The sequence below is a fragment of the Burkholderia sp. MSMB1835 genome, assembly GCF_001526365.1.
GTDB lineage: Bacteria > Pseudomonadota > Gammaproteobacteria > Burkholderiales > Burkholderiaceae > Burkholderia.
On record NZ_LOYP01000047.1, the window covers coordinates 1 to 55,134 of the forward strand.

Genomic DNA, 55,134 nt, shown 5'->3' on the forward strand with positions numbered 1-55,134 from the left:
TCGAACCTCATCGCAAGCGCAAGCGCAAGCGAGCTATGGACGTCGTCCGAGCCGAGTTTTTCAACAGTATCGGCCGATAGCTGCCGTCGGCTTCTGAGGAACGGTCAGCATCGGCGACGAAGACCGATACCCGCATATCCACTTCCTTCCCGTCTTTCGCAGAAACCGAAGGCCAGACGGCCGGCGCACCGTTTTTTCCATCAGGAAAACCCTGATCGACCCAGGCCGGCCGCCGATTCCAGCCGATTTGCCCGCTGCAGTAAGCGACCGCGTCGCGCCCCCGCCCAAGCGATATCCCGCACCCCGCGACCGCGCTCCAGCAAGCCTTCCAGCCCGCATACCTAACCAAATCAGGTATGGTGCAACGCAATATTCCGCATCTTGATCGCGATTTCCATACCCATCAGGTATCAAAAATCCCGACCAAAAGTATTGGACGCTCCATTTCCCCGCCGCGTATAAATCCGTCCCATGAACTCCCCCCACACAGCGTGCCCCATGTCCTCCGCCACCATCGAACGCATCGAAACCCGCCTCGTCGATCTGCCGACGATCCGCCCGCACAAGCTGTCGGTGGCCACGATGCACGGCCAGACGCTGATGCTCGTGAAGGTGTTCTGCAGCGACGGCGCGATCGGTATCGGCGAAGGCACGACGATCGCCGGGATGGCCTACGGCCCGGAAAGCCCGGAAGCGATGAAGCTCGCGATCGACGCGTACCTCGCGCCGGCGATCGTCGGCAAGGACGCGACGCGCGTCCAGACGCTGATGGCGTTCGTCGGCAAGCTCGCGAAGGTCAACCACTTCGCGAAGAGCGCGCTGGAAACCGCGCTGCTCGACGCGCACGGCAAGCGGCTCGGCGTGCCGGTCAGCGAACTGCTCGGCGGCCGTCGCCGCGATCGCCTGCCGGTCGCGTGGACGCTCGCGTCGGGCGACACGGCCACCGACATCGCCGAAGCAGAACGGATGCTCGACCTGCGCCGCCACAACGTATTCAAGCTGAAGATCGGCGCGAAAGCGCCGGAAACGGATATCCGCCACGTCGCCGAGATCAAGAAGGCGCTCGGCGATCGCGCGTCGGTGCGCGTCGACGTGAACATGGCGTGGAGCGAAACGCAGGCCGCCCGCGCGATTCCGGCGCTCGCCGATGCGGGCTGCGAACTGGTCGAGCAGCCGGTGGCGTCCGCGGCGGCGCTGGCGCGCCTGATGCGCCGCTTCCCCGTCGCGCTGATGGCCGATGAAATCCTGCAAGGCCCCGACAGCGCGTTCGACATCGCGAAGCATCACGGCGCGGACGTGTTCGCGATCAAGATCGAACAAAGCGGCGGCCTCTTCGCCGCGCAGCGCGTGGCCGCGATCGCGGACGCGGCCGGCATCGAGCTGTACGGCGGCACGATGCTCGAAGGTGCGTTCAGCACGGTGGCGTCCGCGCACCTGTTCGCGAGTGTCGCGAACCTGCAGTGGGGCACCGAGCTGTTCGGGCCGCTGCTGATCACCGAAGAAATCCTGACGCAGCCGCTGGACTACAGCGACTTCGAACTGACAGTGCCGGACGGCCCCGGTCTCGGCATCGCGCTCGACGAGGACAAGGTCAGGCGCTTCACCCGCGACGGGCTGACGAAAGTCGCGCGGTAATCGGGTCAGGCAAAGACCGTCATTCCCCCAAATACACGTGGAGACAGCATCATGAGCGTCAAAGTTTTCGATACCCGGGAAGTGCAGGATCTGCTGAAGGCCGCGTCGAACGCGGGCGCGAACGGCACGAAGGGCGACGCGCGCACGCAGCAGATCGTGCTGCGCCTGCTCGGCGACCTGTTCAAGGCGATCGACGATCTCGACATCACGCCCGACGAAGTGTGGGCCGGCGTGAACTACCTGAACAAGCTTGGTCAGGATGGCGAAGCAGCGTTGCTCGCGGCCGGCCTCGGTCTCGAGAAATATCTCGACATCCGGATGGACGCCGAGGACGAAGCGATCGGGCTGCACGGCGGCACGCCGCGCACGATCGAAGGACCGCTGTACGTGGCCGGCGCACCGGTGCGCGAAGGCGTCGCGAAGATCGACCTCGACGCGGACGACGGCGCAGGGCCGCTCGTGATTCACGGCACGGTCACGGGCCTCGACGGCAAGCCGGTGGCCGGCGCGCTGGTCGAGTGCTGGCACGCGAACTCGCATGGCTTCTACTCGCACTTCGACCCGACCGGCGCGCAGAGCGATTTCAACCTGCGTGGCGCGGTGAGGACGGGGGCAGACGGCAAATACGAATTCCTCACGCTGATGCCGGTCGGCTACGGCTGCCCGCCGCAGGGCGCGACGCAGCAACTGCTTGACCGCCTCGGCCGCCACGGCAACCGCCCGGCGCACGTGCACTTCTTCGTGACGAGCGACGACCACCGCAAGCTCACGACGCAGTTCAACATCGACGGCGATCCGCTGATCTGGGACGACTTCGCGTATGCGACGCGCGAGGAGCTGATTCCGCCCGTGGTCGCCAGGACCGGCGGCACGGCGCTCGGCATGAAGGCCGATGCGTACCAGGACATCGAGTTCAATTTCGTGCTGACGCCGCTGGTGCAGGGCCAGGACAACCAGATCGTCGAACGCCTGCGCGCTTCCGCCGCGGCATAACCACCGGCGGCACGGCGGCGCGCGTGCGCCGCCGCTGCCGGCCGGTCCCCCGAGATTCAACCGATACCGATGCGAGCGTGCTTGCAGGACGCGGCACGCGCATGGAAGGAGCCATCATGTCCGCCACGATCGACCACACCGACACACTGGATCACCTGCTCGAAACCGCCGTGCAGGATGACAAGGAGGCCGGCATCTTCCGCTGCCGCCGCGACATCTTCACGAACGCGGAACTGTACGAGCTCGAGATGAAGCACATCTTCGAGGGCAACTGGGTATATCTGGCGCACGAAAGCCAGATTCCGGACAACAACGATTACTACACGACGTGGATCGGCCGCCAGCCGATCGTCATCACGCGCGACAAGACCGGCGAGCTGCATGCGGTCATCAACGCGTGTGCGCACAAGGGCGCGATGCTGTGCCGCCGCAAGCACGGCAACAAGGGCAGCTTCACGTGCCCGTTCCACGGCTGGACCTTCTCGAACACCGGCAAGTTGCTGAAGGTGAAGGACGAGAAGACGACCGAGTACCCGGTGCAGTTCAACACGCACGGCTCGCACGACCTGAAGAAGGTCGCGCGCTTCGCGAACTATCGCGGCTTCCTGTTCGGCAGCCTCAATGCGGACGTCCTGCCGCTCGAGGATTACCTCGGCGAGGCGCGCGTGATCATCGACCAGATCGTCGACCAGGCGCCGAACGGCCTCGAAGTGCTGCGCGGCAACTCGTCCTACATCTACGAGGGCAACTGGAAGATGCAGATGGAGAACGGCTGCGACGGCTATCACGTCAGCACCGTGCACTGGAACTATGCGGCGACGATGGGCCGCCGCAAGGAAGACGGCACCAAGGCGGTCGATGCGAACAGCTGGAGCAAGTCGGTCGCGGGCGTGTACGGCTTCGACCACGGCCACATCCTGCTGTGGACCCGGACGATGAACCCGGAAGTGCGGCCCGTGTACCGGCATCGCGACGAAATCCGTGCGCGTGTCGGCGACGTGCAGGCCGATTTCATCGTGAACCAGACGCGCAACCTGTGCGTGTACCCGAACGTGTTCCTGATGGACCAGTTCAGCACGCAGATTCGCGTGGTGCGGCCGCTCGGCGTCGACAGGACCGAGGTCACGATCTTCTGCTTCGCGCCGAAGGGCGAGAGTGAAGCGGATCGCACGACGCGGATTCGCCAGTACGAGGATTTCTTCAACGTGACCGGCATGGGCACGGCCGACGATCTCGAGGAGTTCCGCGCGTGCCAGGCCGGCTATGCGGGCATCACGGCGATGTGGAACGACCTGTCGCGCGGCGCGCCGCTGTGGATCGACGGGCCGGACGAGAACGCGAGAAGGATGGGGCTGAACCCGCGCATTTCCGGCGAGCGCAGCGAGGACGAAGGGCTGTTCGTGTGCCAGCACGAACACTGGGTGCACGTGATGCGCGATGCGCTGAAGAAGGAACGCGGGGAGGTGGCGGCATGAGCTTCGATTACCGGACGATTTGCGCGGCGCTGTATCGCGAAGCGCGCCTGCTCGACGATCGCGCGTGGGACGAATGGCTGACCTGCTACGCCGAGGACGTCACGTACTGGATGCCCGCGTGGGACGACGACGATCGCCCGACCGACGATCCGACCAGCCAGATTTCGCTGATGTACTACGCGGATCGCGGCGGCCTCGAGGATCGCGTGTTCCGGATCAAGACCGAGCGCAGCGGCGCGTCGACGCCCGAGCCGCGCACCAGCCACAACGTGACGAACGTCGAGGTGCTGGCCGAACGCGACGACGAGGTGGACGTGCGCTACAACTTTCACACGCTGAACCACCGTTACCGCGTGACCGATCACTTCTTCGGCACGATGTTCGTCACGTTGCGCAAGGTGGACGACGCGCTGCTGATCTCGCACAAGAAGATCGTGCTGAAGAACGACTACATCCGCCAGGTGCTCGACGTGTACCACGTCTGACACCGATCGTTTCGACTGGAAGGAAAGGGAGGCGACGTCATGTCCACCTACAAGATTGCACTGAATTTCGAGGACGGGGTCACCCGCTTCATCGACTGCAAGGCCGGCGAGAAGGTGCTCGACGCGGCCTTTCGCGCGAAGATCAACCTGCCGATGGATTGTTCCGACGGCGTGTGCGGCACCTGCAAGTGCCGCGCCGAAAGCGGCCGCTACGACCTCGGCGACGATTACATCGACGACGCGCTCACCGAGGACGAGAAGGACGGCGGCCTCGTGCTGACGTGCCAGATGGTGCCGCAAAGCGATTGCGTGATCGCGGTGCCGACGTCGTCGGTCGCGTGCAAGACCGGGCAGAGCAGCTTTGCCGCGACGGTCGCGAAAGTCGAGCAGCACAACGATGCGGCCGTCGTGCTCGAACTCGACGTCGGCGCGAGCGCGCCGGTGTTTCTCCCGGGCCAGTACGTGAACATCGGCGTGCCGGGCAGCGGCCAGCACCGCTCGTATTCGTTCTCGTCCGCGCCGGGCGACGCGAAGGTCGGCTTCCTGATCAAGAAGATTCCCGGCGGCGTGATGAGCACGTGGCTCGAATCGGCGCGGCCGGGCGACACGCTCGAGCTGCACGGGCCGCTCGGCAGCTTCTATCTGCGCGACGTGCAGCGGCCGCTGCTGTTCCTCGCCGGCGGAACGGGCCTCGCGCCGTTCCTGTCGATGCTCGACGTGCTCGCGCGCAGCGGGTCGCAGCAGAAGGTGCACCTGATCTACGGCGTCACGCGCGACCTCGATCTCGTGCTGGTCGACGCGATCGAAGCGCTCGCGGCGAAGCTGCCGAACTTCAGCTTCGCGACGGTCGTCGCCGACGCCGCGTCGAGCCATCCGCGCAAGGGCTGGGTCACGCAGCACATCCCGGCCGACGCGCTGAACGACGGCGACGTCGACGTGTATCTGTGCGGGCCGCCGCCGATGGTCGATGCGGTGCGCCAGTATTTCGACGACGCAGGCGTGAAGCCGAACAGCTTCCACTACGAGAAGTTCACCCCCAACGTCACGGCAAAGGCAGCATGACCATGCAACGATTCTTCGGCAAGGTCGTCGTCGTCACCGGGGCGGCGCAGGGCATCGGTCGCGGCGTCGCACTGCGCGCGGCGGCCGAGGGCGGCAAGGTGCTGTTCGTCGATCGCGCGGATTTCGTGGCCGAGGTGGCCGCGCAAGCGCCGGGCGGCGATACGGCCGGCTTCGTCGCGGATCTCGAGACGTACGACGGCGCGCATGCGGCGATGGCGTGCGCGGTGCAGGCCTTCGGCGGCATCGACATCCTGATCAACGGCGTCGGCGGCGCGATCCGGATGCGGCCGTTCGCCGAGTTCGAGCCCGCGCAGATCGACGCGGAAATCCGCCGCTCGCTGATGCCGACGCTCTATGCGTGCCATGCGGTGCTGCCGCATCTGATCGCGCGCGGCGGCGGCACGATCGTCAACATCTCGTCGAACGCGACGCGCGGCATTCGCCGCGTGCCGTACTCGGCGGCGAAGGGCGGCGTGAACGCGCTGACGTCGGCGCTCGCGATGGAGTATGCGGAGCACGGCATCCGCGTCGTCGCCACCGCGCCGGGCGGCACCAGTGCGCCGCCGCGCCGCGTACCGCGTAATGCGGCCGGCGACACCGAGCAGGAACAGGCGTGGATGGCCGAGGCCGTGCGGCAGGTGACCGAATCGACGTACTTCAAGCGCTACGGCACGCTCGACGAACAGATCGCGCCGATCCTGTTCCTCGCGTCGGACGAGGCGAGCTACATCACGGGTACGGTGCTGCCGGTCGCGGGCGGTGACACCGGTTGAAGCGCGCGCCTGCCGAGCTGCTTGCCTCACGGGGCAGGTGCCGCGGCCTGGTGCACGACGACCATGACATAACAGGCCGGCGCGGCAAGCCCGGCCACGGAGACACTCATGAGTAAACGCGAAGCGATCATCCCGGCCGGCATGGAGGCCGTGTACGAAAAAATCGGCTATGCGCCGGCGATCAAGGTCGGCGATACCGTTTACGTGTCCGGCCAGATCGGCCGCGACGCGGCGATGCAGTTAGTCGAGGGACGCGAAGCCCAGATCGTGCAGGCGTTCGAGAACCTCAAGCGCGTACTGGACGCCTGCGGCGCGTCGTTCGACGACGTGGTCGACCTCACGACCTTCCATACCGACATGCGCGACCTGCCGCTGTTCATGCAGGTACGCGACCGCTATTTCCATGCGCATCCGCGGCCGGCGTGGACCGCGACCGGCGCGCACATGCTCGGCGGCTCGCCCGGCTATATCGTCGAGATCAAGGCGGTGGCGGTGCTGCGGCCTTAGTCGCGGCGGCGCATCGCCCGTCCGGTCGGTCGATGCGATCAATCAGCTCTACATATAAACAGAATCGACCATCAACAGGTTGGGAGACAGCATGAGACTTCGGCATCTCGTCGGCGGAGCATTGTTCGGAACCGCAACGACCGGTTTCGCGCAAGGTTCGTCGCCGATGGCAGCGTTTGTCACGTGAACGTGTCCTGCCAGGATGCGCGCGCTGCGCGGCACCTATTTCCGGTCGAAACGAACCGCCGTGTACCTGCAGGGCGCGTACCTCGCCAACAGCGCGCACGCGGCATTCACGGTCAGCGCCGGCGGGGGCAGCACGACGCCCGCGCCGGGGCAAAACCAGGTCGGCGTGATGGCCGGAATCCGGCACATGTTCTGACCGGACGTGTCGGGCGACGCATGAGCCGCCTGGCGCGCGATGCAATGCCCGCGGTTTCCGCGCGGGCATCGGCTTTCCCTGTACGCAAATCGATCGAGAGACAACGGAGGGATGCAATGGTGTCGATGCTCAACGGTAGAACCCGTCGTGGTGGATGGTGTTTCGGCATGGCTGTCGCGGCGTCCGCGGCCGCCATGCTGATGGTGTCCGGTTGCAACGACAACGAAGTCCGGAATGCCGGAGGCGGCACGGCCGATGCCGCGTTGACCTGCGATCAGACGATGAAGGCGCGATTCGCGCCGGATGCGAACACGACGGTGATCGCGGTGAAGTCGTTCAAGCCGGGCGATCCGCTGGCGCTCGATGCGTCCGCCGTCACATCGGCGACGCCCGTCGCCGGCAACGATCTGTGTCTCGTCAAGCTGAACGTCGGCCCCGGCAACGCGGGCCCGTCGGGCGCGCCGTCGACGTCGGCCGGTATCGGAATGGAAATCTGGCTGCCCGCGCCGTCGAACTGGAATCGCAGGATTCACAACCTCGGCGGCGGCGGGTGGCAGGGCGGTGCGTACGGCGACCCGACGAAGATCGCCAGCGCGGGCGGCACGCCGAGCGCCGCGACGATCGCGGCGTCCGAGGGCGCGGTGGTCGGCACGACGGATACCGGGCACACGATCCAGAACGGCTCGTTCGCGATGAATCCGGACGGCACGATCAACACGCCGCTGTGGACGGACTTCGCGCAGCGCAGCCTGCACGAGCTGGCGCTGAAGACCAAGGCGCTGGCCGCCGCCTATTACGCGGCGCCGCAGAAGTATGCGTACTGGGACGGCTGCTCGACCGGCGGCCGGCAGGGCTACAACGAAGCGCAGAACAACCCGTCCGACTACGACGGCTACCTGACCGGCGCCCCCGCGTTCAACTGGTCGAAGTTCATCACCGGCGAACTGTATCCGCAGGTCGTCGCACAAACCGATCTCGGCGGCGCGACGTTGACCGATGCACAACAGGCGTTGCTGTCGGGTGCGGCCGTCAGCGCATGCGATGCGGTCGCCGGCCAGCACCTCGGCTACCTGATGGATCCCGCGCAATGCCGCTACGATCCGACGCAGGATGCGAGCGTGCTGTGCGCGGGCGTGACGGTCGGCACCGTCACCGGAACGAATACGACTGCCGCGTGCGTGACGGCCGCGCAGGCGAGCGCGATGAACAAGACCTGGTACGGGATGACGCGCGATGGCTCGGTGCCGAGCCCGGCGCTCGACACCGGCACGGCGACGTCGCTCGCCGGCAACCAGATGTGGTTCGGGCTGATGCGCGGCACGGGCACCGGCGCGCTGGCCGGCGCGACCCCGTTCAGCATCTCGACCGACCTCGTCGCGCTGGAGCTGCAGGATCCGACGATCGCCGGCGCCGGCTTCACGAACGCGACCGGCAACGGCGCGAACCAGTGGAAGCGCCTTGGCTATGCGGGTCTCGCGCATGCGTACGATCAGGGTATCGCGCTGCAGCCGTCGTTCGGCAACATCAACACGGACAACCCGGACCTGTCGGGTCTCGTGCGGGCCGGCGCGAAGGTCCTGCACTATCACGGTCTTGCCGATCCGCTGATCACGCCGTCGGGCAGCATCAACTACTACGAGCGCGTCGCGAGCCGGATGGGCGGCATACCGGCGGTGCAGCAGTTCGACCGGCTGTTCCTCGTGCCGGGCATGGGGCACTGCAGCGGCTACGGGGGAGTGAACGGCACGGCCGGCCCCGCGCAGACGGCGAATACGGTGCCGCTGCCGCATGCGGATCGTCAGGATCTGTACGCGCGGCTGGTCGACTGGGTCGAGCACGGGCAGGCGCCGACCCGCATCGACCTCACGTCGGCGGACGGCAGCGCGAGCCAGCCCGTGTGCATGTATCCGACGAAGGCCACGTACAACGGCTCGGGGTCGATCAGGGACGCGGCCAACTACTCGTGCAAGTGACGTGAGGGGGTGCCGCGGTGTGTCGCGGTTGCAGGTGCGTGTCGATGCGGGCGGGCGGCGCAGGCCGCCCGCGCCGCGTCAAGCGAGCCGGAATTTCTTGCGCAGGCTCGAATCGGCGCGGACCGCATCGTTTGCGGCTTACCAGAAAGGGGTGGTCAGCCTGATCGAAGTGTTGCAGGCCGACGAAAGCCTGCTGCGTGCATCGGACGAACGCGTGCAGGCGCGAACCGAAGCGGCGCGCGCGGCGGTCGCCGCGTTCAAGGCGCTCAGCAGCGGATGGGAGTCGCCGCAAGCGCAGGCCGTTGCGAGCCGGTAGCGGTGGCGTTGGAACCTGGTCGGTCGGGCCGGACAAGCGTCGAATGATCGCGGGTCGTGACGCCTTGTGCTGGGCGCGTTCACACTGCCAGCGGATAGGGGGAGCAACGCAGAAAGTAGCGGCGGTGTCCCCTATGGGTTACAGTCGCTTCATGTTCAAAGTCCTAACCACTCCCTAATTTGACAAATGGCTCGATGGTCTTCGCGACCCGGTCGGCAGCGCCGCGATCAGCCTACGCATCGAGCGGACGAAGCTCGGCAATCTTGGCGAGTGGCGCGCGATCGGCGACGGCGTCAACGAAATGAAGATCGATGTAGGGCCGGGGTATCGGGCCTACTTCGTGCGACGCGGAAAGATAATCGTCGTGGTGTTGTGTGGCGGGGACAAGTCGACGCAGAAGAAGGACATCAAGACGGCGAAGCAAATCGCCGCCGAACTGGAGGATTGAAGATGAAAATCAGCGAACTGGCCGAATTCGACGGCGCAAAGTACCTGAAGGACGAGGAAGCGATTCGTCACTACCTGGCGCAGGCGTTCGAAGATGGGGATCCTCGACTGATCCAGGTCGCGCTCGGAAACGTCGCGAAGGCGCGTGGCATGACGGCGCTGGCGCGCGAGTCCGGTGTGAAGCGTGAAGCGCTCTACCGTGCGCTGTCGGAAGGTGGGAACGCGGAGTTTGCAACGATCATGAAGGTGGTCGCCGCGTTGGGATTGCATCTGACCGTTGCGCCGACCACGCAGACCGCCGAAGCGGCAACCGCGCCTGAACCGACCTCGCGCACGCGCTCGCGTTCGCCTGCACGGGCGGCGGCCCACGGGTGATGTCGTCAGGGCCGGGCGGGAACTTTCGCGCCGGGCCTGCCCGTATCGATCCGGCCGGCATCGCGCGAGAAGCCCTGCGCGCAGCGCAGCTCGACGCTACCGCTTGATTGCCCCCCGTAACCGCCTCACATCCCGTTCCGACACCGGCGCAGCCCGATTTCCCCACGCACCGCGCACGTAGCTGACCACCGCGGCGATCTCGCCGCTCGTCAGCGCGCCGCGCATCGCCGGCATCCGCTGCACCGGCCCGGGCTTCCCGGGCGCGGGCCGCGCGCCTTCGACCACGATCCGGATCGTGCTGGTCGGATCGGCCGCGAGCACGATCGAACTGCCCGCGAGCGCCGGCCCGCGATCGGGGACGCCTTGACCTTCGGCACCGTGGCAACGCGCACAGAACCCCGCATACACGCCGGCCCCCGGCGCCTGCTGGCCGCTTTCCGGACGCGGGCCGGCCACGGTCAGCCGCGGCACGCCGACCCCGAGCGGATTCGTCGCGGCAGTCGGTTGCGCGGGCAACGACTTCAGGTACACCGCGATCGCATGACGGTCGGCATCCGTCAGCAACGCGGTGCTTTCGCCGACGACCGGCGCCATCGCGCCGAACACCGCGCCGCGCGCCGCATGGCCGCTGCGCAGGAATGCGGCGATGTCGTCGGCCGACCAGCGGCCGAGGCCGTCCGGGTCCGCGCCGGTCAGGTTCGGCGCGAACCAGTGATCGTTGATGCCGCCGGTGAGGAACGCGGGGCTGCGCTCGTCGTAGCCGCGTTCGTTGTAGGCCGGCCCGCGCGGCGTATGGCACGCGCCGCAATGGCCGAGCCCCTGTACGAGATAGGCGCCGCGATTCCACTCCGCCGATCGAGACGGCTGCGGCGCGAACCGGTCGCGGTTCGCGAATACGAGGCTCCACAGTCCGAGCGCCCAGCGCTGGTTGAACGGAAACGGCAACTGCGTGAGTTTCGCCGCGTTCGGGGAGGGCGCGACGCCGCGCATGAAATACGCATACAACGCGCGCACGTCGTCGTCGCTCAGGTGCGCGAGCGACGGGTAGGGCATCGCCGGATACAGCCGGCTGCCGTCCGCGCGCACGCCGCGCCGCAACGCATCGTCGAACTGGCGCAGCGTGTAGTGGCCGATTCCGTGCGTCGGGTCCGGCGTGATGTTCGGCGCATAGATGGGCCCGAACGGCGAATTCACCGGCTGGCCGCCCGCGTACGGCGTATGGTCGGCCGCGTCGTGGCATGCGGCGCAATCGCCGGCGAGCGCGAGGTAGCGTCCGCGCTCGAGCGTCGCGGCATCGGCGCTCGCGGCAGCGGCGGCGATCGTCGGGCGGCGGGCGGTCGAAGCGGACGCCGCGCGCGGAGGCTGCGCGGCCGCGCCGGATGCGCCCGATGCGCCGGAATCCGCCGCCCCCGCCTCCCGCGGCCGGGAAAGGCGCGGATCGTCTCGTGCGCGAGCGGACATCGATGCGCCGGCATCGGCCGCCGACGTGCGAATCCGCACGAACCGCCAGCCCGACGCGGGCTCGGGTGCTTGCGCCGCCGACGCGGTGTCGGCCGCATCGGCGGGTGCGGCGGTGTGGTCGTCCTGTTGCATGTCGCATGCGCCGAGCGCGATGCATACCGCGAACGCGACCCCTGCGCGGCGGCCCGGAGCCCGGAACGGGAACGAAGCGAACGAGATCAGCGCCATGGGCTGCAAGGCCCCACGAAAGCGGTGACGATCCCCGTAAACACCAGACCGATCACGAAGCCGAGCGCGGCGAGCATCCCGCAGCGCGCGAGAAAGCGCGTACTGTCGTCGCGCGTCGCGGCGGGCGCATCGGCATCGTGCCGGCGCCGCCACGCGCGCGCGAGCCACGTCGCGCAGGCCGCGGCCAGCGCGAACGCGCCGGCGGCGATCAGCGCGAGCCACACGCCGACGTGCGCCCAGCGCGGCGCGGCCTGCGCGACGCCGAGCGGATAGCACGCGGTGGACGCGAGCGTCTCCGACACGAGCATCTGCGCGAACCACAGCGCGGGCGCGCCGACGAGGCCGGCCGCGATCGCGAGCAGCGGTGTCCACGCGCGGCGTGTGTCGTTCATCCGGTACTCCTCAGCCAGAACGGCGATACGTACAGCGCGGTGAAGATGAACAGCCACACGATGTCGACGAAGTGCCAGTAGAGGCCGCCGACCGTCAGCGCGACGCGTCGCTCGCGGCTGAAGAAACCGGCGGCCGTCCACCCGGCGAGCAGCGCGAGGATCGCGAGACCGGCCACGACGTGCGCGAGGTGGAACCCGGTGATCGTGAAATAAAGGCTGCCGTACAGATGCGCGGTCGGGCCGTACGGATGGTCGCGCCATTCGTGCCACTGGACCAGCGCGAACGCGGCGCCGAGCACCAGCGCGACGACGAGCATCGCCACCGCGCGCGCCTGCCTGTCGGCGCGCACCGCGCGTTCCGCGAGCCACACGAACACGCTGCTCGACAGCAGCACGACCGTGTTGGCGGCCGCGAGCCCGATCTTCGGCATTCCTTCGGGCGGCCACGGCGCGGACCATTGCGACTGCAGGTAGAAGTAGCAGAACAGCAGGTAGCCGAACAGCCCGGCCTCGGTCACGATCAGCGTGAGCACGCCCCACCAGCCGCCCGCGCGCTCGCCGCAACTGCCGACCGGCAGCGGCTCGATGCACGCGGTCGGCGCGCCGGCCGGCGCTTTCGCCGACGGCGGCTCGTCCGGATGCGGCCCGGCGGCCGCGGCGGGCGCCTGCGTGTCGGCGCGGGCCGGCAGGCGCGCGCGCTGCCCGAGCGTGCGGCGCGGCCACAGCCACGCGGCGGTGGCGATCGCGCACCCGGCGACGGCCGCGCAGACGAGGGTCGGCGAGCGCGCGAGCATCGCCGCGAACACGCCGGTCGCCAGCAGCGCGAGCACGAACGGCACGCAACTGTCTTCGGGCATCTTCAGGATCGCGCTGGGTGTCGCGGCGAGCGGCGTGACCGCGAGCGCCTCGCGCCCGTCCGCGAGCCGGTAGCCGACCCGCAGGCTGGTGCGCGCCGGATCGTCGCGCGTTTCCCACAGCGGATGCCGCGACGCGACGAGCGGCAGCACCGCGAAGTTGTACACGGGCGTCGGCGACGCGACCGACCATTCGAGGCCGGCCCCGCCCCACGGGTTGTCGCCGGCGCGCGTGCCGCGCCGCGCGCTCACCAGCGCATTGACGACGAACATCACGATGCCGATCCCGAACACGAACGAGCCGATCGTCGTCAGCAGGTTCGACGTATCCCAGCCCATCCCGGACGGATAGGTATAGATGCGGCGCGGCATCCCGAGCAGTCCGGACACGTGCATCGGGAAGAAGCCGAGATTGAAGCCGACCAGCACGACCCAGAAGGTCCAGCGGCCGAACCGCTCGTTCATCATCCGCCCGGTGAACTTCGGGAACCAGTACGCGACGCCGCCGAGCACCGGAAACACGTTGATGCCGAGCAGCACGTAATGCAGGTGCGCGACGACGAAGTACGTATCGGTGAGCTGCCAGTCGAGCGGCACGGCCGCGGTCATCACGCCCGACACGCCGCCGATCACGAACATCAGCACGAAGCCCGCGAAATACAGGAACGGCGTGCGGAACACGGGGCGGCCGGTCCAGATCGTCGCGATCCACGCGAACACCGCGACCGCGCTCGGAATCGAGATCAGCATGCTCGCGGCGCCGAAGAACGCGAGCGCGAGCGGCGCGATGCCCGTCGCGAACATGTGGTGGACCCACACCTCGAAGCCGATCAGCATCGTCGCGACGGTCGATACCGCGACGGCCTCGTACGCGACGAGCGGCCGCCGGCAGAAGGTCGGCAGCGCGTCGGACACGATCCCCATCGCCGGCAGCACGACCACGTAGACCCACGGATGCGCGAACATCCAGAACAGGTGCTGCCACAACAGCGGCCGGCCGCCATGCGCGACGTCGAAGAAGTGCGTGCCGGCATTGCGGTCGAGCCACAGCAGCAGGAACGCGAGGCTCACCGACGGCACCGCGACCAGGTTCGCGACCGACGCGGTCAGCGTGCCCCACACGATGATCGGCAGCCGGTCGATCGACATGCCGTGCGCGCGCATTCGCAGCAGCGTGACGACGAAGTTCGCGGCGCCGCCCGTCGTCGAGATGCCGAGCAGGATCATCCCGAGCGCGTAGATGTCGATGTTCGCGCCGGCGCTGTAGTCGAGCGACGTGAGCGGCACGTAGTTGAACCAGCCGCCGTCCGGCACCGCGCCGAGCGGAAAGCTCGCGTACAGGAACAGCCCGGCGAACAGGAACGCCCAGTACGAGAACGCGTTGAGCCGCGGAAACGCCATGTCGCGCGAGCCGAGCATCAGCGGCCACAGGTAGTTCGCGAAACCGGACAGCACCGGCAGCGCGTACAGGAAGATCATCGTGACGCCGTGCATCGTGAACAGCGAATCGTATTGCGCGGGCGTGAGCAGCGTCGCGTTCGGCCGCGCGAGCTGGATGCGCATCACGAGCGCCTCGACGCCGCCGAGCAGCAGGAACGCGAACGCGGTGACGATGTAGCGCAGCCCGATGCGTTTGTGATCGACGGTGCCGAGCCAGCCGCGCCAGCCGGGTTCCGATTCCCACTGCTCGGCCAGCGCGCGCTCGTGCGCGGAACCGGGCGGCGCTTCGCCGAGATCGGGTACGCGGCTGAGCGGGGTGGGCGTGTCGCGGGCGATGGCCATCGGCATCCTCGGTTCAGTGCAGCGTCGCGAGATACGCGGCGAGATCGTCGGCGTCGCGCGGCGCGAGCGCGATCGACGGCATCAGCGATTGCGGCTTGAGCTGCTGCGCATGCGCGATCCAGCGGCGCAGGTCGTCGGGCGTGTTGTCGAGCGTGCCGGCCGCGAGCAGCCGGCGCGTGCCGACGTGCGTGAGATCGGGGCCCGCGTCGCCCGTTGCGTCGGTGCCGCGCACCGCGTGGCAGCCCGCGCAGCGCGCGGCGAACACGCGCTGGCCGCGGCGCTCGGCGCCGGCCGCGGGCGCCTGCGCCGGTCGGCGTTGCGCGGCGAGCCACGCACGGAATGCGGCCGGCGGCTCGGCCACGACTTCGAACGCCATGTGTGCATGCTGCGCGCCGCAGTATTGCGAGCACTGCCCGCGATAGACGCCCGGCCGGTCGGCCTGCAGCCACTGCCGATTGGTCTGGCCGGGAATCGTCTGGGTCTTGCCGGCGAGTTGCGGCACCCAGAACGCATGGATCACGTCGGCGCTCTTCAGTTCGATCGCGACCGGCTCGCCCACCGGAATATGGATTTCGTTCGCGGTGACGAAGGCCGGGCCGTCTGCATCGTCGGGATAACGAACGGCCCACCACCAGTCGTGCGCGGTCACCGCGATCGTCAGCGCGGGCGGGCGTGGCGGCGTCGCGATCGCGCCGAGCACGCGCAGCATGTAGACGAGCGCGCCGAACAGCAGCAGGATCGAGATCGCGGAGCCCACGGTCACGATCGTCAGCCCGCTGCCGTGGCCGCCGCCCGCCCGCGCGCGACGGCGAAACAGCGCGATCAGCAGCAGCACGGCGATCGCGACGCAGACGAACAGGCACAGCGCGAGCAGCGCCCAGCCGAGCACGAAGACCGGCTGCGCGGCGGGGCCGGCCGCGTGCACGACGTAGGCGAGCGGCAGCGGCGCGGTCGGGTTGCCGGGCGCCGAAGGCTCGGCGGCCGCGCGCGCGACGAGCGGCGCGACCGCCCACGCGAACGGTGCGATGCATGCGATATGACGCGTTTTTCTGGACAACGGAACGAGCAACGCGACTCCTTGCCGATGGCGGCGGCATGACGAAAGCCGTTCGCGGCGGAGCAAGTTCTATGCGCACGCGGCTCGCACGTAGACGGCCGCGGCGACGCGCAATGGCGCGCGCAACGCGCCGGTGCGTTACAGCCGGTTTGTAAATCGGGTGGCCGATCACGGCGCGCGCCGGCGCGGTACGGTCCGCATGGGTCCGCATCGCCGGCGGCATGTCGTTTGCTGCGCCGATCGCGTTCCGGCACGCTGCGGCGCAAAAGCTTCGGCCGCATGCCGGCCCTCATCGGAAAACGGGAGGAACCGATCGTGAAGACCGTCGCGATCACCGGCGCGAGCGCCGGCGTCGGCCGTGCGACTGCCCATGCGTTCGCGCGGCGCGGCGCGAACGTCGCGCTGCTCGCTCGCGACCCGGACGCACTGCACGACACCGCGTGCGAGGTGCGGGCGTACGGCGTCCGGGCGCTGCCGATCGCCGTCGACGTCAGCGATGCGGCCGCACTCGACGCGGCCGCCGAGCGGATCGAACGCGAGCTCGGGCCGCTCGACGTATGGGTCAACAACGCGATGGTCACCGTGTTCGCGCCGTTCGACGCAATTTCGCCGGAAGACTATGCGCGCGTGACGGCCGTGACCTACCTCGGCTGCGTATACGGCACGCGGACCGCCCTTGCGCGGATGGCGCCGCGCAACCGCGGCACGATCGTGCAGGTCGGCTCCGCGCTCGCGTACCGGTCGATTCCGCTGCAAGCGCCGTACTGCGGCGCGAAACACGCGATCCGCGGCTTCACCGACGCGCTGCGCTGCGAGCTGCTGCATGCGCACAGCCGTGTGCGCGTGACGATGGTGCAGTTGCCCGCGATCGACACGCCGCAGTTCGACTGGGCCGAATCCGCGCTGCCGCACGCACCGCGTCCGGTCGCGCCGGTCTATGCGCCGGAGGTGGCGGCCGATGCGATCGTGCATGCCGCGCGGCATCCGTGCCGCGAGCGCTGGGTCGGCTGGTCGTCGCTCGCGGCGATCGTTGCGAACGGTATCGCGCCCGGCTGGTTCGACCGCTATCTCGCCCGCACGGCGGTGCGCGGCCAGCAGCGCGCCGCGCCGGCCGGCCCGCGCCCGTCGAACCTGTGGACGAGCGTGCCCGGCGGCCATGCGACGCGCGGCGCGTTCACCGACGAAGCGTGCCGCACGGGCGTCGAGGCCGGGCTCGGCGCGTCGCGTGCGCTCGCGTTCGGCGCAGCGGTCGCCGTGCTCGCGACCGCGTTTGCCGTCGCGCGCAAGCGGAACCGGTGAGCGCGATGCGGATCGAGGATTACGCGCTCGTCGGCGACGGCCGCAGCGCGGCGCTCGTCGCCCGCGACGGCAGCATCGACTGGCTGTGCTGGCCGGACTTCGATTCGCCGCCGTGCTTCGCCGCGCTCGTCGGCACGCCGGACAACGGCCGGTTCCGGATCGCGCCGAGCGAGCCGGATGCGCGCGTGACGCGGCGCTATCTGCCGGGCACCGCGATACTCGAGACGACGTTCGACACGCCGTCCGGCTGCATCGCGATCACCGACTGGATGAGCTGGAACGCGCCCGATCCGTGCCTGATCCGCAGCGTGTGCGGCGTGCGCGGGACGGTCGACGTCGACGTCGATCTCGGCGTGCGCTTCGACTACGGCGGCGCGCTGCCGTGGTGCCGGCGTTTCGGCCGGCGCTGGCGGATGATGACGGGCGGGGACGCGATGTGGCTCGACACGGATGCGCGGCTCGACGTGCAGAGCGACCGGCTCGTCGGCACGCGCCGGATCTCGGCGGGCGAGCGGTCGGATTTCTGCATCAGTTACGCGCGTTCGTTCGACCCGGCGCCGGCCGTGCCCGACGCGTATGCGTCGCTGCGCGACACGCAGGCATTCTGGCGCGTCTGGTCGGATTGCAACGCGGCCGACGGCCCGTATCGCGACGCGGTCGAACGCGCGCTGATCACGATCAAACTGCTGTCGAGCCTGCGCACCGGCGGCATCGTCGCGGCGCCGACCAGCTCGTTGCCCGAGCGCTTCGGCGGCGCGCGCAACTGGGACTACCGGTTCTGCTGGCTGCGCGACGCGAGCTTCACGCTGCGCGCGCTGGTGCGCTGCGGCTATCGCGACGAAGCCGCGCGCTGGCGCGACTGGCTCGTGCGAGCGATCGCCGATCATCCGTCCCAACTGCAGGTGCTGTATGCGGCCGATGGCGGGCGGCGCGCGTCCGAATGGGAGGCCACGCATCTGGCCGGCTACGAAGGCGCGCGGCCGGTGCGTTTCGGCAACGCGGCGGCCGACCAGTTGCAGCTCGACGTGTACGGCGAGGTGCTCGGCGCGCTGTATCAGGCGCGCCGGCACGGGCTGCCGCCCGACGACGACGCGTGGACGCTCGAACGGCGCCTGCTCGAACATCTCGCGACGATCTGGCGCGAGCCGGACGAAGGCATCTGGGAGGTGCGCAGCGGGCGGCACCCGTTCACGTCGTCGAAGGTGATGGTGTGGGCCGCGGTCGAAAGCGCGTACCGCTCCGCGCGCGCGTTCGGCCATCACGCGCCGCTCGACGTGTGGCGACGCTGGGCCGACGCGGTGCGCGCGGAGGTGCTCGAGCGCGGCTACCACGCGCAGCTCGGCCGCTTCGTCGACCGTTTCGACGGCGACGGCATCGACGTCAGCCTGCTGCTGATTCCGCTCACCGGGATGCTCGACGCGACCGACCCGCGCGTGGTCGCGACGGTCGCCGCGATCGAGCGCGAGCTGGTCGACGACGGCTTGCCGTTCCGCTATCGCCCGCCGCGTTTCGCGGACGGCTGCGAGGGCGACGAAGGCGCGTTTCTCGCGGCCGGCTTCTGGCTCGTGCAGGTGTACCGGCTGCAACGGCGCGACGACGACGCGCGCGCGCTGTTCGAGCGGTTGCTCGGCTTGCGCAACGACGTCGGGCTGCTGTCCGAGGAGTACGACGTGAACGCGCGGCGTCTATGCGGAAATTTTCCGTTCACGCTCGCGCAGGTCGGGCTCGTGAATGCGGCGCTCGCGCTGCACGGCGACGGGCGGGACGACGTCGACATCGACTAGCCGCGTCGTCCCGCGCGTGCCCGCCTTACGATTCGCCTTTCCCTCCCTTGCCGGCCTTGTCGCCGTGTTCGCCGTTGCCGGGCAGCACGGCCGACAGCACCTGCCGCGCGGTCTCGACGATCACGTTGGCTTCGCGCGCGTCGCCCTTCACCAGCATTTCGGCGAAATGCTTCGCCTGCTGCAGCGTCACGTGCGGCGGCAGCGGCGGTACCTCGGGGTCGCTCTTCACTTCGAGCACGACCGGCCGGTCGGACGCGAGCGCCTCGTCCCACGCGGCGCCGAGCTGCTCGGGATCGTCGACGTAGATGCCCTTGAGGCCGAGCAGCGTCGCGAAGCGGTAGTACGGCACGTTCGGGATCTGCTGCGACGCGTCGAACTTCGGGTCGCCCTCCATCACGCGCTGTTCCCACGTGACCTGGTTCAGGTCCTCGTTGTTCAGCACCATGCAGATCCAGCGCGGGTCGGGCCACTGGCGCCAGTATTTGGCGACCGTGATCAGCTCGGCCATGTTGTTCATCTGCATCGCGCCGTCGCCGACCATCGCGATCACCGGGCGCACCGGATACGCGAATTTCGCGGCGATCGCATAGGGCACCGCGGCGCCCATCGACGCAAGCCCGCCGGACAGCGAGCCCATCATCCCGCGCCGCATCATCAGATCGCGTGCATACCAGTTTGCGCAGGAGCCCGAATCGCTCGTCAGGATCACGTCGTCGGGCAGGCGCGGCGACAGCTCGGTAAACGCGCGCTGCGGATTGACGCCGCGCCCCGCGCTGGCTTTCGCGGCCGCGCGGGCCGCGAGCGTGTCGTGCCAGTCGCGGTTCCATTTCGCGATCCGGTCGCGCCACGCGGTATCGCGCCGCTCGTTCAACAGCGGCAGCAGCGCGCGCAGCGTCTCGGCGCTGTCGCCGACCAGATTGACTTCCATCGGGTAGCGCAGGCTCAGCATGTCGGCCTTCAGGTCGATCTGCACGCCGCGCGCCTGGCCCTCCTTCGGGAGGAATTCCGAATACGGAAAACCGGAGCCGACGACCAGCAGCGTGTCGCATTCGGTCATCAGCTCGTAGCTCGGCTTGGTGCCGAGCAGCCCGATCGAGCCGGTGACCCACGGCAGGTCGTCCGGCAGCGCGGCCTTGCCGAGCAGCGCTTTCGCGGCGCCCGCGCCGAGCCGGTCGGCCACCGCGATGACCTCGTCGGTCGCGTGCAGCGCGCCGGCGCCGACCAGCAGCGCGACTTTCGACCCCGCGTTGAGCACGTCGGCCGCGCGCCGCAGGTCGTCCGCATACGGCACGACTTTCGGCGCCGTATAGCCGACCCCCGAATGCACGGTGCCGTGCGCGCGTTTCGGCGGCGCGTAGTCGAGCTCCTGCAGGTCGTTCGGCAGCACGAGCGCGGTGACCGTGCGCGCGCCGAGCGCGGTGCGCACCGCGCGATCGACCAGATGGCGCACCTGGCCCGGCACCGTCGCAAGCTGAACGAATGCGCCCGCAACGTCCTTGTAAAGCGCCGGCAGATCCACTTCCTGCTGATAGTGGCCGCCGAGCGACGCGCGCGCCTGCTGGCCGACGATCGCGAGCACCGGCATGTGGTCGAGCCGCGCATCGTACAGGCCGGTCACGAGGTGGGCGGCGCCAGGCCCCGACGTCGCGACGCATACGCCGAGCTCGCCTGTAAATTTTGCATGCGCGGACGCCATGAAGGCCGCCATCTCCTCGTGGCGCGCCTGGATGAATTCGATCTTGCCGTCGGCGCGATTCAGCGCGCCGAAAAAGCCGTTGATGCCGTCGCCCGGGTAGCCGTAGATGCGGCGCACGCCCCACTCGTAGAGCCGCTCGACGATGAAATCCGCCACTGTCGCCATGCCGTTTCTCCTTGGTTCGGGATGAGTCGATGCGAGGCAGCCGCGCAAGGCACGTGCCGCGCCGCATGCGTCGGGCACAGCGGTTGCACGCGCTGTCCGCAAGCAAAAAGCAAGCAGACCGGAGCGCAAAGATGGCCCTTTCCGCCGCGCCGGCGATCGACGCCGTGCGCGCTCGCGCGTACCGCGTGCCGACCGACCGGCCCGAAGCCGACGGCACCTATGCATGGACCGCGACGACGGTCGTCGTCGTCGAGATCGACGCGGGGTCCGTGACGGGGCTCGGCTATACGTACACGGACGCGAGCGCCGTGCCGCTCGTGACGTCGCTGCTGGCTGGCGTGTTGCGCAACCGGCCGGCGGTGGACATCCCGGCCGCCGTCGACGCGCTGTGGCGCGCGGTGCGCAACCTCGGCCGCAGCGGGATCGCGGCAACCGCGATATCGGCGCTCGATGCCGCGCTGTGGGACGCGAAGGCGAAGCTCGCCGACGCGCCGCTCGCGCTGCTGCTGGGCCGCCTGCGCGAACGCGTGCCGGTGTACGGCAGCGGCGGGTTCACGACTTACGATGCGCCGACGCTCGCCGCGCAGCTCGACGGATGGCGCGCCGAGCGCGTGCGCGCATGCAAGATCAAGATCGGCGTGCAGGACGCGCGCGATCCGGCGCGCGTGCATGCGGCGCGCGATGCGCTCGGGCCTGACGTCGACCTGTTCGTCGATGCGAACGGCGCGTACGCGCCGCGCACGGCGCTCGCATTCGCGCAGGCGGCCGCCGATTGCGACGTTCGCTGGTTCGAGGAGCCCGTCAGCAGCGACGACGTCGCCGGGCTGCGATTCGTGCGCGAGCACGTCGGCGCACGCATCGACGTCGCGGCCGGCGAGTACGCGTATACGCCCGACGATTTCCGGCGCTTGCTGGAAGGGCGGGCGGTCGACGTGCTGCAGGCCGACGCGACGCGTTGCGGCGGCGTCAGCGGTTTTCTCGCGGCCGCCGCGCTCGCCGATGCGCACCACGTCGACCTGTCCGCGCATTGCGCGCCCGCGCTGCATCGGCACATCGGTTGCGCGGCGCCGCGCCTGCGCCACGTCGAATGGTTTCACGATCATGTCCGCCTCGAGCGGATGCTGTTCGACGGCGCGCCGACGCTCGTCGACGGCGCACTGGAAATCGACGCGACGCGCGCCGGGCTCGGCCTCGAATTGCGCACCGCCGATCTGCTGGATTTCGCGCTTTAACCCCGACGAGGAGGAACGATGCGACACCGCCGACATCGCGCCGCCGAGCGCGACAGGCTGCTGGCCGACGCCGCGCGGCTGCTGAACCGCAGCGCGTTGCTGCTGGCCGGCTCGGTGCTCGCCGACAGCGGCGTCGAACACTATCGCGGCACCTTTCACAATCGCGCGATGCTCGCGCCGCTCGCGATGTCGACGCTCTCGGTGATCGCGAGCGTGCACGGCCACGCGGACGATACGCCCGTGCGTCACCGGCTGCGCGACGCGGTGCACGTCGCATCGGCCGCGGTCGGCGTCGCCGGTTCCGCGTTCCACCTGTACAACGTGACGAAGCGGCCGGGCGGTTTCAGTTGGCACAACCTGTTCTATGGCGCACCGCTCGGCGCGCCGTTCGCGCTGCTGCTGTCGGGCGCGCTGGGCGCGGCGGGCGAGCGGTTGCGCGAGAGCCCTGCCGATGCGCCGCGGCTCGCCGGGCTGCCGGCCGGGCGCGCGCTTGCCGGGCTGGTCGCGGCGGGGCTCGTCGGCACGCTCGGCGAAGTCGGGTTGCTGCATTTTCGCGGCGCGTTCCAGCATCGCGCGATGTTAGCGCCGCTCGTCGTGCCGCCGCTCGCCGCGCTGGCGACTGCCCGGCTCGCGCTGTCGCGCCCGCGCGCCGACCGGTGGCTCTGCCGCGGATGGCTGCGCGCGACGGCCGTGCTCGGGTTCGTCGGCGTCGCGTTTCATGCGCGCGGCGTCGCGCGGCAGATGGGCGGCTGGCGCAACTGGTCGCAGAACCTGCTGTCGGGGCCGCCGCTGCCGGCGCCGCCGAGCTTCACCGCGCTCGCGATCGCGGGGCTGGCCGCGACCGCGCTCGCCGAACAGGAGGCGCCATGAACGATGCGAACCGCAAGCCGGTCGCGCTGCCGCGCTATCCGGGCTACGACGTGCTCGCCAAGCGCGACACGCCGTCGTGGAACGATGCGACGCGACGCGCGATCGATGCGCGCCTGCGCGTGGCGGCGAATGCGCCGCGTCATCTGGATGCCGAACGATTCGCGACGCTCGGTGCGTTGTGCGCGCGCATCGTGCCGCAGCAACCGGGCGGCGCCGGCGCGATCCCGACCGCCGCGTTGGTCGATGCGCGGCTCGCGGCCGACGACGGCGACGGCTATCGCGATGCGCGCCTTCCGCCGCTGCGCGCCGCGTGGCAGACCGGCCTCGCCGCGCTCGACGCGATGGCGCGGCACGCGCACGGCTGCCCGTTCGCGGCGCTCGGCGCGCGCGACGCCGACGCGTTGCTGCACGCGGTGCAGAAAGGCGACGTCGATCGACAGGTGGAACCCGCCTGGGCCGGCATGGACCCGCGTACGTTCTTCGCGAAGCGCGTGCTGATGGATATCTGCGGCGCGTATTACGGCCATCCGTTCGCGTGGAACGAGATCGGCTTCGGCGGCCCCGCGAGCCCGCGCGGCTACGTGCGGATGGACTTCAACCGGCGCGACCCGTGGGAAGCGGAAATGCGCGTGGAGGAGGGCGATCGCGATGGCCGCCGATGAACCGCTGTCCGCCCCGTCGCCGCGCGGCCGCGACGGCCGTGCGCCCGATCCGTTGCGGGTCGGCGGCTGGTCGCCGATGCGGATGTTCCGCGACGACGACGCGGTCGATTTCGTGATCGTCGGCACCGGCGCCGGCGGCGGCACGCTCGCGTGCAAGCTCGCCGAATACGGCTTCTCGGTCGTCGCGCTCGACGCGGGCGCATGGTGGCGGCCGCTCGAGGAATTCGCGTCCGACGAGACGCATCAGCACAAGCTGTTCTGGACCGACGAGCGGATCTGCGACGGTGCCGATCCGCTCACGCTCGGCACCAACAACAGCGGTCGCGCGATCGGCGGCAGCACCGTGCATTTCGCGATGGTGTCGCTGCGGTTCCGGCCCGAGTGGTTTCGCTCGCGCACCGCGCTCGGCTACGGCGTCGACTGGCCGCTCGACTGGCGCGAGATGTGGCGCTACTACCGCGAGGTCGAACAGGCGTTGAAGATCAGCGGGCCGGTGAACTACCCGTGGGGGCCGCCGCGCCCGCGCTATCCGTATCGTCCGCACGAACTGAACGCGGCCGCGCTCGTGCTGGCGCGCGGCGCCGAGGCACTGGGCATCGACTGGACGCCGACGCCGCTCGCGACGCTGTCCGCGCCGCGCGGCCGCGCGCATCCGTGCGTGTATCGCGGCTTCTGCATCGCCGGCTGCGCGACCAACGCGAAACAGAGTGCGCTCGTCACGTGGATTCCGCGGGCGGTCGCGGCCGGCGCCGAAGTGCGCGATCTCGCGATGGCGCTGCGGATCGAGGCCGACGGCGATCGTGTGACCGGCGTGCACTACGCGCGCGACGGCCGCACCCGGTTCCAGCGCGCGCGCAACGTCGTCGTCGCCGGTTATGCGATCGAGACGCCGCGCCTGCTGCTGCTGTCCGCGAACGGGCGGCATCCGCAGGGGCTCGCCAACCGCTCGGGCCTCGTCGGCCGCTACCTGATGGCACAGCTCAACCAGGCGTCGTGGGGGACGATGGACGACGAAGTGCGCTGGTACAAGGGGCCGCCGTCGCTGTCGATCACCGAGCACTGGAACTACGCGGACGAAGGCAAGGATTTCTTCGGCGGCTATTGCTGGATGAGCCAGGGGCCGCTGCCGATCGAATGGGCGCGCAAGGTCGCCGCGCGCGGGCTGTGGGGCGACGCGCTGAAGCGCGAGATGGCGCGCTACAACTTCCAGGCCGGCTTGAAGATCGTCGGCGAGACGCTGCCGCGCGCGGACAACCGCGTGACGCTCGCCGACGAACGCGACGCGTTCGGGCTGCCGGTCGCGCGCGTCACCTATTCGTACGACGACAACGATCGCCGGATGATCCGCCATGCGCTCGCGCAGATGGGGCGTTCGCTGGAAGCGGCCGGCGCGCGCGACATCTGGCACGAGGAGGACGACACGTGCCATCTCGCCGGCACCGTGCGGATGGGCGACGACCCGGCGACGAGCGTCGTCGATGCCGATTGCCGCAGTTGGGACATCCCGAACCTGTGGGTGTGCGACGGCTCGGTGTTTCCGACGGTGGGCGGCGTGAATCCGTCGCTGACGATCCAGGCGATCGCGTGCCGCACCGCCGACCGCATCCGCGCGCTGGTTGCACGCGGCGATGCGCATGCGCGCGGGCGATGGCGGTGAATCGCGCGGCGCGGCTCCGGCGGCGACCGATACGGCGTGTGCTTGCGCGCGAGGATGCCGCAAGCGAACCATTCACTTTCTTGTCGAGGAATCGTCTCATGCCAGCATTCAACCGTTCGTTCCCGCGCCGTTGCGCCGCCTGCGCACTGCTGGCGGCGTGTGCGTCGGCGCTGCCGGCGGCCGGGCAGTTGCGCCCCGCCAATCCCGTCAGCGTGCCCGACACGTCGACGCAGGCGTTCAAGCGCGCCGACCGAAAAATGATGGAAGCGATGGAGAGCGCACCGTACACGGGCGACGCCGACCGCGATTTCGTCGCGCACATGGCGCCGCATCACCAGGGGGCGATCGACATGGCGCAGGTCGAGCTCAAATACGGCAAGGACCCGACGCTGCGGCAGCTCGCGAGCCGGATCGTCGCCGCGCAGCGCGACGAGATCGCATTGATGGAGCGCTGGCAGAAGGAGCACGGCAAGACGCCGTGAGCCGAGATGCGATACGGCGATACGCAGCCGGCCGTACCGGTCGCGCCGCATCCGGCAAGCGACGCTGTCGGACACGAGCCGCCGCGACGGCCACGAATACGGGCAAAAGCGACAGGAGGCGCGACGCATGGACGGTGAGCACGAGGCGGCAGGCCGCTCGATCGACAGCGTGGCCGACTACATGGCCGTGATCGGCGCACAGCGTCGCACGATGGCGCTGCGACTCTTTCGCGGCCAGTGCAACGCCGACTGGCCGCTCGTGCCGGGCATCGCGCGGCAGCGCGCGTCGCCCGACGTCGAAGCGCGGATGCTCGATGAATTCACGCGGCGCGCGCTGCCGCATCTCGAACCCGGGCAGAACCTCGATGCGTGCGACTGGCTCGCGCTCGCGCAGCAGCACGGGATGCGCACGCGCCTGCTCGACTGGTCCGGCAACGCACTGGCCGCGCTGTGGTTCGCGGTCCGGCGCGCGGGCGAATCGGGCGGAGACGGCGTGGTGTGGTGCCTGTCGCACGACGCCGACGACATCGCGACCGCCGCCGAACGGCGCGCGCCGCTGCAGGTCACGCGCACCAAGGTGTTCCGGCCGCGCCACGTGATGCCGAGGATCACCGCGCAGGACGGCTGGTTCACGATTCATAGTTACGACGCCGGCGCCGAGCGTTTCGTGCCGCTCGACGCGCACGCGGACCTCGCCGGCCGTCTCGTGCGCATCGTCGTGCCGGGCGCCCGGTTCGCGACGATCCGGCAGGAGCTTGCGGGCGTCGGCGTGAGCGTCGCGACGATCTTTCCGGATCTCGACGGCATCGCCCAACTGACCGACTCGCGCTATTTCCCGGACGACGAGGACACGCACGCGCCGCGGTGAAGCCGCGGCCGCATGGGCGTGCGGGCCGGGCACGCGCGATGCTCGTCTCGACGGCGCGCAGCCGGGGCCGACCCGGCGGCCCACGCTTGCGTCCGCTTCGCGGCGGGCGCGACGCGCTTCATGCCCATTCAAACAAACCATCGAATCGGAGGAGGCTTTTATGCGCGAACCCAACGAACCACCGCGCGACCGTCGCGATACGGCGTGCGAGCCCGACGCCGGTACTCGACCGGCCGGGCACGCCGTCACCCGCGCGTTCGAACGTTTTGCGTCGAGCGTGACCACGTGGGCCGGCTCGCCGGTGGCGTTCGGCAGCGCGGTCGCCATCACCGTGCTGTGGCTCGTGAGCGGGCCGGTGTTTCACTACTCCGACGCGTGGCAGCTCGTCATCAATACCGGCACGACGATCATCACGTTCCTGATGGTGTTCCTGCTGCAGCGCAACCAGAACCGCGACAGCGTGGCGTTGCACCTCAAGCTCGACGAGTTGCTCGCGGTCACGCGCGCGGCGAGCGACCGGCTGATCGGGATCGAGGATGCGTCGGAGGAGGAGTTGCGCGCGCTCGCGCAGACCTACGTCGACATGGCGCAGCGCGCGGCCGAGCGCTGCGAGGACGAGCCGGGCGGCAAGCGCGCGGAAACGGCCGGCACGCCCGAGCCGTGAGCTTCCGATTCTCCGATCCTCAGGTCGAGCGATGCGCGTCCCGATGATTTTTCAAATGCTTGTCGTTTCCGGCGCCGCATCGCGACGCGACGGCTTGCACGCGACGCTCGCACCGGGGAACGGCACGTGCTGCATGCCGAAACGAAGCCCGGCTGTCCCGGGTATTGCCTACGGTGCCTCCATGAACTCCAGAACCCCTTCGAATCCGTTGTTGAATCTTGCGGTGGCCGTTGCGTGCGGGGCGGCCGCGATGTACTTCCTCGATCCTTCGTCCGGCCGGCGGCGACGCGCTTATCTGCGCGACAAGGCGGTTGCGGGCCGGCATGGCGTGGCCGATTATGCGAATACGCAGGCGAAGCGGGCGGCCGACCACGCACGCGGCGCGATCGCCGGCCTGCGGGCGGACTGGCTCGCGGGCGATGCGAGCGACGTGCAGGTCGCCGAACGCGTGCGTGCCGCGCTCGGCCGGCTCGTCGGTCGCCCGCGCGACATCGACGTGAGCGTCGAGCGCGGCAACGTGTGCCTGACCGGGCAGGTCGAGGAGTCCGAACGGCAGGCATTGATCGACGGCGTCGCCGCACTGCATGGCGTGCATCACGTCGAGGACGCGATGGGCGCGCGCAGCGAATACAAGGCGCCGCCCGGCGGTCATGCGCACTGACGCGGCCGCGGCTGCCCGCACCGGCGGGCCGGCGAACGAATACGACAAGCATTCGGCGCACGCACGGCTGCCGGCACGACGGCGGCCTGGCGCCCCAACCGGAGCAAGCCCATGACCGAACGCCAGCCCCCCGACACGACGCCTCCGCATCCGGAGCCCGGCGCGCACGACGCGCTCGAACACCTGCTCGGCAGCCTGCATCGACACGGCTTCCTGCGCTTCGCGAACGAAGTGGTCACTGCGAACGCGCGGCTGGCCGACACGTTCGTCGACGTGCTCGACAAGCCCGGCATGCAGAGCGGCATGCAGAATCTCGCGATGCTCGTGACGGCGCTGTCGCGCATTCCGCCGGAACAGTTCGGCCGCGCGGCGTTCGCGGCGGCCGACGCGCTGCATCACGTCGGCGCGTGGCAGCCGGCGCAGCACGAGCATGTCGCGCCCGGCGTGCGCGGCATCTACCGGCTGCTGCACGACGAGGCGCTGTGGGATGCGTTGACGCCGCTGCTGGAAGGGTTGAAGGTCTTCGCGCAGGGGCTCGCGCGCGATCCGCAGCCGCCGGTCGCCGGGCTCGGCGAGACGACGAAAGACGCGTGACCGGGGCTGGTTACCGACCGCACGCGGCGCCCAGGTCCGCGAACTGGCGAATGATGCGCTGCGTCGGCGCGCTCGCCGGCCAGTGCGGTACCGCGTCGATTCGGACCCAGCGGCACAGCGCGATTTCCCGGCCCGGGCACGCGTACGCGCCGCGCGGCAGGTTCGCGACGAATACGTGATGGCGTTTCACGCTCCCGTCCACATAGAAGAAATACGCGAGTTCGAGATCGGCGAGCCCCGTTTCCTCCCGAAGTTCGCGATGCGCGGCGTCGAGCGCCGATTCGCCCCGGCGAATCACGCCGCCCGGCAGCGTCCAGCGCGACGACGGTCCGCGCGCGACCAGCAGCACGCGCTGGTTGCGATGGCAGACGATCGTTGCGCGTTCCTTCGCCAGCGGCGCGAGCGGCACCGCGCGCAGAGGGAAATCGGACGGGTCGGGTAGCGTCATGAAGGGCAGGCGACGGGCGAATGAAAGATCCATGGGCCGGTGCCGCAACGTGCGTTCCTGCGTCGCCGCCGCGCCGGCCGTCGCATGAGCGTTGCGGGGAAACCTGCCGGACCGCCCGTCCGCGATTTTTCAACGGCTTGTCATTTCTGCCGCTGCCTGTCGCGGCCGCTCCGGCGGCGCTTCGATGCGACGCGCAGCGCTCACGAATCGCCGTGTTCGCCCGCTGGCGTGCGAGGCGGCGTTCCGCCTTCCGGTTCGGCCGGCTTGCCTTCGGCCGGGTCGCGTGCGCTGCGCGGCGGCGGCGTGGCCGTGCCGTGGCGCTTGCCTTCGGGGCCAGGCGTGCTGTCGCCGCGATCTTCGTCGCGCGTGTCGGTATCGAGCGAGGTCGAGCGTGTCATGGTTCGCGAATCCTGTCGGGGCCGTCGAAGCGTACCCGTCGCGCATCGGGCGTGCCGGGTTCGGGCGAAGCACGTCGCCGGGTCCGCTGTTTGCTTGACCGCGCGCTTGAGGTCGGCGCGGGCAATGACGCTCGCGGCCGCCGCCTGGAGCCCCGTTTCATGCCCGATGCGATCCTGTGCCCGTTATCCGTTCGCGAGCGATTCGGCGTCGCGCTCCGGCGCGCGTCGACGCCCGGACGGCGCGGCGCCGGTGCGCCGGACGCGTTCGCGCCGGCGTTGCCCGATGCCGTGCCGTCGACGTCGCTGCCCGCCCGCTGGCCCACCGCCGTCATGCGTGCGGGCGACAGCCAGCCCGGCGGCGGCGGTTCGGGCGCCGCGCCGGACGGCAGCAGCGAGCGCCCGACCGACGCACCGGGCGGCGGTGGCGGCGACCACCGTCCGCACGACGATCGCGGCGGCCGCACCGGCGGCGACGGAGAAGGCGGCAACGGCGACGGCGAACGCAAGCGCCCCGGCAAAAAGCCGCTGATCATCCTCGGCGCGGTGGTGTTCGTGCTGCTCGTCGCCGGGTTCGTCTGGTGGTTCGCGACGCGCAACCAGGTCAGCACCGACGATGCGTACACCGACGGCAACGCGATCGCGGTCGCGCCGCACGTGTCCGGCTACGTGACGCGGCTGGCGGTCGACGACAACACGTTCGTGCGGCGCGGCGACGTGCTCGTCGAGATCGATCCGCGCGACTACCGTGCGCAGGTCGACGCAGCGCAGGCGCAGCTCGGTCTCGCGCAGGCGCAGCTCGACGCGGCGGGCGTGCAGCTCGATATCGCGCGCGTGCAGTATCCGGCCCAGTACCGGCAGGCGCGCGCACAGATCGAATCCGCGGAAGCCGCGTACCGGCAGGCGCTCGCTGCGCAGACGCGGCAGCGCGCGGTCGATGCGCGCGCGACGTCGCAGCAGGCGATCGACGCCGCCGACGCGCAGCGCGCGACCGCCGACGCGAACGTCGCGATGGCCCAGGCGCAGGCGCGTACCGCGAGCCTCGTGCCGCAGCAGATCCGGCAGGCCGAGACGGCCGTCGAGGAACGCCGCCAGCAGGTGCTGCAGGCGCGCGCGCAGCTCGAGACGGCCAACCTGAACCTGTCGTACTGCGAAATGCGCGCGCCGTCCGACGGCTGGGTCACGCGACGCAACGTGCAACTGGGCTCGTTCCTGCAACCGGGCACGTCGATCTTCTCGATCGTCACGCCGCGCGTGTGGATCACCGCGAATTTCAAGGAGTCGCAGCTCGAGCGGATGCGCATCGGCGACCGCGTCGACGTGTCGGTCGACGCGTACCCCGATCTCGACCTGCGTGGCCACGTCGACAGCATCCAGCTCGGCAGCGGGTCGCGCTTCTCCGCGTTTCCGACCGAGAACGCGACCGGCAACTTCGTGAAGATCGTGCAGCGCGTGCCGGTGAAGATCGTGCTCGACGGTCCGCTGCCGACCCGGCCGCCGCTCGGTCTCGGCCTGTCGGTCGTGCCGACCGTCCATCTGAAATGACCGGCCGCCGTACCGCGGCCGGTTCCGACCGGAGCGATCCGATGCCCGATACCCGCATGCCGTTCCCGCCTGACGAGGCCCGCCGATGAACCGGCCGCCCGATCGCAGCGGTGCATCCGACGGCACGTGGCGTCCCGCCGCGAACCCGTGGCTCATCGCGATCGTCGTCACGCTCGCCGCGTTCATGGAAATCCTCGACACGACGATCGTCAACGTCGCGCTGCCGCACATCGCCGGCACGATGTCGGCGAGCTACGACGAGGCGACCTGGACGCTCACGTCGTATCTCGTCGCGAACGGCATCGTGCTGCCGATCTCGGGCTTCCTCGGGCGCATGCTCGGCCGCAAGCGCTACTTCCTGCTGTGCATCGCCGCGTTTACCGTGTGCTCGTTCCTGTGCGGCGTCGCGACCAACCTCGGCGAACTGATCGTGTTCCGCGTGCTGCAGGGGTTGTTCGGCGGCGGCCTGCAGCCGAACCAGCAGTCGATCATCCTCGATACGTTTCCGCCCGAGCAGCGCAACCGCGCGTTCTCGATCTCGGCGATCGCGATCGTCGTCGCGCCGGTGCTCGGGCCGACGCTCGGCGGCTGGATCACCGACCATTTCTCGTGGCGCTGGGTGTTCCTGCTCAACGTGCCGATCGGCGCGCTGACCGTGCTCGCGGTGATGCAGCTCGTCGAGGATCCGCCGTGGCGGCGCGGCGCCGACCGCGGGATCTCCATCGACTACATCGGCATCGGGCTGATCGCGATCGGGCTCGGTTGCCTGCAGGTGATGCTCGATCGCGGCGAGGACGAGGACTGGTTCGGCTCGAACTTCATCCGCGTGTTTGCGGTGCTGTCCGCACTCGGGTTGATCGGCGCGACGCTGTGGCTGCTGCGCACGAAGAAACCGGTGGTCGACCTGTCGTGCCTGCGCGACCGCAATTTCGCGCTCGGCTGCGTGACGATCGCGACGTTCGCGGCCGTCCTGTACGGCAGCGCGGTGATCGTGCCGCAGCTCGCGCAGCAGCGTCTCGGCTACACGGCGACGCTCGCGGGGCTCGTGCTGTCGCCCGGCGCGCTGCTGATCACGCTCGAGATTCCGCTCGTGAGCCGGCTGATGCCGCACGTGCAGACGCGCTATCTCGTCGGGTTCGGTTTCGTGCTGCTGTGCGCGTCGCTGATCTATTCGCGCACGCTGGTGCCCGACATCGACTACACGCACCTCATGATGATCCGGTGTGCGCAGTCGCTCGCGATCGGCTTCATGTTCGTGCCGATCACGACGCTCGCGTACCTGACCGTGCCGCAGCGGCTCAACGACGACGCGTCCGCGCTGTTCACGATGTTCCGCAACGTCGCGGGCTCGATCGGCATCTCGGTGTCGACCGCGTTGATCCGCGAACGCACGCAGGCGCGCATGGCCCATCTGTCCACGCACATGTCGACGCTGTCGCAGAACTTCCAGGACGCGCTGCAGGAGAACGCGCGCGCGATCGCCGCGCTGACGGGCGCGCCGCCGTCGGCCGCGCTGCAGACGGCGAACGGGCGGCTGTACGAGACGTTCATCGCGCAGGCGACGATCCTCGCGTATATCGACGTGTTCGCGATCCTCGCGGTGTTCTGCGCGTTCAGCATTCCGCTGACGTTCCTGTTCACGCCGGCGAAGGCCGCGGGCGGCGCGGGAGGGCATTGACATGCACATGCATCGGGATCACCGCAACCGCCGCCTGATTCGCGCTATCGCGTGTCGCGCGGCGGCGATATTCATCGGATGCGCCGGTGTCGCCAGCTGCACCGTCGGGCCCGACTACCAGCCGCCGCACGCGGACGTCCCGGACACCTGGCATGCGATGCAGGCGGACGGCCGGGTGGCGGCCCCCGCATCCGGCGCGGCCGCACGGTCTTCGCCGACGATCGACGCCGACCCCGATCCGCGCTGGTGGCGCGCGTTCGGCGATCCGCTGCTCGACCGGCTCGTCGAGCGCGCCGCGCACGACAACCTCGACGTGCAGGCCGCCGTGCTGCGCATCGCACAGGCGCGCGCGCAGGTGCGCGCCGCCGCCGCGCAGGGTTTGCCGGACGTGCGTGCGACCGCGAGCTACCAGCGCGAACAGCTCGGCCTGAAAGGCATCGTCGAGGAACAGGGCATCGACCAGCGCGTCGATCGCCTCGGTGCGCCGGGCTCGCCGCTCGACCGGTTCGGGCCGGGAACCGGCGCGAGCGTGCAGCAAGGCGCGCGCGGCGCGCTCGATGCCCTCGAAGCGCCGGTCAACCTGTGGCAGGCCGGGTTCGACGCATCGTGGGAGCTGGACCTGTTCGGGCGCGTGCGCCGCTCGGTCGAAGCGGCCGGCGCGCAGACGAGCGCGGCGGTCGCGAGCCGCGACGACGCGCTGCTGTCGCTCGAGGCCGAGGTCGCGCAGACCTATCTGCAACTGCGCGGCGCGCAAGCGCAGCGCGCGCTGGCCGACGACCTGCAACGCGCGCAGCGCGAATTGCTCGACCTGACGCGCGAGCAGGCCGCGCATGGTCTCGCGAGCGATCTCGACGTGCGCAGCGCCGACGCGCGGCTCGCGCAGATCCGCGCGCAACTGCCGCAGTTCGACCAGCAGATCGTGCTGCTGCGCAACGGCCTCGCGTATCTGGTCGGCGGCGCGCCGGGCGCGCTCGACGACTGGCTTGCCGCGCCGCACGCGTTGCCGGACGTGCCGCCGACCGTACCCGTCGGCCTGCCGTCGACGCTCGCGCGCCGGCGCCCCGACATCCGCCGCGCGGAGGCCGAGCTGCATGCGGCCACCGCCGACGTCGGCGTCGCGGTCGCGCAGTTCTATCCGGACATTTCGCTGACGGGGCAGGTCGGCCTGCGCGCGTCGCACGTGCGCGAGCTCGCGCACTGGTCGCATCTGTTCTATGCGTTCGGGCCGGCCGTGTCGTTGCCGATCTTTTCCGGCGGCGCGCTCGTGTCGAACCTGCGGCTGTCGCAGGCGCGCCAGGCCGAGGCGGCGCTGACCTACCGGCAGGCGGTGCTCGTCGCGCTGCGCGACGTCGACAATGCGCTGGCCGTGTACCGCACCGACCAGGCGCGCGCGGCCGCGCTCGACGATGCGGTGAAGGCCGAACAGGGCGCGCTGGACCTCGCGCGCGATCGCTACCGGAAGGGGTTGTCGCCGTTTCTCGACGTGCTGGACGCCGAGCGGCAATGGTCGGAGGGCCGACAGCAGGCCGAGCAGGGTGCGCTGCAGACGACGACCGATCTCGTCGCGCTGTACAAGGCGCTCGGCGGCGGATGGCAGGCCGGCCCGGGCACGAATGCGGATGCCGGCGCGGCTCGCCCGCAATAGCCGCGAGCGCGCGCCGGACATCGCGGGCCGCGTTTGCACGATGCCGTCCGTCGGTCCACGCACGGCCTCAATCCCACGCGTGCTTGCTGAACTGATAGCCCTTGGAGCGGATGGTCTTGATCCGTTTCGGTTCGTTCGCATCGTCGCGCAGCTTGCGGCGCAGCTTCGAGATGCGGCCGTCGATCGAACGATCGAGGCCGTCGAACGCGATGCCGCGCAGCAGCAGCGTCAGGTCTTCCCGGCTGACCACCTCGCCCGCGCGGCACACGAGGGCCCACAGCAGGTCGAATTCGGTCGACGTCAAACGCGGCATGCTGCCGTCGGGAAGATGGACTCGGCGATCGGCCCGGTCGATCGAGAACTTGCCGAACACGTATCGCTGCGGCGAATCCGGCACGGGGTCGCCCGCCGGCACGCGCGTGCGCCGCAACTGCGCCTTGATCCGCGCGAGCAGCAGGCGCGGCTCGACCGGCTTGCGGAGAAAATCGTCCGCACCGAGCTCCAGGCCGAGCAATTCGTCGAACGGTTCGTCGCGGCCCGTCACCATGATCACGATGCCGTCGTAATGCACGCGTGCCTCGCGGCAGATCTCGAAGCCGTCCTTGCCCGGCAGGTTGACGTCGAGCAGCACCAGGTCGGGGCGGCTCGCGACGATCGCCGGCACCGCGCCGGCGCCGTCGTACAGCGTGTCCACCTGGTAATGATGCTGGCGCAGATAGTCGGCGATCAGCGCGGACAGCGGGACGTCGTCTTCGACGAGCAGGATTCGGATCGGCATCGGTAAACGAAGGGGCAAAACGGGAAGGTGGCGAGCGGTCAGGCCCAGTCCGAGCGCGTCGTAGCCGAAGCGACGTGGATGATACTGCGCAACATTCCGGCGGTATGTGACGAAATCTGAATCGTTCGGTGAACTGAGCTATGGGCCAATCGCTGCCGGAAGGGGGGAACGCGCGGGGCGGCCGGCGCCGGGCCGCGTGCGAGATTGAAATGGGCGGATGCGAGATCCGGCGCGGCGCGCGCGGCGATGCGCGAGCGGGCATCCTTCAGACGAAAACGTTTGCGCCAATCCGGCGTCGCGAATCGCGTCCGCACCGGCGGAACCCAAGCCAGGCAAGGTTAGTCGACATATCATTACAAAATATTACCGACGTGGGCGCGTCCCGTTCCTACAATTCCCGAACCTGACTCACTCGCCTCGCATACTGCGGTGGCGTCCGTTTCCCGGCCGCATCGACTGCCTGCTTCGACGACACGTCGAGTCATGCTGCGCGCGTGCGGGACCGGAGGCACACGGGTGGGATCGACGCCGCGCCGGCTTCCGGCGAGCGGGCAAGCGGGCAGTGCGAATTATTCACGGGGAGGCGAAATGACGCCGTTGCAAGTCGTCCTGAGTCTCGAGTCGCTCACGCATGCAATCGAAGCAGCGGTGGCGCGTGCCGACTGGAGCGAGGCCGTCCGGGCTGCCGAGAGGCGTTCGGCGTTCATCGTTGCGCTCGCACCCGATCAACCGGACGAGGTCGTGTCGGCGCTGCTGAAACTGCAGGAGATCGACGTCCGGATCTCCACCGTCGCGCGCGACACGCTGGAGGCGCTCATCGCGGAAGGCTGGACGGCGTTGCACGCGGCCCGCGCGGCAACGAGCGCGCTGAGGGTGCGGCCGCGGTCGCTCGACACCGGTGCCGCGGCAACGCGACACTGAGATTCGTTTCTTTCGGTAGTGGCATGAAATTCAGAAAACGCGCCGGGCAGGTCGAGGCAACGCGCTGGTTCGCCGACGGCGACCATGAACGGGTAGAGCGCCGTCACGGCAGGTGGGCGGTCGCGACGCCGGAAGGCTGGCGCTCGGTGAAGCCGGGCGACTGGATCCTGCGCGACGAATGCGGCAACTGCTGGCCGATGGACGACGGCCTGTTCATGCATTGCTACGAACCGGTCGCCGATTGACCCGGCCGCCGGCTCGCCGCGCTTAGCGACGCCTGCGCGAAAACATCAACGAATCGGCGTCGTTGAAGCGGATGCGCTGCGGCTCGCCGTAACCGGCTTTCTCCGCGACCCGAATCGATGCGACGTTGGTCGGCGCGATCAGGCACACGCTGCGCTCGAACCGCTGCTGCGCGTCGAGCCATTCGAGCGCGGCAGCGAGCGCCTCGGTCGCGTAGCCGTTGCCTTGCGCCCACGTCGCCAGCGCCCAGCCGGCTTCCGGCACGCCGCGAATCGGCGGCTCGATGTTCCGGTGGAAATCCGCGAAGCCGAGATCGCCGACATAGCGGCCCGACGCCTTTTCGCGGATCGCCCAGTAGCCATAGCCGAGCAGCGGCCACAGCCCGCGATACGCGAGCATGCGCATCCACGAGTCGCGCGGCTTGGAAGGCTCGCCGTTGAAGATGTGTGCGACGACGCCGGGTTCCGCCCACATCGCGGCGAGCGCGTCGAAGTCGCCGAGCGGATGGCCTTCGAGAATCAGGCGCGGCGTATCGAGAACGGGCGGGGACGAGACGGGGGGTACGGCGCTGAATGTCATCGGGCGTTCCATGAGGAAGGTGCGGCGACGCAGCGCGCCGCGCTTGGGCCTCGTACGATACCGCGTAAACGGCGATGTGGACGCAATTCCCCACCTGCATCGGTGCATGCGAGCGCATCGCGCGGATGGCCGGGTCCGGCGGTGCCCGCACGGACCGGCCCGCGTGGTGACGTCGCGAGCCGGCGCATCCGCGGGGCGCTCGACGAATGCGGGCCGTTCGCCGCCCGATGGCGAATCCCCCGTCGCGAATACCGGCTGCGGCGAGCGGTCGGCCCGCTTCCCGACGGCGGCGCATCGATGCGCGCGCGTTGCGTACAACGCGGCATCGCGCCCGTGCCGAACGGCAGGTTACTTGCGGCTCTTCAGGAAATTGCGACCCTGCGCGGTGATCGACGCGCCTGAGCGTCCGTTCGCCGCATGGCTGACGAAGCCCGCGCCGACGAGTTCCTGTTCGATCGACCAGCCGAGCGCCGGCGCGTCGCGGCCGTAGCGAACATCCGCGAGGCGTTCGAGCGCCCAGATCGCGGAGGCCGACAGGTTGGGGGTGTTGGACGTCAGGTTGTCGTTCATCGCTTCCTCTGGAAATGGCCTTTCGGTGGACGGCGCGCGGCCGCGGGATCGGCGGCGCCGGGCGTCAGCTTGCCTGGAGCAACGGCAGCAGCGCGTGCAGCGCCGCTTCCTCGTCGGGGCCGGTGGCGAGCACCTGGGCCGACGTGCCGCCGTGAACCTGGAGCGCCGCAATCGCGCCGCTGTCTTTTGCGTTGCTGCCGTGCCCGTTCGCGATCAACTGGATGTCGCTCTCGAAGCGGCGTGCCGCGGCGACGGCCGCGTCGCGCGCGGCGCGCCCCCGATTGCGGTTCCAGGCGGGGCCGATTTCAACGTACACGACGGTTGGCACGATGCTGGAAGCCTCCGGGCGGGTGGGCGCGGCAGCGCGCGACATGCACGGTTGCGCACGTGCTGCAGGACCTCGGGCGGCCGGCATCGACGATTTCCGGCAGGGTCGCGGGGCGCCGGCCGGGCGGATTGCATGCGCCATTCGGCGCGAACTTGCCGACATCCGCTGCAAAGGTGCATTCAAATTCGCGGATTGTCGAAAGTGGACGATTATAATGCATCGGCCTGATCATGTGAATTGCATTATAATGCCGTGTGCGCCGATGCCGGCTCGCGGTCCTGCCGCGGGCGCGCCGCCGCACCTCCGGGCGCGCAACCTGCTCGCCCGGCATCGTCGCTCGACCCGAACGCCTCCCCGAATGGAAACCGCAATGAACGTCCCCGCCTGCCCGCAATGCGCGATGGAAAACACCTACCCCGACGGCGCGCTGACCGTGTGCGCGGACTGCGGCCATGAATGGTCGGCCGACGCCGGCGCCGAGGCCGGCGACGAACCGGCAGGCGACGTTGTCAAGGACGCGAACGGCAACGTGCTGTCGGACGGCGATTCGGTCGTGCTGATCAAGGATCTGCGCGTGAAGGGTTCGTCGATCACGCTGAAAATGGGCACCAAGGTCAAGAGCATCCGGCTCGTCGGCGGCGATCACGAAGTCGACTGCAAGACCGACATGGGCGGCTTCATGCTGAAGGCGTGCTACCTGAAGAAGGTCTGAGCGCGCGGTTCAGGCGACCGTCGCATCCGCGTTTTCATCCGCCGAGTTTTCACCCGAGTACCCGCGCATGGCCGAGGATCGAACTTCCTACGACGCGTTCGTCAGGTTCCTGGCGACACCGCTGAACGACGGCCGGCCCTTCGTGCTGGAGACGCAGCACGCGCTCTCGCTGCACTTCGATCATTTCGGCACCCAAAGCTTCATGTCGCTGCGCGATCCGGTGCAGCTGACGCTCGGTTATACGCGCGTGATGATGGGTTTCCTGCTGCTGCAGGCCGAGCCCGCACACATCTGCATGCTCGGGCTCGGCGGCGGTTCGCTCGCGAAGTACTGCTATCGCCACCTGCCCGGCACCGCGATCGACGCGGTCGAGATCAATCCGGACGTGATCGCACTGCGCAACGTGTTCAGGATTCCTGCCGACGACGCGCGCTTGCGCGTGATATGCGCGGATGGCGCGGATCATCTGGAACGGGCGGACGTCCGCACGGACGTGATCCTGCACGATGCGTTTGTCGCCGACGGTATGCGCGGCCGCTGTGCGGGCCGCACCTTCCTCGAGGCGTGCCGCGCGCGCCTGAGCGAATCCGGGGTGCTCGCGATCAATTTCATGGACGACGATCCGGCATTGCCGCAGCACCTCGAGCAACTGCGATTGGTATTCGGTTCGTCGTATGCGCTGGCGCCGTGCGGCGACGACAACAACTTCGTTGCATTCGCATGGAAGGACGGCAGCCGGCTGCCGTCGTTGCGTCTCCTGCTGGAGCGGGCGCTTGCCTGCCCGCAGGCCGGCGAACTGAAGCTGGCGGCCACCGCGAGGCGCATGAAGCACGGCGAGGGCATCGATCCGCGCCGGCTGGTCTGGCGCGCGCAGTCGCACGAACGCTGGGAGATCGGCGCGTAACGGTCGTTGCGGATACCTGCGGGCACTGAGCGGCGGCGCGCGCCTTTGCGGTCGCGCTTACTTCACGCGCTTGCCGATCGCGCTCCGGGTCTTGTATGTGACGCCGTGCCGGTCGAGATATTCGCGGATCAACTGCCGCACGACTTGCGACGGCGTAAGATCCTGCTCCGCGCAGAGCATCTCGAAGGCTTCCTTCTTCGCGGGATCGATCAGGACGGTCAGGCGGGCGGTTTTCGTTTCCATGACGGGGCGAGGGTGGTCGGTATGTTAATCAAATTATAATCGATCCGCTTTCGGCGTTACCGTGCGCAAGCGCCGCCCGTGGCGCACGGTCAGCGTCTGCTGCGCAGCAGCGCGAGCAGGTCGTCGATCAGCGGCACGATCGCGAGCGTGACGAGCATCGCCGCGAGCGGCACGGTCGATACGTAGCCCACGTGCTTGAAACCGATGGCGCCGGCAAGGCCGCCGACGAAGAACGACGCGAGCATCGTCGCGTGAATCCTCAGTTTCGAACGGTTGGCAATTACCGCGTGCGCGTCGACGTCGATGGCCGAGCGGTTCCAGTAGAACAGCTTCCCGAGCTCGATGCCGAGATCGGTCACGATGCCCGTCACGTGCGTCGTGCGGATTTCCGCGCCCGACAGCTTCGTGATCGTCGCGTTCTGCAGCCCCATGATGAAGCACAGCAGCGTCACGGTCACCGGCACGAAGAAGGTTTCCCACAGCGCGAGATGGCTGCCGAGCAGCCCGAACAGCAACAGCAGCGCGGCTTCGACCAGCAGCGGCAGCATGAACTGGCTGTGCAGCCCGCGGCGGCGGCCCCAGTTGACGAGGATCGCCGAGCAACTGGCGCCGATCAGGAACGACCCGAGCGAACTGATGCCGGCGAGCGCGAACCGCACGTCGCCGAGCGCCGTCTGGTCGGCGATTGCCGACACGATGCCGCTCATGTGCGACGTGTATTGCTTGACCGCGAGAAAGCCGCCGGCATTGGCCGCGCCAGCGACGAACGCGAGCGAAAACCCGAGCTGGCGGTTCGCGGTCGCGCTGCGGTGTTTTCCCGTCAGGTTTCGGAAGTACTGCGCTGGCATAAGGGCTTCGCTCGATCGTCGCGGATTCGCGGGTACAGGCGGAAAACCGGCGGGGGCAGCGTGGCGCGCACGCCGCCCCCGCCGGATGCCGGGCCGTCTATTCCTATTCATGTGATGAACATGATAATTCCATTATCATACTCTGTTGACTGGATGGTGCTTTCAGTACAATGATGCGAGGCGCCGCCGGCTGGCCGTTTCGCCGCAGCGCTGCGCGGCGCGCGTTTGCGATCACTTCTGCTTACCGCTTCATGACCCCGATCAAGTTCATCCTTCGCTACACGGCGATTCCGTTCACGGCCATCGTCGCCGTGGTGATCTGGACTGTCATACCATCGTCGAAAGAGATCGATGCGAGACAATACGCGGCGCTGTCGCGCGCGTACGCGAGTTTCCCGCTGCCGTTCCGGCGCGAGATCTCCGACACGATGGCGCACGGCACGATCAACGACCGGCGCTACCAGGCACTCGTGCGCGATTCGCTCGGCAACGGCGTCGCGCTGGACTGGCCGGCGTCGGGCGTCGGCGGCATCGCCGACGAGCGGCACAAACTGGCCGAACTGATTCGAGCCGATTCGGAACTTCAAAGGCAACGGCAATGAAAACCCTGCTGGTCTCTGTGGCATTCGCGATGATCATCGCGAGCCTGATCTTCGCGCTGTACTTCATGAATCACGATCGTGGCAAGTCCAAGCGGATGGCGTGGTCGCTCGCCGCGCGCGTCGGGTTGTCGGTCACGCTGTTTCTGTCGCTGCTGATCGCGTACAAGCTCGGCTGGATCGAACCGACCGGCTTGCCGATCGGGCGGTGAACCGGTGGACGCCTCGTCGCAAGCGGGGCGTTTTCGCAAACGCAGGTTTGATGGGTTAATGAAGCTATTGTGATAAGAATACTTATCCTGATGGGTGCGGCGCAAATGCCTACGTGACATGGGAGCTTGGCGACCCAAGGACCATCTGCGACAGATCGGCCGCGGCGATGATCAAAGTCGACCGGAGCCTGATCGAAGGCGAGGGAAGCGCTCGCGGACGATCACCACGCCAGAACCCGGCACCACCACGACCGTGATCGCCGAACCGGGATAAATGGTCGATCCGCCACATCAGCCTGCAAGCATCGTGTCGTCGGATGCGCATCGGCAGGCGTATCGAGGGTCTGCCGGGATGCGCAAGCAATCCGCAGGCATCTAACTGCGACATGATGCCCCTCTATAAATGCAAATAAGAATCATTTGCATTTATAGAGGGGCATGGATAGAATCGCCGGGCTGATCCTCATCGCAGGATCAGCACCGCCAATTTTCAGTTCAATCAAGCGAGGTGACATGTAATGTTCGCAGAGCTTACCAAAGAAGAAATCGCGGCTGTTTCGGGGGCGGCAGGAGAGGGGGCGCTGGTCGGTTCCGCTGTCGGATGGCTCGCTGGCCGAGTCGGTGGTGCAGAAGCAGGCGGCGCACTAGGGGCATGTATAGGCTCCGTTGTTCCCGGTGTGGGTACTGTTGGAGGTGCAATTATCGGAGCCGGTTTGGGTGCGATATATGGCCCGGGAGCAGGGGCGGCATGGGGCGGCTATATTGGCGGAAATATCCCGGATGGCATGTGGAAAGCCATCACGGGTAAAAACGGCCCCTAATATGACTTGAGGAAAGCGAAGCGGATATATGGATATATCCGCTTCCGTCTCTTTCATTGTCAAATTGTTGAGGCTGCGTTGATCATGATGAATAGTCCTGAGAAGGGAATTGTCAATATAATAAAAATCAATGCTGTTGCGTGTGTATTTGGCATAATTTTGGTTGCCGCATCAAGGCCGAATCTGGTTGAGAATTACATTGCATATGGACTATCTGGAGCGGTTTGCGTTTACCTCGTCAGCAGATATGTCATAGAGTCGATTAACTTACTGTCTGAGAAGAAAATCTTCGCCTCCTCTTCGTTTTATACCGGGGCTGGACTATTGACCGCGACAATGTCGACATTTGGGGTGGTCGGAACAGTCTTGTTCGGGGAAATTTCAGGGTTGTCGTATATTTCGTTTGTTGTTATTGGCGGGGAGCTTGGCGAATATAGGAAAATAATCCTCAGGGAAAGGCGCGGTAAATTGTGAATTAAAATTTCGTGCCGTCGCTGATGTTTCTATACAAGCTGATGTGTCGAAAGATTCGTTCAGCGAGGCGGGCCGGCCATCCGCGCATCGCCGTTTATCCGCGCGGGGTCCGCAGCACGCGCCCCATCTCCGCGATCGGCATTGCGACGATCGAACTCAGCAACCGCATTTCCCCGGCGTCCGGATGCGCGACGTTCCGCACTTCATCGAGCGTCTGCTCGACGTGACGATCGAGCGGTTCGAGAAAACGCTGCAGTTCAGTGGCGGCCGCTTTCTCCCTGAGCCCCAGCGCCTGACCGAACGCGACCAGCGCCGCCACGTCGATATCGGCGAACCGCGTCGCATGCCCGAGCGGCATCGTCAGCTCGCAGTGCGGCCAGTGATCGCCGCGATGGTCGGGGCGGTGCGTCGGCGTGTGATACGCGACCGTGCTGACGATGTCGTAGAACGGCGCGAGCCGGTAGCCGCGCGCGTCGACGAAGAACGACAGGTTCTTCAGGTGCGCGTCGGCGTTGCCGACCACCACGTTGAACACGGTCCAGCGGAACACCGACAGGCGTGTCAGCGCGCGCGTGCTGGTGCGGTCGATCGCGCGGGCAAGCTCCTGCGCATTGGCCCGCTGGTACTTGAAACCGCGGTCGTAGTTCAGCAGTTGCATCGCGTCGATCGTATGCACGCGCCCGGCCGGTTCCGACGCGACGTCGCGGTCGAACCGGTCGATCACGTAGCAGGCGGACGGCGCGCGCAGGAAATGAACGTCGGGCACGTCGAGCCCCATCTTCTTCGCGAGCCGCATGCAGAAGAACTCGTTGATCGCCGAATGCGGATAGCCGGCCGCGCGCATGTCGGGTTTGAGCAGGTGCATCGACGGCTCGCTGCCGACCGGCTCGAACAGCGCGTAGTCGGGCGCATCGCCGCGCAGCACCAGCAGCAGCTTCTGCTGCGCGCCGGCCGCCGACATGCGCTTGGGCGCGGTGGCCGTCAGCGCGCGCTCGGGCATCGCCTGAATCCGGCGCTCGAGTTCGTCGAGCGGCAGCGGTTGCAGGCCGCCGGCCGCTTCGTGCTCGCCGTCGGCCAGCAGCGTCAGCGCGCCGGCCGATTCGCGGCCGAAGTACGCGAGCAGGCCCCATGCGTCCGCCGTATCGACCTTCGCCTCGCGCGCGAGCGACGTGCGCATGCCTTCCTCCGGCAGCAGGTTGTCGAAGAACCACTGGACCGGGCGATCGGTCGACGTGTCGGTGAAGACGCCGGCGCGAAGCGGGAACGCCGGCGACAGCGGATAGGCGGCGGGCGACGCGAGCCAGTTCGCGTCGTACGCGAACGACCAGATGCCTTTGTCGTCGGTCAGCGTGCCCATGCGCACGCCGTTCGCGGACGCGATCAGCGTTCTAGCCGCCATGGCTGCTCCTGCGGCGTTGCGCGGCCTTCAGCGCGGCGGCTTCGGAAATCTCGATCGACGATTCGGCATACAGCCGCACACCCAGTTCGCCGAGCAGCAGCATGACCTTGCCGATTTGCGCGGTCGGCTTGCCGGCTTCCACCTGACTGATGAATTTCGGCGACAGCCCGGTCGCGTGCGCGAGTTCGTCCCGCGTGAATCCCTGCTGGATCCGCGTCGCGCGAATGAGGTGGGCGAGCGCGCCGATCGTGTCGACAGACCGGGACTCCGACATGACGTTCTCCGTGCTTCGTATCTGATCGGGAACAGTATTGCATAATTCGCGGGCTCGGGCATCGATTCGTATTCGTGCGGGAACGAACCGGGAATCTCGATGCCCGGGACGTCGTTTCGTATCCGATCGGGAACCGAATGTCGTGAAATGATTGCAGAGAGGACATCCGTATCCGATCGGATACGGAGAACGAGGGCGCGCGCCGTGCCTTGGCACGCGTGCTCCGTCGGCCATGCCGGCGAGGAGATCCGAAAGAGGGCTGCGGGCGGCAGTGAGTTGGCCGCCGCCGTCCCGCGCGACGAGCGGCGGCCCGCGATCATTCGGCTAACAGATCCGGCCCGAACACCTCGTAGTGAATCCGCGCCTCGTGGATGCCGAGGTTCTTCAGCGCATCGTGCTGCATCCGCATGAACGGTACCGGGCCGCAGATGTAGTAATCGGCATCGGGCAGGAGGATCGCGCCCTTGATCGCGTTGACGTCGACCAGACCCTTCAGGTCGTAATCCGTTCCTTCGATGTCCCGCGGTAGCGGATCGTCGTAGAACACGACGAGATTGAAGTTCGCATACGTGTTCGCGGTCTCGCGCAGCCGGTCGCGCATCGCATGCACGCCGCTGTTGCGCGCGCCGTGCACGAACACCACCTGCCGCTGCGGATCCTGGATCGCGCGCTTGAGCATGCTGATCATCGGCGTCAGCCCGACGCCGCCGCTGATCAGCACGATCGGTGTTTTCGCATTGACGTCGATGTGGAAGCTGCCGTACGGCGCCGCCACGTTCATCTCGTCGCCGACGCTCACGTGGTCGTGCAGCAGGCACGAGACATAGCCGGGCGGATAGGTGCCGCCGCTTTCGCGCTTCACCGAAATCCGGTACGTATGTCCGTTCGGCATGTCCGACAGGCTGTACTGGCGAATCTGCTGCAGGCCGAGCTCGGGCACGTCGAGCGCGACGCTGATGTACTGGCCCGGCTCGAAGTTCGCGACCGGCTTGCCGTCGGCCGGTTCCAGGATGAACGAGGTGATCACGGTGCTCTCGGGCCGCTTCTCGCGCACGACGAAGCTGCGCCAGCCGGTCCAGCCGCCGAGTTGTCCCGACGACCGTTCGTACAAGCCGCTTTCCATGCCCATCAACACGTCGGCGAGGTTGCCGTAGGCCTGCGCCCACGCGGAGACGATGTCGTCGGTGGCCGCGTCGCCGAGCGTCTCCTTGATCGCCGCGAGCAGGTGTTCGCCGACGATCGGGTAGTGCTCGGGCCGCACGCCCAGGCTCGCATGCTTGTTCGCGATGTTCTTCAGCACGGCCGCGAGGCTGCCCGGGTCCTCGATGTTTTCCGCATAGGCATAGACGGCGCGCGCCAGCGCCTGCTGCTGCTGGCCCTGTTCCTGGTGCGCCATGTTGAACACGTTCTTCAGCTCCGGATGCGCGTCGAACAGGCGCGTATAGAAGCATTTGATGATGTCGTAACCGTGTTGCGCGAGGACGGGGGCCGTGGCCTTGACGATGTCTTTCGTTTTCTGCGTGAGCATGGTCGAACTCCTTCGTAAGGGGGGCGTATCGGGCGGGGCGAGCGTGGGCGGCGGTCGCCGCGGCATGACCGGGCGCGCGGGGCACGATTCGGGTCGTGCGGCACGATCGATCGAACGCATTTTGTCCGGTCGGCGCAAAGCGCGGGCCAAAGCCGACGACGGCCGTTCGCCACGCTGGCGCGGTACGCGCGCAACGCCCCTTTCTACAATTCCGTCCGACTCGCTACACGCGCCGCCGCACCCCGAACGCGGGTCCGGTCTTTGCTCGGTCGAGCGTCGTCGGCGGCGTTCGCGCACCGACACATGACGATGTGCACAGGAGGCGCGCATGGAACCGATGCCGGTCGTACTGCAGTGGCACGACGTTCTCGTCAGGATCCTGCTGGCGCTCGTCGCGGGCGGGCTGATCGGCGTCGATCGCAGCGAATCCGGCAAGACCGCCGGACTGCGCACGACGATCCTCGTCTGTCTCGCCGCGTGCCTGTCGATGCTGCAGGTCAATGCGCTGTTGCTGCAAGCGGGCAAACCGGAGGGCGCGTTCTCGGTGCTCGACCTGATGCGGCTGCCGCTCGGCATCCTGACCGGGATGGGCTTCATCGGCGGCGGCGCGATTCTTCATCGCGACGGCCTCGTGTCCGGCGTGACGACCGCCGCGACGCTGTGGTTCGTGACGGTCATCGGGCTGTGCATCGGCGGCGGCCAGTTGTCGCTCGGTGCGCTCGGGCTGGTGCTGGCGCTGCTGGTCGTCTGGCCGCTGCGGTTGGTCGAGCAGCGCTTGCGGCGCGTCCGGACCGCGCTCGTCACGGTCGAATATCCGCTGGGGTCGGTTGCGCGCGCCCAACTGGGCGAGCAACTGTGCGCCGCGGGTTTCACGTGCCGGACCAAGCGTTTTAGCGAAACGACCGCATGCGCGGTGCGCGAGGAGGAAATGTTCGTGCAGTGGCGCGAAGCGCCCGACGCCGACGCGATGCTGAAGCAACTGATGCGGATCGTCGAATCGGCCGGCCTGACGTCGGTGCGCTGCTCGACGGAGGACTGACCCGCGCGACGGCCGGAACGCGCGATGCTCGTGAAGCAGGCCGCCGTGGGCGGCTTTCCAAGGAGCGAAACATGACACGTGTATCGGAAGTGATGACGCGCGACGCCGCGACCATCGGCCCGACGCAGAGCCTGCGCGAGGCAGCCAGGCTGATGAACGACCTGAACGTCGGCGCGCTGCCGGTGTGCGACGGCACACGGCTGATCGGCATGCTGACGGACCGCGACATCGTCGTGCGCGCGGTGTCGATGGGCGTGCCGCCGGACGAGGCGGTCGAGGGCGTCGTCAGCGGGCCCGCGAACTGGTGTTACGAGGACGACGACGTTTCGGCGGTGCAAAAGAAGATGGAAGACGCGCAGATTCGCCGCGTGCCGGTGGTCGACCGACAGAAGCGGCTGGTCGGCATCGTCGCGCTGGGCGATCTGGCGACGGCCGCGGACGGCGCGATGTCGTCGACGCTCGGCGCGGTGTCGGCGCCGTCGCGCCCGGATCGGTGATCGCCATGGCAGACACGGAGAACGGCATGAACAAAGACAGGGAAACGCGGATCCGCGAGCGGGCGTACCGGCTGTGGCAGGCGGATGGCGCGCCGGACGGCAGCGCCGACGAATACTGGCGGCGGGCCGAGCAGCAACTCGAGGCGGAAGGCGGCAGCGCGGACGGGCTCGCCGGGCAGACGGAGGATTTGCCGGCCGATCAGTCCGCGAAGCGCCGCATCCCCGGCGAGCCGCTGCAGGACGTCGACGCGGTGCCGACCGGCGAGGTCGCGCACGAAAGGCGGCGCTGGCGGTGAGCGTGTCCGGCCGCGACCCGGCGGCAGCCGCGGGACGACGCAGGCGGACCGCGTGCGATTACGGATCCCGCGCGCCGTGCGCGTGGTCGGCCCGACACCATCCGAACAGGGAGAGAGTCATGACCCAGGACACTCGACGAAAGAACCCCGCGTCGCCCGATGCGGCACGCGAGACGGCAGACGCGCCGGACCGGCGCAAGCCGACACCCGACGGCGAATCGAGCGCGCGCCCCGGCCATGCGCCGGGCGGCGGCGAGCTCGACACGATTCCGGACGACCAGGCGCGCAAGGTCGTGCCGGACGATCCGCGCCAGACCGAGGCGCGCGATCCGGCCGGCAAGCCGTGGCCGGACGAGCACGACGCGCCCGACGATTCGGGCAACCGGCCGCGACCGCTGTAGCGGCGCCGCCGCCCGAATCGCCCCGTTCCGTTTCGCCATCCACGCACCGGAGTCCATCATGTCATCAGACGAAGTTTCCGAATCCCGTCGCAAATGGGTGCAGGGCACGACGGCCGGACTGGTCGCCAGCGTCGCCTTGCCGACGATCGCGCAAACGGGCGGCCCGCACGACGCCGGCGATACGGCGCCGCGCGATCCGCGCACGCTCTATCCGCATGCGCCGTTTCCGCAGCAGCACCAGCCGTGGCCGGGGCTCGCGGGCCGCATGACGCCGCGCCCCGATCACGGCGAGCGCAGCTATCGCGGCAGCGGCCGGCTCGACGGCCGCAAGGCGTTGATCACCGGCGGCGACTCGGGCATCGGCCGCGCGGTGGCGATCGCCTGTGCGCGGGAAGGCGCGGACGTCGCGATCGTCTATCTGCCCGACGAGGAGCCCGATGCGCGCGAAGTCGTGGACCTGATCCGCAGCGCGGGCCGCAAGGCGGTGCCGCTGCCGGTCGACATCCGCAGCGAAGGCGCGTGCAACGGGCTCGTCGAGCGGGCGGTCGCCGCGCTCGGCGGGCTCGACATCCTCGTGAACAACGCGGCTCGCCAGCAGAGCCACGAATCGATCCTCGACATCAGCACGGAGCAGTTCGACTGGACGCTGCGCACCAACCTTTACGCGATGTTCTGGATCACGCGGGCCGCGATTGCGCACATGCCGCCCGGTTCGGCGATCGTCAATACGACGTCGGTCAATGCGTACGACCCGTCCGCGAACCTGCTGGACTACGCGATGACGAAAGCGGCGATCGCGAATTTCACGAAGGGGCTCGCGAAGCAGATGATCAAGCGCGGCATCCGCGTGAACGGCGTCGCGCCGGGGCCGTTCTGGACGCCGTTGCAGGTCAGCGGCGGACAGACGACGCACAACGTGGAGACGTTCGGCGAGCAGGTGCCGATGGGGCGGCCGGGACAACCGGCCGAGATCGCGTCGATCTATGTCGAGCTGCTGTCGTCGCGCGCGAGCTACGTGACCGGGCAGATCTATGGTGCGTCGGGCGGCGCTGGGCAACCTTAGTTGGCTGGCGGCGCTGCGCGGTGCGCCGCCGCCGGATACGGCCGGAACCCGCCGCCATCGACGCCGATCGCCGATTCCGCTCGAATCGGCGCCGTATGCGCGAGCAGCGATCTTTATCACCGCAGCAGATAAACGTATCCGAATCGCTTCGTTGACGCCCGCCGGCACGCCCTCGTAGATTCGCGTTTTGACCGAATCAGGAGCCGTGCCGTGACGACTACCGCCATCCGCGACGCCGCAACGCTGTCCACCGGGCAACCCGCCGCGCGGCCGGACGGCTTGGCGCAGCACTTCGACATCGTGCCGTTCGACGCGCCGCTCGGCGCCGAAGTGATCGGCCTCGACCTGTCGAAACCGCTCGATGCCGGCGATTTCGCGCGCATCCATCGTGCGCATCTCGATCACCACGTGCTGGTATTTCGCGATCAGCGCATCACGCCGGACGAGCACATCGCGTTCAGCCGCCGCTTCGGTCCGCTGCAGATTCACGTGCTGCACCAGTTCGCGCTGGCCGGCCACCCGGAAGTGCTGATCGTGTCGAACATCGTCGAGAACGGCAAACCGATCGGGCTCGGCGACGCCGGCCATTTCTGGCATTCCGACCTGTCGTACAAGGAAAAGCCGAGCCTCGGCTCGCTGCTGCACGCGCAGGAGCTGCCGGCGGAAGGCGGCGACACGCTGTTCGCGAACATGCATCTCGCATGGGACACGCTGCCGGCCCATCTGCGCCGCGCGGTCGAAGGGCGGCGCGCGGAGCATACGTATCTCGCGCGCTATGCGGAATTGCAGGCGCGCAGCCCGTGGCGGCCCAACCTGTCGCCCGAGCAGATCGCGCAGGTCGCGGCGGTCGTTCATCCGGTCGTGCGCACGCATCCGGAAACCGGCCGCAAGGCGCTGTTCGTCAGCGAGCATTTCACGACGCGTATCGTCGGGCTGCCCGACGACGAAAGCCGCGCGCTGCTCGACGAATTGTTCGCGCACAGCGTGCGCGCCGAACACCTGTATCGGCACGCATGGCGCGATCACGACCTGGTGTTCTGGGACAACCGTTCGCTGATGCATCTCGCCGCCGGCACGCCCGACCACCTGCGCCGCAAGCTGTACCGCACGACGATCGAAGGCGACGCGCCTTTCTGAGCCGCGCGCCGCGTCGTTCATTTCCGTCCCTTTCCCGACCGGAGTTCCGATGTCGTTTTCGTTTTTGCCGGCGCGCCGCGCGCTGGCGGCCACGCTTACCGCCGCGCTCGCTTTCGCGGGCGCGGCGATCCCGCAAGCCGCGCACGCGGAGGGCCGCATCCGCATCGCCGAGCAGTTCGGCGTCGTCTACCTGATGCTGAACGTCGCGCGCGACCAGCAACTGATCGAGAAGGAAGGGCGCAAGGCCGGCCTCGACATCAAGGTCGACTGGGTGCGGCTGTCGGGCGGCGCGGCCGTGAACGACGCGCTGTTGTCCGGCGCGGTGGACGTCGCGGGCGCGGGCGTCGGCCCGCTCCTGACCGTGTGGGACCGCACGCGCGGCCGGCAGAACGTGAAGGGCGTCGCGTCGCTCGGCAACTTTCCGTACTACCTCGTGAGCAGCAACCCGAACGTGAAGACCATCGCCGACCTGAGCGCGAAGGACCGGATCGCGGTGCCGGCGGTCGGCGTGTCGGTGCAGTCGCGCGTGCTGCAGTACGCGGCCGCGAAGCAGTGGGGCGACAAGCAGTTCGACAAGCTCGACGCCCTCACGCAGGCGATTCCGCATCCCGACGCGACGGCCGCGATTCTCGCGAACAGCAACGTGATCACCGGTCACTTCGGCAATCCGCCGTTCCAGGAGCAGGAGCTCGCCGGCAACCCGAACGCGCACATCGTGCTGAATTCGTATGACGTGCTCGGCGGCCCGAGCTCCGCGACGGTGCTGTACGCGACCGAGAAATTTCGCGACGACAACCCGAAGACCTACCGCGCGTTCGTCGCCGCGCTGGCCGATGCCGCTCGACAGATCGCGGCCGATCCGGAGCGGGCGGCCGATACCTATATTCGCGTGAACGCGTCGAAGATCGATCGCGCGCTGCTGCTGAAGATCCTGCGCAATCCGCAGGTGCAGTTCAAGACCGCGCCGCAGAATACGCTGCCGCTCGCGCAGTTCATGCATCGCACCGGCGCGATCCGCAACGAACCGAAATCGTGGCGCGACTACTTCTTCGACGATCCCGCGACGGCCGGCGGCAGTTGAGCGGCGCCGATGCTGCGACGCCGCGATCGACGCTTATGCGTCGGCGCGGTTTCGATATGCTCAATCGATGGTTGGTCCGCACGACGCCCGGCCGTATGTTGATGCTTTGCCCGCAAGAGATTCGATCGTGAACGCCACTTCTCCCCGAACCTGGTTGCCGCCGTACGCGGCGCGTGACGGCGCGTCGCCGGCCGCATCCGCCGCGCTCGACACACGTGCCGCCGGGCGGCCCGCAGCGAACGCCGCGCCCGCCGGTGCGCACAGCGAACGCCTGCTCGCCATCGACGAGGTCAGCCTCGAATACCGCAGCGGCGCGCGAATCGTTCGCGCGACACATCGGGTGAGCTTCGACGTGTACGGCAGCGACCGCTTCGTGCTGCTCGGCCCGTCGGGGTGCGGGAAGTCGACGCTGCTGAAGGCGATCGCCGGCTTCATCGAGCCCGTCTCGGGTTCGATCGCGCTCGACGGCCGGCCGGTACGCGGGCCGGGGCCGGACCGCATCGTCGTGTTCCAGGAATTCGACCAGTTGCCGCCGTGGAAGACGGTCGTCGAGAACGTCGCGTTTCCGTTGCGCGCCGCCGCGAAGCTGTCGCGCGCCGAAGCACGCGAGCGCGCGCTGCACTATCTCGACAAGGTCGGCCTCGGCACGTTTGCGGACGCCTATCCGCATACGCTGTCGGGTGGCATGAAACAGCGCGTCGCGATTGCACGGGCGCTGGCGATGCAGCCGCGCGTATTACTGATGGACGAGCCGTTCGCCGCGCTCGACGCGCTCACGCGCCGCAAGATGCAGGAGGAACTGCTGCGGCTGTGGGACGAATTCCGCTTCACGCTGCTGTTCGTCACGCACTCGATCGAGGAGGCGCTCGTGGTCGGCAACCGGATTCTGCTGCTGTCGCCGCATCCGGGCCGCGTGCGCGCCGAGCTCAACAGTCACGAGCATTCGCTCGACGACATCGACACCGGCGACTTCCGCGACAACGTCGCGCGGATCCATCGCCTGCTGTTCGACACCGACGCACCCCACGCACCGACGACGGAGGACGTCGCATCGTGAGTACGCTCGATCCCCTCCTGCCGCCGCTGCCGCCCGTGCGCGCCGAATACACGCGTCCGCTCGACGCGCTGCCCGACGCCGAGCGCGCGGCGCCGGCGCCGCTCATGCGCCGTATCGGCGGCGCCGCGTGGTTTCGCCGCAGCCTCATCGCGCTCGTGCTGATCGCCGCATGGGAGATCGTCGCGCGCATCGTCGCGAACGATCTGCTCGTCCCGACTTTCGGCGCGACGCTGGCCGCGTTCGTGCAAGGCATCGAGTCGGGCGAACTGCTGGTCAAGACCGGCATCTCGATGTCGGTGCTGCTGCGCGGCTATGCGCTGGGCGTGCTGCTGGCGTTCGCGCTGACGTCGCTTGCGGTATCCACGCGCATCGGTCGCGATCTGCTCACGATGCTCACGTCGATGTTCAATCCGCTGCCGTCGATCGCGTTGCTGCCGATCGCGCTGCTGTGGTTCGGGCTCGGCACCGGCAGCCTGCTGTTCGTGCTCGTGCATGCGGTGCTGTGGCCGCTCGCGCTCAGCATGTATACCGGTTTTGCCGGCGTGCCCGCCACGCTGAAAATGGCCGGGCGCAACTACGGGCTCACGGGGCTGCGCCAGATCGCGCTGATCCTCGTGCCGGCCGCGCTGCCGTCGATCCTGTCCGGCTTGCGCGTCGGCTGGGCTTTCGCATGGCGCACGCTGATCGCGGCCGAACTCGTGTTCGGCGCGAGCGCGGGGCAGGGCGGCCTCGGCTGGTACATCTTCCAGAACCGCAACGAGCTGTATACGGATCGCGTGTTCGCGGGTCTGGCGGCCGTCATCGTGATCGGGCTGCTGATCGAGAACCTCGTGTTCGATACGCTCGAACGCGCGACCGTGCGGCGCTGGGGCATCCAGCACTGACGGGCCCGGCGCATGCATCACGCAACCTGAAACCGGCTTCTCACGTGCGCCAGGGGGGCCCGTCCCTATACGGCGAGGAAAACGGGAATCGGTCGTGGTCGAACGCATGTTGCGTACGGGAGCCGCGCAGGAAAGCAAGCATTTTCGGCAACCGGGCGCGGCGCGGCAAACAACGATTGCAGCCTTGCGCATCGTGCTTGTCGCGCCGCGCCCGATGCGGGTGCCGTCAGAACTTCACGCGCAGCCCGCTGACGAACGCAAGCTGGCGGTTCGTCGACGACGCGCTGCCGATGTTCGAGATCGCCGCGATCTTGCGATAGCCGCCCGACGTCGCGGTGCTCGCATCGCCGGCCGCGAGCTGGTAGATCCCCGACACGTAGATATCGGTGCGCTTCGACAACGCATAGTCGAACCCGAGCGTGAACTGGTGCCAGCGCGGCTTCAGCGTCTGGCCGCGCGTGCCCGGCAAGCCGCTCGCGCGTCCGTCGGTAAACGTATAGACGCCGATCAGCGTCGCCGCCGGCGTGATCTGGTAGCGCGCGTTCACGTCGTAGTTGTTGAACTTGCGCGACGAGCCGTCGAGATAGTCGAGCTGCGTGTGGCTCCATGCGAAGCCGAGCGTCGTGCGGCCGAGCGCGTAGTTCGCGCCCGCCGCGCCGATCTGCTGCTTCAGTACGCCGCCGTTCAGCCCGTAGAAGAACGCGCCGCTGTAGTCGTTGCCGGTGGTCGAGGTCGCGCCGCCCACCGCGCCGCTCGTATTCGACGTCGCATTCGGATGGTTGAATCGCACATAACCGCCGCCGATCGACAGCGGGCCGTTCACGTAGTTCGCCGATGCGCCCCACGCGTTGTTGTTCGAGAATCCGGTGCCCGCGCCGCCATTGGCCTGGTTGCTGAATGCATAAAGCAGGTCGGCCGTGAAGCCGGCGATCGCGTCGCTGCGGAACTTCACCGCGTTGTTCAGCCGGAAGCTCTGGTTCATGTTGTCGTTGTCGCCCACGTGCGTGGCCGGCGACCAGAAACCCGCCCCCGAGTACTGCGCGACGAGATCGGTGATCGGCTCGTACTGACGGCCGAACGTCAGCGTGCCGAGGCCTTGCTTGCCGAGGCCCACGTACGCGGACCGGCCGAACAGGCGGCCGCCCTGGCCGAGCCCGCCGTCGCTCGGCCGGAACCCGCTTTCCAGCGTGAAGACCGCCTGCAGGCCGCCGCCGAGATCTTCCGCGCCTTTCAGGCCCCAGCGGCTGCCGCTCAGCTTGCCGCTCGTCTGCTGGATGTTGCTCGCGCCGCCCTGGTTGTTCGTATACGCGATGCCGGCGTCGACCACGCCGTACAACGTCACCGAACTCTGCGCATGCGCGCTGACCGAACCGATCGAAACCAAACCCAGCGCCACCGTTTTTTTGATCATGACCATCCTCTGTTGTTATCGATACGTTTGTGAGGATCACGATGCTATTGACGACGAACGCGCCGGCGAACGGCCGATCCGTGGTTTGTAAATCGCTGCGCGGCCGATTTGTAATGTGCGTTGCCGTCGGCCCGGCAGGTGCGCCGCGATCGCGTCCGGCACGCCTGCTGCGGCGAACGCATCGCGCGGACCGCGAACGTTGCGTGCCGAAAATGCACGTGCGCGGTCATATCGATCGATGAAATCGTTCGATGTACGCAACACCCGTCGTTCTCGTGGCGATGCGTTTACGC

56 protein-coding genes and 3 pseudogenes are annotated in these 55,134 nt (G+C 68.5%); 42 read left to right on the top strand and 17 right to left on the bottom strand.

The genetic code is table 11. The features are described 5' to 3' along the window. Positions 1-498 precede the first annotated feature (498 nt). The 12 genes and pseudogenes from WS96_RS20800 (at position 499) to WS96_RS20850 (ending at position 10,423) form a co-directional block, all read left to right on the top strand. On the top strand, positions 499-1,635 hold the full coding sequence (locus WS96_RS20800; protein ID WP_059835019.1) for a muconate/chloromuconate family cycloisomerase: 1,137 nt from the start codon (positions 499-501) through the stop codon (positions 1,633-1,635). 51 nt (positions 1,636-1,686) lie between these two features. After that, a complete protein-coding gene (gene catA / locus WS96_RS20805; protein WP_059835021.1) occupies positions 1,687-2,628 on the top strand; it encodes a catechol 1,2-dioxygenase in 942 nt (313 codons plus the stop codon). Between the two features lie 116 nt (positions 2,629-2,744). After that, the gene (locus tag WS96_RS20810) at positions 2,745-4,103 is read left to right on the top strand and encodes a Rieske 2Fe-2S domain-containing protein (RefSeq protein WP_059835097.1); all 1,359 of its coding nucleotides are present in this window, start codon (positions 2,745-2,747) and stop codon (positions 4,101-4,103) included. Continuing rightward, positions 4,100-4,588, top strand: coding sequence for a benzoate 1,2-dioxygenase small subunit (gene benB, locus WS96_RS20815; protein WP_059835022.1), 489 nt, complete (start codon positions 4,100-4,102; stop codon positions 4,586-4,588). Before WS96_RS20810 ends, benB begins: the two co-directional genes overlap by 4 nt. Before the next feature lie 39 nt (positions 4,589-4,627). Beyond that, entirely contained in the window at positions 4,628-5,650 is a 1,023-nt protein-coding gene (benC, locus tag WS96_RS20820) for a benzoate 1,2-dioxygenase electron transfer component BenC (RefSeq protein WP_059835025.1), read from the top strand. Beyond that, entirely contained in the window at positions 5,647-6,423 is a 777-nt protein-coding gene (gene benD, locus WS96_RS20825) for a benzoate diol dehydrogenase BenD (protein ID WP_059835026.1), read from the top strand. The genes benC and benD overlap by 4 nt, the downstream gene beginning before the upstream one ends. A gap of 108 nt (positions 6,424-6,531) precedes the next feature. Beyond that, entirely contained in the window at positions 6,532-6,930 is a 399-nt protein-coding gene (locus tag WS96_RS20830; RefSeq protein ID WP_059779947.1) for a RidA family protein, read from the top strand. A 196-nt stretch (positions 6,931-7,126) separates the two neighbouring features. After that, positions 7,127-7,312 (top strand): annotated as a pseudogene (locus tag WS96_RS20835) (porin); the annotation flags it as partial. A 167-nt stretch (positions 7,313-7,479) separates the two neighbouring features. Further along, on the top strand, positions 7,480-9,285 hold the full coding sequence (locus WS96_RS20840; RefSeq protein WP_257128026.1) for a tannase/feruloyl esterase family alpha/beta hydrolase: 1,806 nt from the start codon (positions 7,480-7,482) through the stop codon (positions 9,283-9,285). Positions 9,286-9,391: 106 nt separating this feature from the next. Beyond that, positions 9,392-9,601: pseudogene (locus WS96_RS32720) on the top strand (TolC family protein); the annotation flags it as partial. Positions 9,602-9,752: 151 nt separating this feature from the next. Continuing rightward, a pseudogene (locus WS96_RS32725) lies at positions 9,753-10,049 on the top strand (type II toxin-antitoxin system RelE/ParE family toxin). 2 nt (positions 10,050-10,051) lie between these two features. Then, complete coding sequence (locus WS96_RS20850) at positions 10,052-10,423, top strand: addiction module antidote protein (protein ID WP_059835032.1); 372 nt, start codon at positions 10,052-10,054, stop codon at positions 10,421-10,423. 96 nt (positions 10,424-10,519) lie between these two features. Here WS96_RS20850 and WS96_RS20855 read toward each other — a convergent pair whose 3' ends face one another. The 4 genes from WS96_RS20855 to coxB are packed head-to-tail and all read right to left on the bottom strand — an operon-like array spanning position 10,520 to position 16,209. After that, positions 10,520-12,112 carry a cytochrome c gene (locus WS96_RS20855; RefSeq protein ID WP_059835034.1) on the bottom strand — a complete coding sequence of 531 codons (1,593 nt, stop codon included), beginning with the start codon at positions 12,110-12,112 and terminating at the stop codon, positions 10,520-10,522. Next, the gene (locus tag WS96_RS20860) at positions 12,103-12,504 is read right to left on the bottom strand and encodes a hypothetical protein (protein WP_059835035.1); all 402 of its coding nucleotides are present in this window, start codon (positions 12,502-12,504) and stop codon (positions 12,103-12,105) included. The genes WS96_RS20855 and WS96_RS20860 overlap by 10 nt, the downstream gene beginning before the upstream one ends. Continuing rightward, complete coding sequence (ctaD, locus tag WS96_RS20865) at positions 12,501-15,140, bottom strand: cytochrome c oxidase subunit I (protein ID WP_059835100.1); 2,640 nt, start codon at positions 15,138-15,140, stop codon at positions 12,501-12,503. Before ctaD ends, WS96_RS20860 begins: the two co-directional genes overlap by 4 nt. 13 nt (positions 15,141-15,153) lie before the next feature. Then, a complete protein-coding gene (gene coxB, locus WS96_RS20870) occupies positions 15,154-16,209 on the bottom strand; it encodes a cytochrome c oxidase subunit II (protein ID WP_059835037.1) in 1,056 nt (351 codons plus the stop codon). A gap of 303 nt (positions 16,210-16,512) precedes the next feature. Here coxB and WS96_RS20875 point away from each other — a divergent pair, with 303 nt between their 5' ends. Both WS96_RS20875 and WS96_RS20880 read left to right on the top strand, forming a co-directional pair. After that, positions 16,513-17,496, top strand: coding sequence for an SDR family oxidoreductase (locus tag WS96_RS20875; protein WP_059835104.1), 984 nt, complete (start codon positions 16,513-16,515; stop codon positions 17,494-17,496). 5 nt (positions 17,497-17,501) lie between these two features. Beyond that, positions 17,502-19,280 carry a glycoside hydrolase family 15 protein gene (locus tag WS96_RS20880; RefSeq protein ID WP_059835102.1) on the top strand — a complete coding sequence of 593 codons (1,779 nt, stop codon included), beginning with the start codon at positions 17,502-17,504 and terminating at the stop codon, positions 19,278-19,280. A gap of 25 nt (positions 19,281-19,305) precedes the next feature. Here the strand turns inward: WS96_RS20880 and WS96_RS20885 are convergent, their stop codons facing one another. Further along, a complete protein-coding gene (locus WS96_RS20885; protein WP_059835039.1) occupies positions 19,306-21,141 on the bottom strand; it encodes a thiamine pyrophosphate-requiring protein in 1,836 nt (611 codons plus the stop codon). A gap of 131 nt (positions 21,142-21,272) precedes the next feature. On the opposite strand from WS96_RS20885, the gene WS96_RS20890 reads away from it, so the two are divergent. The 9 genes from WS96_RS20890 (at position 21,273) to WS96_RS20930 (ending at position 28,831) form a co-directional block, all read left to right on the top strand. After that, positions 21,273-22,373 (top strand): enolase C-terminal domain-like protein, encoded by a 1,101-nt coding sequence (locus WS96_RS20890; protein WP_059835041.1) that lies wholly within the window; start codon positions 21,273-21,275, stop codon positions 22,371-22,373. An 18-nt stretch (positions 22,374-22,391) separates the two neighbouring features. Beyond that, entirely contained in the window at positions 22,392-23,243 is an 852-nt protein-coding gene (locus tag WS96_RS20895) for a hypothetical protein (RefSeq protein ID WP_059835043.1), read from the top strand. Continuing rightward, positions 23,240-23,905, top strand: a complete 666-nt coding sequence (locus WS96_RS20900) for a gluconate 2-dehydrogenase subunit 3 family protein (protein WP_059835045.1) — start codon at positions 23,240-23,242, stop codon at positions 23,903-23,905. Before WS96_RS20895 ends, WS96_RS20900 begins: the two co-directional genes overlap by 4 nt. After that, entirely contained in the window at positions 23,892-25,562 is a 1,671-nt protein-coding gene (locus WS96_RS20905; RefSeq protein WP_059835047.1) for a GMC family oxidoreductase, read from the top strand. The genes WS96_RS20900 and WS96_RS20905 overlap by 14 nt, the downstream gene beginning before the upstream one ends. Before the next feature lie 98 nt (positions 25,563-25,660). Further along, a complete protein-coding gene (gene copM / locus WS96_RS20910) occupies positions 25,661-26,044 on the top strand; it encodes a CopM family metallochaperone (RefSeq protein ID WP_059835049.1) in 384 nt (127 codons plus the stop codon). A 127-nt stretch (positions 26,045-26,171) separates the two neighbouring features. After that, entirely contained in the window at positions 26,172-26,912 is a 741-nt protein-coding gene (locus WS96_RS20915; RefSeq protein WP_059835051.1) for an FRG domain-containing protein, read from the top strand. 160 nt (positions 26,913-27,072) lie between these two features. After that, positions 27,073-27,576: a low affinity iron permease family protein gene (locus tag WS96_RS20920; RefSeq protein WP_059835053.1), complete on the top strand. Its 504-nt coding sequence runs from the start codon at positions 27,073-27,075 to the stop codon at positions 27,574-27,576. Between the two features lie 181 nt (positions 27,577-27,757). Beyond that, positions 27,758-28,237, top strand: coding sequence for a BON domain-containing protein (locus WS96_RS20925; protein WP_059835055.1), 480 nt, complete (start codon positions 27,758-27,760; stop codon positions 28,235-28,237). Between the two features lie 111 nt (positions 28,238-28,348). Next, the gene (locus WS96_RS20930; protein WP_059835057.1) at positions 28,349-28,831 is read left to right on the top strand and encodes a hypothetical protein; all 483 of its coding nucleotides are present in this window, start codon (positions 28,349-28,351) and stop codon (positions 28,829-28,831) included. A gap of 10 nt (positions 28,832-28,841) precedes the next feature. On the opposite strand, the gene WS96_RS20935 is transcribed toward WS96_RS20930, so the two are convergent. Both WS96_RS20935 and WS96_RS20940 read right to left on the bottom strand, forming a co-directional pair. Next, complete coding sequence (locus tag WS96_RS20935; protein WP_059835059.1) at positions 28,842-29,279, bottom strand: NUDIX hydrolase; 438 nt, start codon at positions 29,277-29,279, stop codon at positions 28,842-28,844. A 200-nt stretch (positions 29,280-29,479) separates the two neighbouring features. Next, positions 29,480-29,677: a hypothetical protein gene (locus WS96_RS20940; RefSeq protein WP_059835061.1), complete on the bottom strand. Its 198-nt coding sequence runs from the start codon at positions 29,675-29,677 to the stop codon at positions 29,480-29,482. Positions 29,678-29,836: 159 nt separating this feature from the next. On the opposite strand from WS96_RS20940, the gene WS96_RS20945 reads away from it, so the two are divergent. From WS96_RS20945 to WS96_RS20955, 3 genes are all read left to right on the top strand, one after another. Continuing rightward, positions 29,837-31,219 carry an HlyD family secretion protein gene (locus tag WS96_RS20945; RefSeq protein WP_059835063.1) on the top strand — a complete coding sequence of 461 codons (1,383 nt, stop codon included), beginning with the start codon at positions 29,837-29,839 and terminating at the stop codon, positions 31,217-31,219. An 85-nt stretch (positions 31,220-31,304) separates the two neighbouring features. Continuing rightward, positions 31,305-32,897 (top strand): DHA2 family efflux MFS transporter permease subunit, encoded by a 1,593-nt coding sequence (locus WS96_RS20950; RefSeq protein ID WP_059835064.1) that lies wholly within the window; start codon positions 31,305-31,307, stop codon positions 32,895-32,897. Between the two features lies 1 nt (position 32,898). After that, the gene (locus tag WS96_RS20955) at positions 32,899-34,542 is read left to right on the top strand and encodes an efflux transporter outer membrane subunit (RefSeq protein WP_059835067.1); all 1,644 of its coding nucleotides are present in this window, start codon (positions 32,899-32,901) and stop codon (positions 34,540-34,542) included. Between the two features lie 67 nt (positions 34,543-34,609). Here the strand turns inward: WS96_RS20955 and WS96_RS20960 are convergent, their stop codons facing one another. Then, the gene (locus WS96_RS20960; RefSeq protein WP_034209187.1) at positions 34,610-35,320 is read right to left on the bottom strand and encodes a response regulator; all 711 of its coding nucleotides are present in this window, start codon (positions 35,318-35,320) and stop codon (positions 34,610-34,612) included. Between the two features lie 588 nt (positions 35,321-35,908). Here WS96_RS20960 and WS96_RS20965 point away from each other — a divergent pair. Together WS96_RS20965 and WS96_RS20970 are read left to right on the top strand one after the other, a co-directional pair. Next, entirely contained in the window at positions 35,909-36,241 is a 333-nt protein-coding gene (locus tag WS96_RS20965) for a hypothetical protein (protein WP_034209186.1), read from the top strand. Between the two features lie 23 nt (positions 36,242-36,264). Then, positions 36,265-36,486 carry a hypothetical protein gene (locus tag WS96_RS20970; RefSeq protein ID WP_034209185.1) on the top strand — a complete coding sequence of 74 codons (222 nt, stop codon included), beginning with the start codon at positions 36,265-36,267 and terminating at the stop codon, positions 36,484-36,486. Between the two features lie 22 nt (positions 36,487-36,508). On the opposite strand, the gene WS96_RS20975 is transcribed toward WS96_RS20970, so the two are convergent. From WS96_RS20975 to WS96_RS20985, 3 genes are all read right to left on the bottom strand, one after another. Next, complete coding sequence (locus tag WS96_RS20975) at positions 36,509-37,075, bottom strand: GNAT family N-acetyltransferase (RefSeq protein ID WP_059779923.1); 567 nt, start codon at positions 37,073-37,075, stop codon at positions 36,509-36,511. Positions 37,076-37,411: 336 nt separating this feature from the next. After that, positions 37,412-37,633 carry a hypothetical protein gene (locus WS96_RS20980; protein WP_034209183.1) on the bottom strand — a complete coding sequence of 74 codons (222 nt, stop codon included), beginning with the start codon at positions 37,631-37,633 and terminating at the stop codon, positions 37,412-37,414. A 64-nt stretch (positions 37,634-37,697) separates the two neighbouring features. After that, positions 37,698-38,006, bottom strand: a complete 309-nt coding sequence (locus tag WS96_RS20985) for an HPr family phosphocarrier protein (protein WP_236872844.1) — start codon at positions 38,004-38,006, stop codon at positions 37,698-37,700. Between the two features lie 313 nt (positions 38,007-38,319). Here WS96_RS20985 and WS96_RS20990 point away from each other — a divergent pair, with 313 nt between their 5' ends. Together WS96_RS20990 and WS96_RS20995 are read left to right on the top strand one after the other, a co-directional pair. Beyond that, the gene (locus WS96_RS20990) at positions 38,320-38,673 is read left to right on the top strand and encodes a zinc ribbon domain-containing protein YjdM (RefSeq protein WP_373557906.1); all 354 of its coding nucleotides are present in this window, start codon (positions 38,320-38,322) and stop codon (positions 38,671-38,673) included. A 67-nt stretch (positions 38,674-38,740) separates the two neighbouring features. Then, positions 38,741-39,577: a hypothetical protein gene (locus WS96_RS20995; RefSeq protein ID WP_059835069.1), complete on the top strand. Its 837-nt coding sequence runs from the start codon at positions 38,741-38,743 to the stop codon at positions 39,575-39,577. Positions 39,578-39,634: 57 nt separating this feature from the next. Here the strand turns inward: WS96_RS20995 and WS96_RS21000 are convergent, their stop codons facing one another. Both WS96_RS21000 and WS96_RS21005 read right to left on the bottom strand, forming a co-directional pair. Continuing rightward, the gene (locus tag WS96_RS21000; RefSeq protein ID WP_006489181.1) at positions 39,635-39,820 is read right to left on the bottom strand and encodes a ribbon-helix-helix protein, CopG family; all 186 of its coding nucleotides are present in this window, start codon (positions 39,818-39,820) and stop codon (positions 39,635-39,637) included. Between the two features lie 89 nt (positions 39,821-39,909). Then, complete coding sequence (locus tag WS96_RS21005) at positions 39,910-40,668, bottom strand: YoaK family protein (protein ID WP_059835071.1); 759 nt, start codon at positions 40,666-40,668, stop codon at positions 39,910-39,912. A 251-nt stretch (positions 40,669-40,919) separates the two neighbouring features. Here WS96_RS21005 and WS96_RS21010 point away from each other — a divergent pair, with 251 nt between their 5' ends. The 3 genes from WS96_RS21010 to WS96_RS33775 all read left to right on the top strand — a co-directional run bounded on the left by WS96_RS21010 (position 40,920) and on the right by WS96_RS33775 (position 42,774). Next, entirely contained in the window at positions 40,920-41,270 is a 351-nt protein-coding gene (locus WS96_RS21010) for a hypothetical protein (RefSeq protein WP_059835108.1), read from the top strand. Beyond that, positions 41,267-41,479 carry a twin transmembrane helix small protein gene (locus WS96_RS21015; protein ID WP_006489184.1) on the top strand — a complete coding sequence of 71 codons (213 nt, stop codon included), beginning with the start codon at positions 41,267-41,269 and terminating at the stop codon, positions 41,477-41,479. The genes WS96_RS21010 and WS96_RS21015 overlap by 4 nt, the downstream gene beginning before the upstream one ends. A gap of 905 nt (positions 41,480-42,384) precedes the next feature. Then, positions 42,385-42,774 carry a hypothetical protein gene (locus tag WS96_RS33775; RefSeq protein ID WP_156443671.1) on the top strand — a complete coding sequence of 130 codons (390 nt, stop codon included), beginning with the start codon at positions 42,385-42,387 and terminating at the stop codon, positions 42,772-42,774. Positions 42,775-42,868: 94 nt separating this feature from the next. Here the strand turns inward: WS96_RS33775 and WS96_RS21020 are convergent, their stop codons facing one another. The 3 genes from WS96_RS21020 to hmpA form a co-directional block, all read right to left on the bottom strand. After that, positions 42,869-44,173, bottom strand: a complete 1,305-nt coding sequence (locus tag WS96_RS21020) for a HipA domain-containing protein (RefSeq protein WP_059835072.1) — start codon at positions 44,171-44,173, stop codon at positions 42,869-42,871. Beyond that, positions 44,163-44,447: a helix-turn-helix domain-containing protein gene (locus WS96_RS21025; RefSeq protein WP_059835074.1), complete on the bottom strand. Its 285-nt coding sequence runs from the start codon at positions 44,445-44,447 to the stop codon at positions 44,163-44,165. Before WS96_RS21025 ends, WS96_RS21020 begins: the two co-directional genes overlap by 11 nt. Positions 44,448-44,763: 316 nt before the next feature. After that, positions 44,764-45,975, bottom strand: a complete 1,212-nt coding sequence (gene hmpA, locus WS96_RS21030) for an NO-inducible flavohemoprotein (protein ID WP_059835077.1) — start codon at positions 45,973-45,975, stop codon at positions 44,764-44,766. 328 nt (positions 45,976-46,303) lie between these two features. On the opposite strand from hmpA, the gene WS96_RS21035 reads away from it, so the two are divergent. The 9 genes from WS96_RS21035 to WS96_RS21075 all read left to right on the top strand — a co-directional run bounded on the left by WS96_RS21035 (position 46,304) and on the right by WS96_RS21075 (position 53,430). Further along, positions 46,304-47,014 carry an MgtC/SapB family protein gene (locus tag WS96_RS21035; RefSeq protein ID WP_034209176.1) on the top strand — a complete coding sequence of 237 codons (711 nt, stop codon included), beginning with the start codon at positions 46,304-46,306 and terminating at the stop codon, positions 47,012-47,014. Between the two features lie 71 nt (positions 47,015-47,085). Then, complete coding sequence (locus WS96_RS21040; RefSeq protein ID WP_059835079.1) at positions 47,086-47,511, top strand: CBS domain-containing protein; 426 nt, start codon at positions 47,086-47,088, stop codon at positions 47,509-47,511. A gap of 26 nt (positions 47,512-47,537) precedes the next feature. Next, positions 47,538-47,807, top strand: coding sequence for a DUF2934 domain-containing protein (locus WS96_RS21045; RefSeq protein WP_179949966.1), 270 nt, complete (start codon positions 47,538-47,540; stop codon positions 47,805-47,807). Between the two features lie 119 nt (positions 47,808-47,926). Then, entirely contained in the window at positions 47,927-48,208 is a 282-nt protein-coding gene (locus tag WS96_RS21050) for a hypothetical protein (protein ID WP_059835082.1), read from the top strand. A 58-nt stretch (positions 48,209-48,266) separates the two neighbouring features. Continuing rightward, a complete protein-coding gene (locus tag WS96_RS21055) occupies positions 48,267-49,271 on the top strand; it encodes an SDR family oxidoreductase (RefSeq protein WP_059835083.1) in 1,005 nt (334 codons plus the stop codon). Between the two features lie 210 nt (positions 49,272-49,481). After that, positions 49,482-50,408, top strand: a complete 927-nt coding sequence (locus WS96_RS21060) for a TauD/TfdA dioxygenase family protein (protein ID WP_059835085.1) — start codon at positions 49,482-49,484, stop codon at positions 50,406-50,408. A gap of 49 nt (positions 50,409-50,457) precedes the next feature. Then, positions 50,458-51,489: an ABC transporter substrate-binding protein gene (locus WS96_RS21065; protein ID WP_059794265.1), complete on the top strand. Its 1,032-nt coding sequence runs from the start codon at positions 50,458-50,460 to the stop codon at positions 51,487-51,489. A gap of 67 nt (positions 51,490-51,556) precedes the next feature. Next, entirely contained in the window at positions 51,557-52,546 is a 990-nt protein-coding gene (locus tag WS96_RS21070) for an ABC transporter ATP-binding protein (protein ID WP_059835087.1), read from the top strand. Then, complete coding sequence (locus tag WS96_RS21075; protein WP_059835089.1) at positions 52,543-53,430, top strand: ABC transporter permease; 888 nt, start codon at positions 52,543-52,545, stop codon at positions 53,428-53,430. Before WS96_RS21070 ends, WS96_RS21075 begins: the two co-directional genes overlap by 4 nt. A gap of 226 nt (positions 53,431-53,656) precedes the next feature. Here WS96_RS21075 and WS96_RS21080 read toward each other — a convergent pair whose 3' ends face one another. After that, a complete protein-coding gene (locus WS96_RS21080; protein ID WP_034209485.1) occupies positions 53,657-54,841 on the bottom strand; it encodes a porin in 1,185 nt (394 codons plus the stop codon). Between the last annotated feature and the right edge of the window lie 293 nt (positions 54,842-55,134).

Excerpts from the sequence above, each read along its gene's own strand:
- WS96_RS21005 (WP_059835071.1), bottom strand. The coding sequence starts at position 40,668 with ATGCCAGCGCAGTACTTCCGAAACCTGACGGGAAAACACCGCAGCGCG.
- WS96_RS21025 (WP_059835074.1), bottom strand. The coding sequence starts at position 44,447 with ATGTCGGAGTCCCGGTCTGTCGACACGATCGGCGCGCTCGCCCACCTC.
- WS96_RS20890 (WP_059835041.1), top strand. The coding sequence starts at position 21,273 with ATGGCCCTTTCCGCCGCGCCGGCGATCGACGCCGTGCGCGCTCGCGCG.
- WS96_RS21045 (WP_179949966.1), top strand. The coding sequence starts at position 47,538 with ATGAACAAAGACAGGGAAACGCGGATCCGCGAGCGGGCGTACCGGCTG.
- WS96_RS21055 (WP_059835083.1), top strand. The coding sequence starts at position 48,267 with ATGTCATCAGACGAAGTTTCCGAATCCCGTCGCAAATGGGTGCAGGGC.
- WS96_RS20885 (WP_059835039.1), bottom strand. The coding sequence starts at position 21,141 with ATGGCGACAGTGGCGGATTTCATCGTCGAGCGGCTCTACGAGTGGGGC.
- WS96_RS20975 (WP_059779923.1), bottom strand. The coding sequence starts at position 37,075 with ATGGAACGCCCGATGACATTCAGCGCCGTACCCCCCGTCTCGTCCCCG.
- WS96_RS20950 (WP_059835064.1), top strand. The coding sequence starts at position 31,305 with ATGAACCGGCCGCCCGATCGCAGCGGTGCATCCGACGGCACGTGGCGT.
- WS96_RS20840 (WP_257128026.1), top strand. The coding sequence starts at position 7,480 with ATGGCTGTCGCGGCGTCCGCGGCCGCCATGCTGATGGTGTCCGGTTGC.
- WS96_RS20935 (WP_059835059.1), bottom strand. The coding sequence starts at position 29,279 with ATGACGCTACCCGACCCGTCCGATTTCCCTCTGCGCGCGGTGCCGCTC.
- WS96_RS20920 (WP_059835053.1), top strand. The coding sequence starts at position 27,073 with ATGCGCGAACCCAACGAACCACCGCGCGACCGTCGCGATACGGCGTGC.
- WS96_RS21050 (WP_059835082.1), top strand. The coding sequence starts at position 47,927 with ATGACCCAGGACACTCGACGAAAGAACCCCGCGTCGCCCGATGCGGCA.
- WS96_RS20905 (WP_059835047.1), top strand. The coding sequence starts at position 23,892 with ATGGCCGCCGATGAACCGCTGTCCGCCCCGTCGCCGCGCGGCCGCGAC.
- WS96_RS20855 (WP_059835034.1), bottom strand. The coding sequence starts at position 12,112 with ATGGCGCTGATCTCGTTCGCTTCGTTCCCGTTCCGGGCTCCGGGCCGC.
- WS96_RS20860 (WP_059835035.1), bottom strand. The coding sequence starts at position 12,504 with ATGAACGACACACGCCGCGCGTGGACACCGCTGCTCGCGATCGCGGCC.
- WS96_RS20925 (WP_059835055.1), top strand. The coding sequence starts at position 27,758 with ATGAACTCCAGAACCCCTTCGAATCCGTTGTTGAATCTTGCGGTGGCC.
- catA (WP_059835021.1), top strand. The coding sequence starts at position 1,687 with ATGAGCGTCAAAGTTTTCGATACCCGGGAAGTGCAGGATCTGCTGAAG.
- WS96_RS20800 (WP_059835019.1), top strand. The coding sequence starts at position 499 with ATGTCCTCCGCCACCATCGAACGCATCGAAACCCGCCTCGTCGATCTG.
- WS96_RS20985 (WP_236872844.1), bottom strand. The coding sequence starts at position 38,006 with ATGTCGCGCGCTGCCGCGCCCACCCGCCCGGAGGCTTCCAGCATCGTG.
- WS96_RS20895 (WP_059835043.1), top strand. The coding sequence starts at position 22,392 with ATGCGACACCGCCGACATCGCGCCGCCGAGCGCGACAGGCTGCTGGCC.
- benB (WP_059835022.1), top strand. The coding sequence starts at position 4,100 with ATGAGCTTCGATTACCGGACGATTTGCGCGGCGCTGTATCGCGAAGCG.
- WS96_RS20945 (WP_059835063.1), top strand. The coding sequence starts at position 29,837 with ATGCCCGATGCGATCCTGTGCCCGTTATCCGTTCGCGAGCGATTCGGC.
- WS96_RS20970 (WP_034209185.1), top strand. The coding sequence starts at position 36,265 with ATGAAATTCAGAAAACGCGCCGGGCAGGTCGAGGCAACGCGCTGGTTC.
- WS96_RS20915 (WP_059835051.1), top strand. The coding sequence starts at position 26,172 with ATGGACGGTGAGCACGAGGCGGCAGGCCGCTCGATCGACAGCGTGGCC.
- WS96_RS20955 (WP_059835067.1), top strand. The coding sequence starts at position 32,899 with ATGCACATGCATCGGGATCACCGCAACCGCCGCCTGATTCGCGCTATC.
- WS96_RS20930 (WP_059835057.1), top strand. The coding sequence starts at position 28,349 with ATGACCGAACGCCAGCCCCCCGACACGACGCCTCCGCATCCGGAGCCC.
- hmpA (WP_059835077.1), bottom strand. The coding sequence starts at position 45,975 with ATGCTCACGCAGAAAACGAAAGACATCGTCAAGGCCACGGCCCCCGTC.
- WS96_RS20900 (WP_059835045.1), top strand. The coding sequence starts at position 23,240 with ATGAACGATGCGAACCGCAAGCCGGTCGCGCTGCCGCGCTATCCGGGC.
- WS96_RS20965 (WP_034209186.1), top strand. The coding sequence starts at position 35,909 with ATGACGCCGTTGCAAGTCGTCCTGAGTCTCGAGTCGCTCACGCATGCA.
- WS96_RS21015 (WP_006489184.1), top strand. The coding sequence starts at position 41,267 with ATGAAAACCCTGCTGGTCTCTGTGGCATTCGCGATGATCATCGCGAGC.
- WS96_RS21000 (WP_006489181.1), bottom strand. The coding sequence starts at position 39,820 with ATGGAAACGAAAACCGCCCGCCTGACCGTCCTGATCGATCCCGCGAAG.
- benC (WP_059835025.1), top strand. The coding sequence starts at position 4,628 with ATGTCCACCTACAAGATTGCACTGAATTTCGAGGACGGGGTCACCCGC.
- WS96_RS21080 (WP_034209485.1), bottom strand. The coding sequence starts at position 54,841 with ATGATCAAAAAAACGGTGGCGCTGGGTTTGGTTTCGATCGGTTCGGTC.
- WS96_RS20880 (WP_059835102.1), top strand. The coding sequence starts at position 17,502 with ATGCGGATCGAGGATTACGCGCTCGTCGGCGACGGCCGCAGCGCGGCG.
- WS96_RS20995 (WP_059835069.1), top strand. The coding sequence starts at position 38,741 with ATGGCCGAGGATCGAACTTCCTACGACGCGTTCGTCAGGTTCCTGGCG.
- benD (WP_059835026.1), top strand. The coding sequence starts at position 5,647 with ATGACCATGCAACGATTCTTCGGCAAGGTCGTCGTCGTCACCGGGGCG.
- WS96_RS21035 (WP_034209176.1), top strand. The coding sequence starts at position 46,304 with ATGGAACCGATGCCGGTCGTACTGCAGTGGCACGACGTTCTCGTCAGG.
- WS96_RS20830 (WP_059779947.1), top strand. The coding sequence starts at position 6,532 with ATGAGTAAACGCGAAGCGATCATCCCGGCCGGCATGGAGGCCGTGTAC.
- WS96_RS20810 (WP_059835097.1), top strand. The coding sequence starts at position 2,745 with ATGTCCGCCACGATCGACCACACCGACACACTGGATCACCTGCTCGAA.
- WS96_RS20940 (WP_059835061.1), bottom strand. The coding sequence starts at position 29,677 with ATGACACGCTCGACCTCGCTCGATACCGACACGCGCGACGAAGATCGC.
- copM (WP_059835049.1), top strand. The coding sequence starts at position 25,661 with ATGCCAGCATTCAACCGTTCGTTCCCGCGCCGTTGCGCCGCCTGCGCA.
- WS96_RS20850 (WP_059835032.1), top strand. The coding sequence starts at position 10,052 with ATGAAAATCAGCGAACTGGCCGAATTCGACGGCGCAAAGTACCTGAAG.
- WS96_RS21020 (WP_059835072.1), bottom strand. The coding sequence starts at position 44,173 with ATGGCGGCTAGAACGCTGATCGCGTCCGCGAACGGCGTGCGCATGGGC.
- WS96_RS20960 (WP_034209187.1), bottom strand. The coding sequence starts at position 35,320 with ATGCCGATCCGAATCCTGCTCGTCGAAGACGACGTCCCGCTGTCCGCG.
- WS96_RS20990 (WP_373557906.1), top strand. The coding sequence starts at position 38,320 with ATGGAAACCGCAATGAACGTCCCCGCCTGCCCGCAATGCGCGATGGAA.
- WS96_RS21010 (WP_059835108.1), top strand. The coding sequence starts at position 40,920 with ATGACCCCGATCAAGTTCATCCTTCGCTACACGGCGATTCCGTTCACG.
- WS96_RS21070 (WP_059835087.1), top strand. The coding sequence starts at position 51,557 with ATGGTTGGTCCGCACGACGCCCGGCCGTATGTTGATGCTTTGCCCGCA.
- WS96_RS33775 (WP_156443671.1), top strand. The coding sequence starts at position 42,385 with ATGATGAATAGTCCTGAGAAGGGAATTGTCAATATAATAAAAATCAAT.
- WS96_RS21040 (WP_059835079.1), top strand. The coding sequence starts at position 47,086 with ATGACACGTGTATCGGAAGTGATGACGCGCGACGCCGCGACCATCGGC.
- ctaD (WP_059835100.1), bottom strand. The coding sequence starts at position 15,140 with ATGGCCATCGCCCGCGACACGCCCACCCCGCTCAGCCGCGTACCCGAT.
- WS96_RS21065 (WP_059794265.1), top strand. The coding sequence starts at position 50,458 with ATGTCGTTTTCGTTTTTGCCGGCGCGCCGCGCGCTGGCGGCCACGCTT.
- WS96_RS20980 (WP_034209183.1), bottom strand. The coding sequence starts at position 37,633 with ATGAACGACAACCTGACGTCCAACACCCCCAACCTGTCGGCCTCCGCG.